The organism is Streptomyces sp. NPDC057900 (assembly GCF_042887885.1).
In the GTDB taxonomy this organism is placed as follows: Bacteria; Actinomycetota; Actinomycetes; order Streptomycetales; family Streptomycetaceae; genus Streptomyces.
In genome coordinates, this window is record NZ_JBHVOI010000019.1 from 1 (window position 1) to 54222 (window position 54222).

At 69.8% G+C, this 54222-nt stretch carries 63 protein-coding genes (1 of these 63 only partly in view); 25 read left to right on the forward strand and 38 right to left on the reverse strand.

The window, feature by feature from the left end; translation table 11 throughout:
* Positions 1–476: 476 nt before the first annotated feature.
* The 3 genes from ACFVQ0_RS35395 to ACFVQ0_RS35405 are packed head-to-tail and all read left to right on the forward strand — an operon-like array spanning position 477 to position 3510.
* Positions 477–3002, forward strand: coding sequence for a Helicase associated domain protein (locus ACFVQ0_RS35395; protein ID WP_390093293.1), 2526 nt, complete (start codon positions 477–479; stop codon positions 3000–3002).
* Positions 3002–3304, forward strand: a complete 303-nt coding sequence (locus tag ACFVQ0_RS35400) for a hypothetical protein (RefSeq protein ID WP_390093294.1) — start codon at positions 3002–3004, stop codon at positions 3302–3304. The genes ACFVQ0_RS35395 and ACFVQ0_RS35400 overlap by 1 nt, the downstream gene beginning before the upstream one ends.
* Positions 3301–3510 (forward strand): hypothetical protein, encoded by a 210-nt coding sequence (locus ACFVQ0_RS35405; protein WP_390093295.1) that lies wholly within the window; start codon positions 3301–3303, stop codon positions 3508–3510. The genes ACFVQ0_RS35400 and ACFVQ0_RS35405 overlap by 4 nt, the downstream gene beginning before the upstream one ends.
* Before the next feature lie 161 nt (positions 3511–3671).
* Here ACFVQ0_RS35405 and ACFVQ0_RS35410 read toward each other — a convergent pair whose 3' ends face one another.
* The 4 genes from ACFVQ0_RS35410 to ACFVQ0_RS35425 all read right to left on the reverse strand — a co-directional run bounded on the left by ACFVQ0_RS35410 (position 3672) and on the right by ACFVQ0_RS35425 (position 7986).
* Positions 3672–4877, reverse strand: coding sequence for a hypothetical protein (locus ACFVQ0_RS35410; RefSeq protein ID WP_390093296.1), 1206 nt, complete (start codon positions 4875–4877; stop codon positions 3672–3674).
* A 152-nt stretch (positions 4878–5029) separates the two neighbouring features.
* Entirely contained in the window at positions 5030–5185 is a 156-nt protein-coding gene (locus ACFVQ0_RS35415; RefSeq protein WP_390093297.1) for a hypothetical protein, read from the reverse strand.
* Positions 5186–5567: 382 nt separating this feature from the next.
* A complete protein-coding gene (locus ACFVQ0_RS35420) occupies positions 5568–6500 on the reverse strand; it encodes a helix-turn-helix domain-containing protein (RefSeq protein ID WP_390093298.1) in 933 nt (310 codons plus the stop codon).
* Between the two features lie 907 nt (positions 6501–7407).
* Positions 7408–7986 carry a hypothetical protein gene (locus ACFVQ0_RS35425; RefSeq protein ID WP_390093299.1) on the reverse strand — a complete coding sequence of 193 codons (579 nt, stop codon included), beginning with the start codon at positions 7984–7986 and terminating at the stop codon, positions 7408–7410.
* A 187-nt stretch (positions 7987–8173) separates the two neighbouring features.
* Between ACFVQ0_RS35425 and ACFVQ0_RS35430 the strand changes: the two genes are divergently transcribed.
* Positions 8174–8521, forward strand: coding sequence for a hypothetical protein (locus ACFVQ0_RS35430; protein WP_390093300.1), 348 nt, complete (start codon positions 8174–8176; stop codon positions 8519–8521).
* A 173-nt stretch (positions 8522–8694) separates the two neighbouring features.
* The gene (locus ACFVQ0_RS35435; RefSeq protein ID WP_390093301.1) at positions 8695–8958 is read left to right on the forward strand and encodes a hypothetical protein; all 264 of its coding nucleotides are present in this window, start codon (positions 8695–8697) and stop codon (positions 8956–8958) included.
* 98 nt (positions 8959–9056) lie between these two features.
* Here the strand turns inward: ACFVQ0_RS35435 and ACFVQ0_RS35440 are convergent, their stop codons facing one another.
* Complete coding sequence (locus tag ACFVQ0_RS35440; RefSeq protein WP_390093302.1) at positions 9057–9359, reverse strand: hypothetical protein; 303 nt, start codon at positions 9357–9359, stop codon at positions 9057–9059.
* A complete protein-coding gene (locus tag ACFVQ0_RS35445; protein WP_390093303.1) occupies positions 9356–9967 on the reverse strand; it encodes a 2'-5' RNA ligase family protein in 612 nt (203 codons plus the stop codon). The genes ACFVQ0_RS35440 and ACFVQ0_RS35445 overlap by 4 nt, the downstream gene beginning before the upstream one ends.
* A gap of 705 nt (positions 9968–10672) precedes the next feature.
* Here ACFVQ0_RS35445 and ACFVQ0_RS35450 point away from each other — a divergent pair.
* Positions 10673–11116: a hypothetical protein gene (locus tag ACFVQ0_RS35450; RefSeq protein WP_390093304.1), complete on the forward strand. Its 444-nt coding sequence runs from the start codon at positions 10673–10675 to the stop codon at positions 11114–11116.
* A 56-nt stretch (positions 11117–11172) separates the two neighbouring features.
* Here ACFVQ0_RS35450 and mobF read toward each other — a convergent pair whose 3' ends face one another.
* Positions 11173–13128 carry a MobF family relaxase gene (mobF, locus tag ACFVQ0_RS35455; RefSeq protein ID WP_390093305.1) on the reverse strand — a complete coding sequence of 652 codons (1956 nt, stop codon included), beginning with the start codon at positions 13126–13128 and terminating at the stop codon, positions 11173–11175.
* A 294-nt stretch (positions 13129–13422) separates the two neighbouring features.
* On the opposite strand from mobF, the gene ACFVQ0_RS35460 reads away from it, so the two are divergent.
* Both ACFVQ0_RS35460 and ACFVQ0_RS35465 read left to right on the forward strand, forming a co-directional pair.
* Positions 13423–13764: a hypothetical protein gene (locus tag ACFVQ0_RS35460; protein ID WP_390093306.1), complete on the forward strand. Its 342-nt coding sequence runs from the start codon at positions 13423–13425 to the stop codon at positions 13762–13764.
* 27 nt (positions 13765–13791) lie between these two features.
* On the forward strand, positions 13792–14022 hold the full coding sequence (locus tag ACFVQ0_RS35465; protein WP_390093307.1) for a hypothetical protein: 231 nt from the start codon (positions 13792–13794) through the stop codon (positions 14020–14022).
* Positions 14023–14133: 111 nt separating this feature from the next.
* Here the strand turns inward: ACFVQ0_RS35465 and ACFVQ0_RS35470 are convergent, their stop codons facing one another.
* Positions 14134–14358 (reverse strand): hypothetical protein, encoded by a 225-nt coding sequence (locus ACFVQ0_RS35470; protein ID WP_390093308.1) that lies wholly within the window; start codon positions 14356–14358, stop codon positions 14134–14136.
* A 209-nt stretch (positions 14359–14567) separates the two neighbouring features.
* Here ACFVQ0_RS35470 and ACFVQ0_RS35475 point away from each other — a divergent pair, with 209 nt between their 5' ends.
* The gene (locus ACFVQ0_RS35475; RefSeq protein WP_390093309.1) at positions 14568–15179 is read left to right on the forward strand and encodes a hypothetical protein; all 612 of its coding nucleotides are present in this window, start codon (positions 14568–14570) and stop codon (positions 15177–15179) included.
* A gap of 293 nt (positions 15180–15472) precedes the next feature.
* Here ACFVQ0_RS35475 and ACFVQ0_RS35480 read toward each other — a convergent pair whose 3' ends face one another.
* Positions 15473–16129, reverse strand: coding sequence for an HNH endonuclease family protein (locus ACFVQ0_RS35480; RefSeq protein WP_390093310.1), 657 nt, complete (start codon positions 16127–16129; stop codon positions 15473–15475).
* Positions 16130–16603: 474 nt separating this feature from the next.
* Here ACFVQ0_RS35480 and ACFVQ0_RS35485 point away from each other — a divergent pair, with 474 nt between their 5' ends.
* The 5 genes from ACFVQ0_RS35485 to ACFVQ0_RS35505 all read left to right on the forward strand — a co-directional run bounded on the left by ACFVQ0_RS35485 (position 16604) and on the right by ACFVQ0_RS35505 (position 20238).
* Entirely contained in the window at positions 16604–17752 is a 1149-nt protein-coding gene (locus ACFVQ0_RS35485) for a ParA family protein (RefSeq protein WP_390093311.1), read from the forward strand.
* The gene (locus ACFVQ0_RS35490; RefSeq protein ID WP_390093312.1) at positions 17749–18849 is read left to right on the forward strand and encodes a ParB/RepB/Spo0J family partition protein; all 1101 of its coding nucleotides are present in this window, start codon (positions 17749–17751) and stop codon (positions 18847–18849) included. The genes ACFVQ0_RS35485 and ACFVQ0_RS35490 overlap by 4 nt, the downstream gene beginning before the upstream one ends.
* A 239-nt stretch (positions 18850–19088) precedes the next feature.
* Complete coding sequence (locus ACFVQ0_RS35495; protein WP_390093313.1) at positions 19089–19643, forward strand: hypothetical protein; 555 nt, start codon at positions 19089–19091, stop codon at positions 19641–19643.
* Positions 19643–19927: a hypothetical protein gene (locus ACFVQ0_RS35500; protein WP_390093314.1), complete on the forward strand. Its 285-nt coding sequence runs from the start codon at positions 19643–19645 to the stop codon at positions 19925–19927. Before ACFVQ0_RS35495 ends, ACFVQ0_RS35500 begins: the two co-directional genes overlap by 1 nt.
* A 164-nt stretch (positions 19928–20091) precedes the next feature.
* Entirely contained in the window at positions 20092–20238 is a 147-nt protein-coding gene (locus tag ACFVQ0_RS35505; RefSeq protein ID WP_390093315.1) for a hypothetical protein, read from the forward strand.
* A 229-nt stretch (positions 20239–20467) separates the two neighbouring features.
* On the opposite strand, the gene ACFVQ0_RS35510 is transcribed toward ACFVQ0_RS35505, so the two are convergent.
* The 27 genes from ACFVQ0_RS35510 to ACFVQ0_RS35640 all read right to left on the reverse strand — a co-directional run bounded on the left by ACFVQ0_RS35510 (position 20468) and on the right by ACFVQ0_RS35640 (position 39560).
* On the reverse strand, positions 20468–20620 hold the full coding sequence (locus ACFVQ0_RS35510) for a hypothetical protein (RefSeq protein ID WP_390093316.1): 153 nt from the start codon (positions 20618–20620) through the stop codon (positions 20468–20470).
* A gap of 627 nt (positions 20621–21247) precedes the next feature.
* Positions 21248–21853 (reverse strand): hypothetical protein, encoded by a 606-nt coding sequence (locus ACFVQ0_RS35515; protein WP_390093317.1) that lies wholly within the window; start codon positions 21851–21853, stop codon positions 21248–21250.
* A 62-nt stretch (positions 21854–21915) separates the two neighbouring features.
* The gene (locus ACFVQ0_RS35520) at positions 21916–22632 is read right to left on the reverse strand and encodes a hypothetical protein (protein WP_390093318.1); all 717 of its coding nucleotides are present in this window, start codon (positions 22630–22632) and stop codon (positions 21916–21918) included.
* A 10-nt stretch (positions 22633–22642) separates the two neighbouring features.
* On the reverse strand, positions 22643–23134 hold the full coding sequence (locus ACFVQ0_RS35525) for a hypothetical protein (protein ID WP_390093319.1): 492 nt from the start codon (positions 23132–23134) through the stop codon (positions 22643–22645).
* A gap of 2 nt (positions 23135–23136) precedes the next feature.
* The gene (locus tag ACFVQ0_RS35530) at positions 23137–23973 is read right to left on the reverse strand and encodes a histone-like nucleoid-structuring protein Lsr2 (protein ID WP_390093320.1); all 837 of its coding nucleotides are present in this window, start codon (positions 23971–23973) and stop codon (positions 23137–23139) included.
* Positions 23973–24533: a WhiB family transcriptional regulator gene (locus ACFVQ0_RS35535; protein WP_390093321.1), complete on the reverse strand. Its 561-nt coding sequence runs from the start codon at positions 24531–24533 to the stop codon at positions 23973–23975. Before ACFVQ0_RS35535 ends, ACFVQ0_RS35530 begins: the two co-directional genes overlap by 1 nt.
* A complete protein-coding gene (locus ACFVQ0_RS35540) occupies positions 24530–24982 on the reverse strand; it encodes a hypothetical protein (protein ID WP_390093322.1) in 453 nt (150 codons plus the stop codon). Before ACFVQ0_RS35540 ends, ACFVQ0_RS35535 begins: the two co-directional genes overlap by 4 nt.
* Positions 24979–25659, reverse strand: a complete 681-nt coding sequence (locus tag ACFVQ0_RS35545; protein ID WP_390093323.1) for a GGDEF domain-containing protein — start codon at positions 25657–25659, stop codon at positions 24979–24981. The genes ACFVQ0_RS35540 and ACFVQ0_RS35545 overlap by 4 nt, the downstream gene beginning before the upstream one ends.
* 89 nt (positions 25660–25748) lie before the next feature.
* On the reverse strand, positions 25749–26045 hold the full coding sequence (locus tag ACFVQ0_RS35550; RefSeq protein ID WP_390093324.1) for a hypothetical protein: 297 nt from the start codon (positions 26043–26045) through the stop codon (positions 25749–25751).
* Positions 26046–26149: 104 nt separating this feature from the next.
* Entirely contained in the window at positions 26150–26563 is a 414-nt protein-coding gene (locus tag ACFVQ0_RS35555; protein WP_390093325.1) for an NUDIX domain-containing protein, read from the reverse strand.
* Between the two features lie 85 nt (positions 26564–26648).
* The gene (locus ACFVQ0_RS35560) at positions 26649–27446 is read right to left on the reverse strand and encodes a hypothetical protein (protein WP_390093326.1); all 798 of its coding nucleotides are present in this window, start codon (positions 27444–27446) and stop codon (positions 26649–26651) included.
* Between the two features lie 43 nt (positions 27447–27489).
* Positions 27490–27999: an AAA family ATPase gene (locus ACFVQ0_RS35565; protein ID WP_390093327.1), complete on the reverse strand. Its 510-nt coding sequence runs from the start codon at positions 27997–27999 to the stop codon at positions 27490–27492.
* Positions 27999–28172, reverse strand: coding sequence for a hypothetical protein (locus ACFVQ0_RS35570; RefSeq protein ID WP_390093328.1), 174 nt, complete (start codon positions 28170–28172; stop codon positions 27999–28001). Before ACFVQ0_RS35570 ends, ACFVQ0_RS35565 begins: the two co-directional genes overlap by 1 nt.
* Before the next feature lie 91 nt (positions 28173–28263).
* Positions 28264–28833, reverse strand: coding sequence for a hypothetical protein (locus ACFVQ0_RS35575; RefSeq protein WP_390093329.1), 570 nt, complete (start codon positions 28831–28833; stop codon positions 28264–28266).
* Between the two features lie 95 nt (positions 28834–28928).
* Positions 28929–29600 (reverse strand): hypothetical protein, encoded by a 672-nt coding sequence (locus tag ACFVQ0_RS35580; RefSeq protein ID WP_390093330.1) that lies wholly within the window; start codon positions 29598–29600, stop codon positions 28929–28931.
* 96 nt (positions 29601–29696) lie between these two features.
* Positions 29697–30077 carry a hypothetical protein gene (locus ACFVQ0_RS35585; RefSeq protein ID WP_390093331.1) on the reverse strand — a complete coding sequence of 127 codons (381 nt, stop codon included), beginning with the start codon at positions 30075–30077 and terminating at the stop codon, positions 29697–29699.
* A 107-nt stretch (positions 30078–30184) separates the two neighbouring features.
* Positions 30185–30766, reverse strand: coding sequence for a hypothetical protein (locus ACFVQ0_RS35590; RefSeq protein WP_390093332.1), 582 nt, complete (start codon positions 30764–30766; stop codon positions 30185–30187).
* A 235-nt stretch (positions 30767–31001) separates the two neighbouring features.
* Positions 31002–31586 carry a hypothetical protein gene (locus tag ACFVQ0_RS35595; protein WP_390093333.1) on the reverse strand — a complete coding sequence of 195 codons (585 nt, stop codon included), beginning with the start codon at positions 31584–31586 and terminating at the stop codon, positions 31002–31004.
* A 136-nt stretch (positions 31587–31722) separates the two neighbouring features.
* Positions 31723–32160, reverse strand: coding sequence for an RRQRL motif-containing zinc-binding protein (locus ACFVQ0_RS35600; RefSeq protein WP_390093334.1), 438 nt, complete (start codon positions 32158–32160; stop codon positions 31723–31725).
* Positions 32147–32644: a hypothetical protein gene (locus ACFVQ0_RS35605; RefSeq protein WP_390093335.1), complete on the reverse strand. Its 498-nt coding sequence runs from the start codon at positions 32642–32644 to the stop codon at positions 32147–32149. Before ACFVQ0_RS35605 ends, ACFVQ0_RS35600 begins: the two co-directional genes overlap by 14 nt.
* Positions 32645–32792: 148 nt before the next feature.
* Complete coding sequence (locus ACFVQ0_RS35610) at positions 32793–32975, reverse strand: hypothetical protein (protein WP_390093336.1); 183 nt, start codon at positions 32973–32975, stop codon at positions 32793–32795.
* Complete coding sequence (locus tag ACFVQ0_RS35615) at positions 32972–34468, reverse strand: hypothetical protein (RefSeq protein ID WP_390093337.1); 1497 nt, start codon at positions 34466–34468, stop codon at positions 32972–32974. Before ACFVQ0_RS35615 ends, ACFVQ0_RS35610 begins: the two co-directional genes overlap by 4 nt.
* A gap of 170 nt (positions 34469–34638) precedes the next feature.
* Positions 34639–36783, reverse strand: a complete 2145-nt coding sequence (locus ACFVQ0_RS35620) for a hypothetical protein (protein WP_390093338.1) — start codon at positions 36781–36783, stop codon at positions 34639–34641.
* Positions 36783–37238 carry a hypothetical protein gene (locus ACFVQ0_RS35625; protein WP_390093339.1) on the reverse strand — a complete coding sequence of 152 codons (456 nt, stop codon included), beginning with the start codon at positions 37236–37238 and terminating at the stop codon, positions 36783–36785. The genes ACFVQ0_RS35620 and ACFVQ0_RS35625 overlap by 1 nt, the downstream gene beginning before the upstream one ends.
* A gap of 103 nt (positions 37239–37341) precedes the next feature.
* Positions 37342–37548 (reverse strand): hypothetical protein, encoded by a 207-nt coding sequence (locus ACFVQ0_RS35630; RefSeq protein WP_390093340.1) that lies wholly within the window; start codon positions 37546–37548, stop codon positions 37342–37344.
* Positions 37549–38298: 750 nt separating this feature from the next.
* The gene (locus ACFVQ0_RS35635) at positions 38299–38526 is read right to left on the reverse strand and encodes a hypothetical protein (protein WP_390093341.1); all 228 of its coding nucleotides are present in this window, start codon (positions 38524–38526) and stop codon (positions 38299–38301) included.
* A 629-nt stretch (positions 38527–39155) separates the two neighbouring features.
* The gene (locus ACFVQ0_RS35640; RefSeq protein WP_390093342.1) at positions 39156–39560 is read right to left on the reverse strand and encodes a hypothetical protein; all 405 of its coding nucleotides are present in this window, start codon (positions 39558–39560) and stop codon (positions 39156–39158) included.
* A 186-nt stretch (positions 39561–39746) separates the two neighbouring features.
* Between ACFVQ0_RS35640 and ACFVQ0_RS35645 the strand changes: the two genes are divergently transcribed.
* The 8 genes from ACFVQ0_RS35645 (at position 39747) to ACFVQ0_RS35680 (ending at position 47703) form a co-directional block, all read left to right on the forward strand.
* A complete protein-coding gene (locus ACFVQ0_RS35645) occupies positions 39747–40079 on the forward strand; it encodes a GntR family transcriptional regulator (protein WP_390093343.1) in 333 nt (110 codons plus the stop codon).
* A 153-nt stretch (positions 40080–40232) separates the two neighbouring features.
* Positions 40233–41660: a helix-turn-helix domain-containing protein gene (locus ACFVQ0_RS35650; RefSeq protein ID WP_390093344.1), complete on the forward strand. Its 1428-nt coding sequence runs from the start codon at positions 40233–40235 to the stop codon at positions 41658–41660.
* 21 nt (positions 41661–41681) lie between these two features.
* Positions 41682–42365, forward strand: coding sequence for a RibD family protein (locus tag ACFVQ0_RS35655; protein WP_390093345.1), 684 nt, complete (start codon positions 41682–41684; stop codon positions 42363–42365).
* Positions 42365–42832, forward strand: coding sequence for a deaminase (locus ACFVQ0_RS35660; RefSeq protein ID WP_390093346.1), 468 nt, complete (start codon positions 42365–42367; stop codon positions 42830–42832). Before ACFVQ0_RS35655 ends, ACFVQ0_RS35660 begins: the two co-directional genes overlap by 1 nt.
* A gap of 187 nt (positions 42833–43019) precedes the next feature.
* Positions 43020–43328, forward strand: a complete 309-nt coding sequence (locus ACFVQ0_RS35665; protein WP_390093347.1) for a helix-turn-helix transcriptional regulator — start codon at positions 43020–43022, stop codon at positions 43326–43328.
* Positions 43329–44231: 903 nt separating this feature from the next.
* On the forward strand, positions 44232–46334 hold the full coding sequence (locus ACFVQ0_RS35670) for a hypothetical protein (protein WP_390093348.1): 2103 nt from the start codon (positions 44232–44234) through the stop codon (positions 46332–46334).
* Positions 46335–46387: 53 nt separating this feature from the next.
* A complete protein-coding gene (locus tag ACFVQ0_RS35675) occupies positions 46388–47143 on the forward strand; it encodes a DUF721 domain-containing protein (protein WP_390093349.1) in 756 nt (251 codons plus the stop codon).
* Positions 47144–47433: 290 nt separating this feature from the next.
* Positions 47434–47703 (forward strand): hypothetical protein, encoded by a 270-nt coding sequence (locus ACFVQ0_RS35680; RefSeq protein ID WP_390093350.1) that lies wholly within the window; start codon positions 47434–47436, stop codon positions 47701–47703.
* Positions 47704–47829: 126 nt separating this feature from the next.
* Here ACFVQ0_RS35680 and ACFVQ0_RS35685 read toward each other — a convergent pair whose 3' ends face one another.
* Complete coding sequence (locus tag ACFVQ0_RS35685) at positions 47830–48960, reverse strand: glutathione-independent formaldehyde dehydrogenase (protein ID WP_390093351.1); 1131 nt, start codon at positions 48958–48960, stop codon at positions 47830–47832.
* A 190-nt stretch (positions 48961–49150) separates the two neighbouring features.
* Positions 49151–49279: a hypothetical protein gene (locus tag ACFVQ0_RS35690; RefSeq protein ID WP_390093352.1), complete on the reverse strand. Its 129-nt coding sequence runs from the start codon at positions 49277–49279 to the stop codon at positions 49151–49153.
* A 121-nt stretch (positions 49280–49400) separates the two neighbouring features.
* Between ACFVQ0_RS35690 and ACFVQ0_RS35695 the strand changes: the two genes are divergently transcribed.
* The 3 genes from ACFVQ0_RS35695 to ACFVQ0_RS35705 all read left to right on the forward strand — a co-directional run.
* A complete protein-coding gene (locus tag ACFVQ0_RS35695) occupies positions 49401–52859 on the forward strand; it encodes a DNA polymerase III subunit alpha (RefSeq protein ID WP_390093353.1) in 3459 nt (1152 codons plus the stop codon).
* The gene (locus ACFVQ0_RS35700) at positions 52856–53875 is read left to right on the forward strand and encodes a hypothetical protein (protein WP_390093354.1); all 1020 of its coding nucleotides are present in this window, start codon (positions 52856–52858) and stop codon (positions 53873–53875) included. The genes ACFVQ0_RS35695 and ACFVQ0_RS35700 overlap by 4 nt, the downstream gene beginning before the upstream one ends.
* A gap of 309 nt (positions 53876–54184) precedes the next feature.
* Positions 54185–54222, forward strand: the start of a protein-coding gene (locus ACFVQ0_RS35705) for a DNA ligase (RefSeq protein WP_390093355.1). Its footprint extends 838 nt past the window's final position; the window shows 38 of its 876 coding nt (coding positions 1–38); it begins with the start codon at positions 54185–54187; the stop codon falls past the right edge of the window.

Below are 54222 nucleotides of genomic sequence, written 5' to 3' on the forward strand. Positions count from 1 at the left end.
TCGACCCGTGGCCTCCGCTGCGCTCCAGCCACCCCGGATGCGCCCCCAACTCCCCTGCGGGCAAGGTGTGCCACGCTGCGCGCGGCCCACCCACCAGGGCTCACGCCACAAACAGCAGCAACAGGGAGGGGGTAACGAACGGGTCCGGGAGAGTGGCGGGAACACGGGGCCGGCCACTCGGGCGAGAGGCCGGGGCTGAGGGCCTGTCAAGGTGCCTGAATGGCTTGCAGGGAATCTCGCCATTCGTTGTGCTTCATTTTTCAGTACGAGATAGACTATGGACTTAGAGCACACCATCCCGGAGCGCTTCGGGGGTTATCGAGATCCACCACACAGCCTTGACAGTGCTCGATGAGGCAGATCAGCAAGCCTATCGCGTCAGTTCAGCCATAACCCTTGCAGCTCGTCTACGTGCATGTTTCCCGTTTCCCGCCGCTCCAGTCGACCGGACGGCACCCAGGAGAAGGCAGACGGATATGTCGACCACTAACCGTGCCGATCAGCGCGAGGCCGCCCAGCGAGAAGCCATTGACGCGGTCCTGCGTGTCCTCGAATTGCCTGCAAGATCACTTGTGCCCGCGCGAGGGCTTCGAACACAGGTGATCATGGCGACCGGGTCCGGGAAGACCCGGGTGGCGGTCCGCAGCGCGGAGGAGCTCCACGCGGGCCGTGTGCTGGTGCTCGTGCCCTCGCTGGATCTGCTCGCCCAGACCGAGGCCGCGTGGCGCGAGGGGGGCCGCCGGGGGCCGATGATCGGGGCGTCCTCGCTGCGGGGTGAGGAGGTGTCCTTCCCCAACACCACGGATGTAGACGAGCTGGTGGAGTGGACGCGGGGCCTGGACAAGGTCACCGTGTACGCCACGTACGCGAGCCTCGGACTCGGCACGCTGGAGCGCGCGCACGCCGGGGGCCTCCCGGCCTGGGACCTGATCGTGGTGGACGAAGCCCACCGCGTTTCGGGCCGGATCGGGAAGCCGTGGGCGGTCGTCCACGACAACCAGAAGATCCCTTCCCTTCGGCGTCTCTACATGACGGCCACGCCGCGGCTGTGGCAGCTCGGGGACGAGGACGAGGGCGGCGCACCGGGCGAGCTGGTGGCGAGCATGGAAAACAACCCCGAAGGCCCCTTCGGTAGCCGCTGCTTCACCCTGACCCTCTCGGAGGCCATCGACCGGGGAATCTGTGCCCCCTACCAGGTCGTCTGCGTGGACGTCGCCGACACCGCGCTCCAGGCCGCGCAGCTCCTGGGCGCCGAAGGGCGCTCAGCAGAGGTCCGCGGGGCCCGGATCGCCGCTCTGCAGACCGCCCTGGTGAAGGCGTCGGCCGAGGAGGGCTTCAACCGCACGCTGGTCTTCCACCACATGGTGAAGGAGGCCGAGGCGTTCGCGGCCGGCCTTCCCGACGTCGCCGCGCAGCTGCACGCAAGTGACCCCGAGCTGTATCCCAAGACGATCTGGGCGGACTGGTTGTGCGGCGATCACAAGCCGCTCCACCGCCGCAGGCTGCTGGGCGAGTTCGCGGCCGGGATCGCCACCGACGGCATCGTGGTCGAGAAATGCTTCCTGTGCTCGGTGAAGGTCCTGGGCGAAGGCGTCGACACCAAGAACTGCGACTCCGTGTACTGGGCCGACGTACGCGGCTCCATGCCCGACCTGGTCCAGGCCGTCGGCCGGGCGCTGCGGATGCAGCCGGGCGAGGGCAAGGTGGCCTCGCTCGTGGTGCCGGTGCTGCTTGGGCCCGGGGAGACGGCGGACAACATGCTGACCTCCCGGGCGTTCGGCGGGCTGGCCAAGCTCTTGGAGGCGCTGCGGGCGCACGACGCGAGGATCGTGGAGACCCTCGCGGAGCAGCAGGCCCCAAGCGCCTACAAGCCTGTCAGCAAGGACGAAAACGGGAAGAGCAGCAAGGGGAGCGGTGAGGGTTCCGGGGGCGTGAGCGCCCCCGCCAAGGCCCTGCTGAAGTTCTCCACGCCTCGCGACCCGGCCGCTTTGGCCGCGTTCATCAACCTGCGGGTCATCAATCCCGAGCATGAGCACTGGCGCCGTGGCGTGGAGGCCGCTGTGATCTACGCCCGCGAACGCGGCGACCTGCGGGTGCCGTTCACGTTCCGCGTGCCCGCTGCCGTCGACGGCCAGGAGGCGGAAGGCGAGGGGTGGCCGGCCTCGCTCGCCGGGTTCCCGCTGGGGCAGTGGACCGCCGATGCCCGCCGCTTCTACGCCCGCGGCAACATGGACGAGGACCGTGTCGCCCAGCTGGAGAAGCTCGGCATGATCTGGTCGCACTTCGACGTCGCGTGGGAGGAGGGCCTGACCGCCGCGCGCGGGTGGGCCGCCGAACACGGCCACCTCCTGGCCCCGGTGGACGCCACCTTCCAGGGGGCCGCGGTGGGCATCTGGCTCAAGAACGCGCGGGCCGCCGCCCGCAAGGCGCAGGAGAACGAGCAGCGGCGTGCCGAGGCGCTGCTGGTGGAGTCGTCGGCCGGGGCGCTCTCGGACGAGCGGCGCGAGCAGCTGGAGGAGATCGACGCGTCCTGGTGCCCGAGCTGGCCGGTAACCTGGCAGCGCTCCTTCCACTTGGTCCGGATGCACCTGGACGCGGGCGAGGCGCTGCCCACCGAGGCGGGCGAGGTTCTGCGCCAGGGCGAGGACCTCGGGCGGTGGGTGACGTCGGTGCGGCTCGGCTGGGACCAGCTGAGTGGCGTGCAGCAGTGGATGTGCGAGCAGGTCCTCGGGATCACGCCCGCAACCGAGGAGGAAAGGCCGAAACCGCGCCGTACGCAGGCCGACAAGTGGAGTGCCAGCCTCGCGGCCGCCCGGCAGTTCTTCGAGCGCGAGGGACACCTCCAGGTGCCCCGCAAGCATGTCGAGACCGTGCTCTCCAAAGACGGCTTGGAACTCCAGTTCCGTCTGGGGGCATGGGTCAGCAACCAGCGGAGCAGGGCCGCGACGCTGTCCCCGGAGCGGATGGAGCAGCTGTCCCAGGTCGGGATGCGGTGGTCGTGATGGGCATTGTCATCATCGCGGCCGCCGCGCTCGCGGCCGGCTATCTGCTCGGACGCCTTCGCCCCTGGCGGCGCGCGGGCGACTGGGTAGCCGATCAGGTCCGCTTCACCGGGCCGTGGGCCCGGGGCGGCTCCGGTCGCCAGGCCGTCGTCGTACTGGTCCACGTCGTCACCGCGCCGCGCACCAGCTGGCGCATCATGCGCGCTCCGGCCACCGAGACGCGGGTACCGGTGCCGGCGCCCGTACGCGACCCGGAGTGGGTCGCCAATCGCACCCGCACAGACAAGGGAGGCACCGCGTGAGCACCGAGCAGCACGACGCCGACGCGTACGGCCAGGAGCTGGCCCGCATCAGCCACCACCAGCACGAGGCCACAGCGGCGCGGTTCACGGTCTTCCAGGCCTTGGCCGCCGCCGGGATCGGACACGAACAGGCCGACGACATCGTGGCGACGCTGGAGGCCGGGGCGGTGGCCGGCGCCCACAAGGGGGCGCGCGCATCCGCGTGAGCCGGTGAACCTTTGGGACAGATGTCGACGGGCCGCACGGAGAACTCCGTGCGGCCCGTCGCTGTAAGCGGGTCAGGGTGCGTCGCCGTACCGGTTCCGGCGACGTCTGTCGTACGCGCAGGGCGAGCGCAGTACTGCAGAGCCGAGGACATCGGGAGCCTCTACGCTTCAAGGTTGTCGAGGAGCTGGTCTCGCTTGTTGTCGATCTGGCTGATGGAGAGGCCCAGCAGGAGCGCTCCCTCCAGGCCTGCGAGGAGAGAGAACAGTTGGTCTCTCTCCTCCTGTGTTCCAGCGTCGTCGTGCTTGAACTTCTGGAGGCTGGTGCGGGTGGCCACGATCACGCGGGCCAGGACATCGTGAATGAGGGTCGGTCCTTGGCCGTTGTCGTGGTCGTTGGCTTCACGCGCCGTAGGACCGCCGCGGTAGACGAAGCACAGGGCCTCCGCCCGCTTGTTCGGCAAGACGGTGTCGTCTTTCTCGAAGGTCAGTCCGGGCTCGTCCGGCAGGTTGGCTTCAACCCAGGCCATGACTTCTTCCTTGGTGAACGCTTCCCGCATGATCCGGTCGATCAGCTCGATCAGCGAGTTGGCCGCCTGCGAGATGCCGTCCGCGGAGTGCGTCAGGGCGTCCTTGGCGCCTCGGATCTTCCTGACGAGCTGGGAGTTTTCACGCTCCAGCCTCTTCGACGAGGAATCGGCCACCCGGTGCCGGATTGCGGAGACGATCTCCGTCATGTCGTCGGGCCGCCAGCCGACGAGGTCGTCGGCGGTGGCGGCTGTGAGCTCCATGGGGAGTGTGGAGACGAACTTCTTGCCGAACGCCTCGTCCGCCATGATGACCATCTGCACGACCTCAAGGCCGATGATGTCGGTCTTCGAGGCGGCCTTCCTCTGGTTCTCCGTCATGTTGCTGACGGCGTCACTCCACGCCACGGCGAACGGCATCAATCCACGGAGTCCGCGTCGCACGGCCAGAGCTACGATCGCGCCGTCCTCTTTCACCGCGTCCGCGAGCCGTCTGAAGTCAGCGGCTCCGAGCAGACGAAGCGCGAAGGCACGGTAATTCACCCCCTTGAAGGAGTTCAGCCAGGATATCGCCATATCCTTGTTCTGGATTTGCTCCAGAATGTGGTCGAGCCCCGTTTCCACGTCGGAAAGATCGAACTCCTCGAAGGTGGACTCCACCCGGTCCTGCCAGGGCTGTTCGCTGCCTGTGTCCATGAGGGCCCGGCACATCGAGATCAGCAGGTCTGCGCCGATAACCGCCGCATCGTCGAAGTGCAGGGCCGTGCGGACGTCGGGGTCAAGCTGTCGGAGAAGCTCCGCGATCCGCGATCGACGCGTACCAACAACCGCAGGGTCCTGCATGTTCGCCTCGCTTCACCCACGTGCAATTGATTACCGATCAACGTACTCCGGTGGACCGGAATCCATCACTGATTTTCCGTGCCACCCACACCGTCGAACCATTGGCCATAACTTCTTCAATAGGCGGCTCGCCAAAGGCGCCTGGCGGAGCCTCAGGGCGTCTCGCCGGACCAGTCACTGCGGGCCCGCCAGCCGGGTCGTAGGTCGTACAGAGCGCGGCCGCCGACGCCGAACTGCCCGAGCTCGGTCATGAGGGCGACGGCAGTCTGGATCTCGTCCGCTGTCCAGTCGGTGATGCTGAAGGGCACCGCCGGGCGGCGGCCAGGAGCGTGCTGACGGCCGCCGGCTTGGTCCCTGTCACAGTGGCGATCTTGTCAATGCTCAGCTGCAGCTCCTCGTGGAGGAGCAATGCTTCCTCCACTGCCGTCAGCGTACGGCCGCTACGTCGGGCCACGGCCTGGGTGTGGTGCTGCCAAGCCCAGGCCGCGGGGTCGGGTTCGCGGACTACGGAGGTCCAGTTACTGGCTACGAGGTCGAATAGATGGGAGACCGCTATCTGAGCTTCCTCCGGGGCGAGGCAGGCTGCTGCGTAGGCGCGGTAAGCGGGACGGTGCAGGTCGTAGAACGCGTAGAAGGCATTGATAAGGACGCCGGGCGCTGACTTCATGGGCTTTCTCATATCGGTAGTGGTCAGCCGAATGCGCCGGCGGAGATCGTTGAGGTGTTGTCGTCCGCGCACTGAGCTCTGCGCCACAGCGGTCGGGTGATCTCGGGCAGGCTCTGAAACGCGATGGTGAGCTGTTGGACGACCGGCCATCCCGGAGTGCCGGGGCCGTCGAATGCCTGGCGCAGTTCGGTCTTGCTGATGGTGCGCTGGACGGAGTTGATGATCCGTGTGTCGCTGGGGGATCCGGCGGCGTAGTGAAGTGCGCGCAGGTAGGAGCGCAGGGCGCGGGCAGGGTCGATGGTGGCCTGTACGCCGTTGGCGGCTTCCCAGAGAGGTTTGACCAGGTCGAGGTTGCCACCGCACTGGCCGGCGATGACTTTCACGTGCTGCAGGGTGACGACGCGCTCGCCGGAGAGCATGCGCGAGACGTAAGACGGATCGACGGTCATGACCTGGGCAAGGGCGCGCTGTGAGACACCGGACTGCTTCCACATGCGGGTGAGCCCGCAGGCCAAGCGCTGGTGAGGCTGGCGGAGCAAGGCCTTGGTGGTCGGTAAGTCGTCGAGCCGGGGGGATGCGAGAGGGGCACGCATGGGCCGGCTGCGCCTGGCCAGGGCCTGGTCGATGGCCTGGGGGTCGTACTTCTTGCGGAGCCGGTCCTCGGTGACCTTGAGTTCGGGAGCGAGGTCGCTGAGGGGTTCACCCTGGGACCGCTGGCGTACGACGAGGGCTTCGGTTGCCTCCTGAGCGAGGGCGTTGATGGTGGTGACGATGTGGAGCAGTTCGGTGGTAGGTGCGGCGTTGTCGGAGGCGCGGTTGAGGAAGGCGTCGGCAACGACGATGAGATCTTCGGCGATGTCGCGTACGGCTTCGGTGCAGCGTTTGGCCCGGTCGGGGTCGATGGCGGGCCCGTTGCGGGCCGACGGCTGGGGGCCGGGGTGCGAACGGATGGACACGGGAACCTCTTTCGGGGTGCGGTGGCGGGTATCTGCGCCCGCCCGCCCGGGTGGCGCGGTGAGGGATCTGATGTGCGGCCGTGTGGCGGGAGCTGGACTCCCGCCACACGGCCGGTCAGGTCAGCGGCGGCGGACCCACTGGCGGACCAGCAACGATCCGTGAGATGCCGTCAGGAAAAGCGCCAGAAAGGGAAGCACCCCGGACGCGACGAAGCCCGGGACCATCAGCAAGGGCAGGCACAGCACGACGATGAGCAGACTTCCGCGGGCCGTGACAGCTGTGACATCCCACTGCGGTGTTTGAACCATGCGCGGACCAGGGATGATACGTTCGCGACTCGGTTTCCGTGTAGGTGCAGGCGCACGTGCGGGGAGACGAGATCGACGTCGGTTGGACACGAGAGGATTCCCTTTCTTCAGGGTGTCAGGCAGGCGTTGAGGTGCGGCAAGAGGCCCCGGTGAGGCGACCAACCAGTAGCCGGGGTCCTTGCGTGCCCGGCGAAACCGGGAATCGGACTGTACTACCAAGCGCAGCTGCTTGGTGCCAGAAAGTAGTGCCGTGGGCATGGGTGCCCACCGTCGACCCGCCAATCAACCGAGCAGGCGTTGAGGCATCAAAGGGTTCACGATCGGTCAAATACGGTCACTGGAAACGGGCAACAGCCTCAAACATTCCGTATTCGGTACCCGCGATGTACGCCCGCGTGAACCGCGCCACCCCCGACGCCACCGCCACGCTCCCCCTCCGGGGGCCTGCGAAATTCGCCGAACTTGTCAAGGAATCTCCAGCGGCCGGGCATCGCCGCTACCCCGAACGGGTGAACGCCTGGGCCTCCCCGCCACCGAGGACGCTGCGCCGGACAGCGACCCAGTACCAAACACGGTCGGCCGGCGGACCACAGCCGACTCAGAAGCGCCGGCTGTAGCGCATGACGAGGGCGCGGGCATCGGCCTCAGTGAGTCCGAGGGCGGTGGCGATCATGCCCCAGGGCTTCTCGTCGGTATCGACCGCGTAGGCGGCGGCCTTTCCGGTATTGGCGCTGGTGCGCTCAAGGGCGCCGATGACCTTCAGTGCGGCAAGCGGTGCATCCACGGCCAGGGTGTCCAGCCGGGTGCGCAGCTGGGCGAGGAGGGCGGTGAGGTCGTCGGGGACGGGGATGGTGCGGGCTTCGATGTCGTCGATGTGCTGGTCCCAGTCTGTTTCCGGGCCGGTGGTGTCGTACAGGTCCGGGCCTCCGGCGTCGCTGACCTCCTGCCAGTCCAGGGGCTGCAGATCCGTGCCGCGCCAGCCGCACGAGCACGATCCGCGCAGTGCGGTCGCGAGCGGGGCGCGCCGGGTGCCGTCGTAGATCCACCAGTCGCTGATCTTGTGGATCTCCGCACCGCTGCCGGTGTCGACGTACACCGGCTTCGGCTCTGCGCCGTCGGCCAGCACCGCCCCCGGGCGCCCCTGATGCGACGCGCCGAACTCCTCGGTCTCCCACATGACCCCACCCTGCTGTTCGATCGTCTGCTTGCTGCTCCGACCCTGCCCGACCCCGGGTACCGACGAGTCCTGAATACCCGAACCGGTGACCCGGGCCGGCGGGGAACGCGGGGCCGTCCGGGTGGGCGCGGGCGCGGCAGGCGGCGTGCCTTCACGCACGGAATTCGAACAGTCGTACTATTCAGGTATGCCCGCGTACGACTTTCCCCAGGACCTGCGAGACGCCCAGCTCGCCCTCCACCGCACCCGTGCCGCCATGGAGCAGTACGCCCGGACCTTGCCGTGGTCGGCGGAGCCGATGCCCGGCTGGGAGGCGGACAAACAGCTCTACTCCGGCTACCGCTCCAGCAAATCCGACAGCCCCGGCTACACCCCGGAGCAGCGCGAGCAGGTCGAGAAGTACCGGGCCGAGCTGCTGGAGCTGAGCACCACCGTGATGACGCACCCGTACTGGGCGGGGCTGGACGAGAGCGTGGTCCAGGCCCGGATGGTATTGCAGCACGCCCACGAGCAGCCGGACAGCGAGACGGTCTGAGCCGGAGAGCGAACCCTCACCGGCATGAACCCGGGCGGCAACATGGCACCGAGCACCAGGGCCCGTCGTCCTGGCCCGTACAGGCTGGCGCCGGCATGCACACGGTTCACTCACGAGGGTCCGATTTCCTGTCCTCGCCCACGGCCACCCCGGGCCACCGCCAGACTGGCCGCATGACACAGGCACCGCGGGTGTACGGCACCGAGCACGACAACCCGGAAACTGGCCCTCGGCCCGGCCGTACCTACCGTCAGCTGACCGGCGGGCCGCTGGACGGAGAGCTGATCGACGTGACCGGCTGGACAGACGAGCAGATCACCACCGGCGCGTACCTGATCACCCCTCACACCATGTACGGGCCCGGCGGGCGAGCTTCGTACGCACCGACCTTCAGCCACCCTGACGGCCCGTGGGTCTGGGAAGGTGACGTTCCCTGATCGGCCAGGTGCGCGGCTCGGGCCGCCGTTCGCGGGCGCCTTGGCGCCGTTCGCGGCGGAGGCATCCAGGGCAGATGCGACTGAGCGCTTCGATCTCTTCAGGGGGATCCGGCAATCACGAGCGAGCCGTCGCCTGTCCGCCGGGTCTCGCTGAGCGTCAGAAACGGTGAGGAGTAGAGCAATACACCGCCGCGGTACAGCTCGTACTGGAACTGCCGGGCCCGCTCAACGTCCCGTCGCTGCTGCGGGTCGACGTCGGGCACGGTGAGCTCGACAAACCCCCTGCCCTCGCGCAGGACGCCCTGCGAGGTGACGGTCCCGGTGAACGTCACCTCGGCCGCATTCAGCGTGAGCAGCACCTTGTCGCCGTGTATCGGGCTGACGCCAGGGAAGCCGGTCATCCGGTCACCCCCGCAAGAGGAACCGTCGCAACAGGTTTCCACGTGATGTGAGCGCCGTCGTGCCACTGCTCAACAAGATGCAGCCGGTCGACGACCACGGTTGCCGACAGCGTCTGCTCGATATGTGCCAACTCGGCCTTGAGGCTGAGGACGTCGACATCCTCGGCACCCTCTGCGGCGTAGGCGGCAGACAGATGGGGGAAACGGCTCGGGGCTGCCGTGAAGACGCTTCTGGTGCGGACCATCGCCTCGGTCAGGCCGTCAACGATTCGTGTGAAGGGCAGTCCGGGCCATCCGCTGATCTCCACGGCCGTCGCACCGATCGAGGGCCGATCGAACGTCAGGGTGAAGGGCCGCACCGTCTGCGCGAAGCTCGCCACGTCCTTGAGGAGCGCGTCCAGGTCAACGGCGGAACGCCCCAGGCCGACGGTGTGCAGCAGCGTGCAGTGCATCCACTGCGGCGGCACGCTCTGCAGCCCCGGCACGGAGAGTCCCTGGTACGGCGAGGCCAGCGCGTCGGCCTCGCCTGGGGTCGGCAGAATGTGCCAGTGCAGGTCGCGGCGTTCCGCCGGCCAGACGCGTCCCACTCGTTCGAAAAAGTTGTCCATCTGCCTGTGCCCCTGCCTCTGCCTATGTTCCGCCCATCCTCGCGGCACCAAACAGGTCTGCGCTACACCCCCACCGCCGGGTGGTGTGGTCAGGGCGTGTCGCCGGACCAGTCCCAGTAGTTCCGCTCGCCGGGACGCGGGTCGTACAGAGCGCGGCCGCCGACACCGAACTGCCCGAGCTCGGTCATCAGCGCGACGCCGGTCTGGATCTCGAAGGAGAGAAGAGGGTTGTGACGGTGCGGAATTCGCGCCGATTCACGGCCTGAGCAGGGGTTTTCCGTTGCCTCGGAGGGTCGGGCACCAAAGAGGGTTCCCCAGGGCCCTGCGCAGTGGGGCCCGCAGGAGCCTGCCGCGGCTTGCCCGCCACGAGGTGGCCTTATGGGCTTGGTCGGCTTGTGGCCTGCCTGTCCCCGCCCCTTGAGTGGGTGATCGTCATCGTCTTCTCTCCTTCGCTGCCCCGGCCGGGGCGTCCGGTCCGAAGGAGCAGCGTGCAGGGGGACCCCTTGTCCGCTGTCTCACGGCGGCCGGTAGCCGGGGTAGTCAAGGGAAAACGTGGCGCTCGCGGCAGTGCGGCCGACCTGGACAAAGGGTCGGCGGTCCGATCTCGCGGGGAGAAATCTCTGGCCCCTGTCCACAGGGCGATCGTCCGAGGCTGCTGGGAGTCGTCGCGATCCGCGCGGCGACCACCCAGTTGAGGAGACCTCCATGCCGTACCTGATCCCGTCCCGTACCCCGCTCACCGCAGAGGAAGTCGACCTCGCTTTCGACTACCTCCTCGCTCTGCAGATGGGCGGCGGGAACTACGTCTCCGGCCGCACGTCGGCCACTCCAGAGCTGGCCTTCCTGTTGCTGCGGCTCGCCGAGAACATCGTCTTCCCCGTCACGGGGGTCCTGGGCGAGGGGGAGCCGCACGCGGACTCCTTCGCCCTGGACGAGGTCGGGTGCATCTTGCTGTCCGCCCTCCGGGACTGGACGCACGACTCCCCCACTACGGCCGTGCTGGGCACCGCCCGCAGCATCATCCGCTTCGTCGAAAACGTCATCCCCGACCCCGACGACCACGGAGACACCGCCGCCACCTTGGAGACCATGCGCGACGAACACCTGGAGTGGGCCCGCACCGTCCAGTCCATGACCGTGCGCCCGTAGCCACGCGCACGAGGCGCACTGGTGCGGTGGAGTGGGCCGGGTGGAGGCAGGCGTGCTCAGTGGCCGGCCTCCCGGCCCCGGTGCGGTCCGGGCTCCGGCGGGCGGTGCGCCTGCTGGTCGTCCTGGCGCACCGGGCGCACCGCGTCGACGTCGTCCTGTTCGGTGTAGCGGGTCGCGCGGGTGCGGGAGTTGTCGGCCGCCTTGGTGAACGTGTCCTGGAGGTGGCGCAGCCGGTCGGCAGTGAGATCGAGGGCTTCCACGTCCGTGCGGGACTCCCTCAAGGTCCGCAGCGCCGTCATGTCGATCGCCTCCCGAGGTCCGGCCTCCGGCTCGTGGTCGTCGTCCTCGGGCGCGAGCAGCTGCTCGGGCATCGCCGCCTGTTGGTGCGCGACGACGTCGTACGCCGGGCCCCGCACGACTGAGGCGCGCAGGTTCTCCCGTACGGCCGCACCGGCGAGGACGGCACGGTCGTAGCTCAGCGGGACACGGGGTATCGCCCGCTCCCCCACTGCCTGGCCCGGTGGCCGGGGAGTGGCCAAGGTCAACAAGGCCGGTGTGCCCGGCGGCGGCAGTCGGTCCGGGTCGGGGACAGCGGCAGGCGGGCGTCGGGCGGTTACGAGATCGGACAGCGCCCACCGGGCGGTGTAGAGCCGGTAGTCCGCCAACAGGCCGCGGGTGGACTTCGGCTCGCTGATGTCCACGCAGTACGTGGAGATGGCGGCGCGCACGATGTCCTCGTCCAGGCCGGGGTCGCGGCGGCGGCCGCGCAGGACCAGAGCGAGGTGGCGGCGGGATTCGGCGAGCAGGTGCCGGCGGTGAAACCGGCCGCCGCCGTTCATCACGAACACCACCGCGGCGACGTCGACGGCCGCCAGGGCGACGTCGACCACGGCGGCGACCCGGGCCCGGATCGCGGCCGCCGCGGCGCGGGCGTACGCGAGGAGGGAGTTGATGACGTCGGCGGCGACCCCGGAGGTGAGGATCGCGCTCGTCTTCCACCAGGCGCGCAGCTGCGCGATCGGCCGGGTCTTCTGCTTGGGCGGGCGGGTCTTGCGGGCGGCGATCCCGTTCAGCTTGGCGCGGGTGGTCTCGGAGACCACGGGAAGGAACTTCAGGGTGCCGTCGTCTTTGACGGCGGTGACGTACTCGTGCTCCAGGTCCTCCCTGCAGGCGGCGATCTGGTCGCTGCGCCGGGAGGTCCAGCGGATCAGGTCGTGCGGCACCCCGGCAATCTCCATCACAGGCCGGCGCCCCGGGGTGACGGTGCGCGGCTCGGTCGCCAGCCCCAGTTCCTCGCAGACCTCTGCGGCCACGAGCTCGTTGTAGAGCGCGGAGGCGGCCACGGTGTTCTCGTACAGGGCCAGGGAGTGGACCGAACCCCACTTCCCGTCCAGGCGCTGCCCCTTCACCGACAGCAGCAGATGGTCATGGAGCAGCGGCATCCCGGAGCGCGCCTCGTAGTGGCGGAAGCGCGCGGCGACCAGCCCGCCGGGCGGCCGCACCCGGTGGGCTCCGTCCTTGCCGTAGCGGATCACCGCGACCTCGTCCTCGATCCACTCCAGCACCCGTACGATCGCCCGCTCATGCGCGGCCTCGATCACCAGCCGGGTCTCGTCACCCCCCAGCGCCCACAAGAGGTAGATCGTCGGCTGCGGCCGGAACACAAAGTCGACACCGGTGACCGCCACCTGACGTCCGAGGGCACCGGCCTTGAACGCCTTCTTCGGGGACTCGCCCTTGGCGAGCAGGTCGGCCTCGATCCGGTCCGCGTCCGGGTGCCGGCCCCACTCGCCGAACAGGTTCCGCAGCTGCACCTCGGTGACTTCCTCACCCGGCGCGAGTCCGAGCGCGGCAAGTCCGCGGCCCATCCATCGCCCGGCCGGGACACCGGCTTGCTCCTGGGCGGCGCGCAGCGGCGTGCGGGCCGGGCGGCGCCCGTCGCCGACGACGGTCTGGCGCAGGTAGTAGCGGTACATCTGACCGGCTCGGATGACCTTGATATCCACTGTCATGGAGACCACGCCACACGTCTCTGACCTGCAAGAAAAGGCCGATCAGTCGTACGTCCCGTCAGGCGGGAGCAGCGGCCGAACCTTCTTCTCAGGTGCCCGCCGGGCGGGAAGCGGACCCGGGCCGAACGCGAATGTCATCGCTCTCCGGCAGCCCTCACGCCACGGCCCGGACAACACCATCCAGCACCGCTGAGCAGCATTCAGCACTACGGAACGAACACCACCAACGAGCACCGCCTACCTCAGCCCCTGGCGACCGCCGGGGGCTTCGTCGTGCTGCCCGGAGGAGACCACGTGCCCACCTTCGAGACCTGTCCCCGCTTCACCGCCGACCTCCAGCACCTCACGCCCGCCCAGCGCCGGCGCTTCCGCCGCGTCGTGCTGGACGCCTTCGTGCCCGACCTGCGCACCGGCCGCCAGTTCCGCCCCGGCTTACGGATCAAGGGCGTGCGCCGTGCCCCCGGCGTCTACGAACTCACCTGGGCGCCGGACGGGCGCGCGACGTGGTCGTACGGCCGGGCGGTGGTCGCCGGGCTCCCCCACATCGTGTGGTACCGGATCGGGACGCACAGCGTCCTGGACCGGCCCGTGGCCGAAGGCTGCCTTGCGGGCGCGGCTCACCGGTTGGTTGGCTGATCGTCCGATGACCAGGAGGGGAAAGCCGTGGCAGCGAACGAGACCGTGACAGAGGCGACCGAGTCGGATCACCTGAAGTCGTTGATCATCAGCACCGCCCAGGCGCTGTGGGAGGACAAGGAGGCGCTGGGCAAGTTCTTCGAGGTCGTCCGGCGCAGCGAGGGGTTCGCCGTCATGGCCGACACCCTGGAGCGGTCTGAGGTCCGGCCCGCGAAGCCCACGTTCTACGGCGTGAAGAGCAAGGAGTTCCAGGACTGACGCAGCGCCTGCCCGGCTCCTGACGAACCGGCGGCGCCATCGCGTACGAGTGGCCGGTTCCTCAAATCTGGGTAGCCGGCCCTCTGCGTCGCCGCTCAGGTGGCGGTGTGGTCATGGCAGGCGACGGGCCTGGCGGCGAAGTTCGACGCGGGCCGAGCGCCCGCCGCCGGGGGCGGACTCCCAGTAGGGGTGTACGGCCAGGAGCACGGACAGCCGGTGCAGGCGGCGGCGCAGGGTGGCAGGAGACTCTGGGCGGGAGGCGGCGAGCGCCGCGTAGGTGTCCTGCCAGGAGCGCTGGAGCGTGAGTAGGTCGTCGGGGAAGGTGTGGCTGGACATACTTTGATTAGAGCAGGTGTTCGAATATTTGCGCACCTCTGCCGCGCTCGCGCCGGTCGAGCTACGTGTCCCGTCTCACTGAACCTTGACCGATCTCACTGAACTTTGGCCGGCCCCGCTACTGGTCGGCGCACCACCGGCCGCCCGGGGTTTTCAGCCGTCCCGACCGGGGTGACAGGCGGCGGGACGCACCTGCAACACTCCGCACCATGACGACCACTGCGCAGCCTCCGTACTTCTGGGGCGACGAAGGCCCGTACTTCAACCCGCCGCCGCAGTCGATCATCTGCTGCCAAGAGCACGGCGAAGGGCTGGACCTGGGGAACCTCAAGGCAGCGGTCGCGATCCACGAGGCCGGGCACGCCGTTGCCGCGTTCCTCCTCGGCGTGCACATTCCGTCGATCGAGCTGGAGTCCACCGCCCTAGTCCGCGACTGCGGGATGGTGACGCGGGTAGAGGGCGCGAACGTCGGGGTGTCGTTCGAGGGCGTCACGATGAAGACGGCATTGACGGTGCTCGCGGCGGGCGTGAGAGCGCACCAGTGGTCCCTGCGGGAAAAGCGGATGCTGACGTCCGAGCGTGCGTTCTTCGCGGAGCGCGGCGGGATGGCCGACTGGCAGCGGGCGCAGAGCCTAGCCCGGGGGGTGGGCGGCGGAGCAGAGTTGGACCCGAGCAACTACTGGCGGCACTGGGAGGCAGCCGACGAGCTGCTGGTCCCGCACTGGGCGGCCGTGACCAAGGTCGCCGCGCTGGTGGTCGCGGGGCCGGTGTCGGGGGACGCGGCAGCAGCGGCGTGCGGGCTGGCCAACGCGGCGCGGTGACCCCGGACTCTCGCGGGCGGCTCGGGTCAGACCGGTCAAAGTTCAGTGAGATCGGTCAAGGTTCAGTGAGACGGGACACTAGGCACTTGTCCACAGGAACACCCGTTCGCCGAGGCTCCGCTTTACGGTGCGGATCATGACTACGGGGATGCACGAGTACGACCACGAGCGGCTGCCGCTGCTGACGCTGGAAGAGGCACACGACGTCATCGACGTCTTGGTGCAGTGCGGGAACGACGAAGCGGGACGGCTCGCCCGCGACTCGCCGCACGCGTGCCGTCCCGCGAGGGAGATCAGCTCGCGGGGGCGAGCTCGTACTGAACTGCGGCATACCCGCATCCGTCGGCCAGTGCGTTCAGCGCGTCGACCTCGGAGCGGTCGGCGGTGAGGGCCCACCGCAGCTTGGTGCTCACCCAGTCCGCCACATAGGTACAGCGGGCTTCGGCGGCCGGCGGGAGCCACTCGGCCGGGTCCTGGTCGCTCTTGCTGCGATTGGTCTTCGCGGTCACGGCGACCAGCGAGCGGTCAGCCCCAAGATCATTGGCGTAGTCCTCGCGCCGGGCGGCACTCCACTGCGATGCCCCGCTGTCCCAGGCTTCGGCGAGCGGCACCATGTGGTCGATGTCGAGCTTCGCCGGGTCGGTGACCGTCTCGCCGTCGTAGTAGCTGAACCACGTACCGCCGACCACCTTGCACGCGCCCTCGATGGCAGGCTCGGTACGGGATTCGGCGATCAGCACCTCGGACCTGGTGGTGCACCGGTCATGGTCCTCATCGATCCAGTGCTTGAACTTCGTGCGCTCGTACCCGGTCCGGTTCTCCGCGGCGAGTGGGAGGGCGGCGATGCCGTCCTGGAGGCGGATCTGCTCGGCCTGCGCGGGAGCGGCGGACAGGAGCGGCAGAACGGTGAGTGCGGCGGCTGCCAGGCCCCGCATGGTGGCAGTGATCATGAGGAGTTGATAGCGCGGCCACGGGGCTCAGATCAGCCAGTCTCCTCCCCCGTCACCCGTCTGCCCGGTTGGTCGTACTGGAGGAACGATGCGGCGCACGTCAGCACCACCCGGCCCGACGGGGGTGGCCGCTTCGACATCCCGAAGGCTGACAACTCCGTGCGGGGGCTGCTACACCGCTCTCACAGGACGGACAGTTCTGGCCGAGTACTTGGGGTTCAAGATCCTTGCCTCGCCCGAACCGCTGTACTCCTCGGCTGTCGCGCACCTGACCATTTCGGTCCTGACGGCTCCTGCCGGGCTGACGCTGGTCGATCTCACGAGTAGCCGGTGCACCCGCTATCTCGTGAGCGGCCGAGAGATGTGTTGATGCGCGCCGCGAAGCGTCTTCACCCGTCCTAGACCCAGTACACAGGGCGCGACTCGCCGCACCGATGCGTCCAACCCACCATCGGCCTAGTAATATTGCGCCGCATGAGCATCCCAAGCCCCCGCGGGGAACGAGAGAAACTAATCACCTCTCTCACTCCTCAGCTGCGTAGGCACCTGAAGATCCGCGCCTTCGAGCACGGCATGGACATCCAGGACGCTGCCGAACACGCCATCAAGGCCTGGTACTCGGCCGCCAACCTTCCCGAAGCGAACACCGAGGGCGCCAAGACCTGGGGAACCTTCCTCCCCGTAGGAGAGCCGGACACCTTCAAGGCCACCTGCACCGATCGCGGCGTCACCTACGTCCAAGGGCTCGCGCAGGCGCTGACTCTATGGCTCGACAACCATCCCTCCCCCACGACTCCGTTGACGAAGCAGCCGGTCGTACGGGTGATAACGGCAAATCAGAAGGGTGGCGTCGGCAAGACGTTCATCTCCTCCGGGATCGCCCAGGCACTGGCCGAGGCGGGACGACGGGTGCTGTTGGTCGACTACGACCCGCAGGGCCACCTCACCGCGGAGCTCGGCTTCGAGGACCTCATGTACGAGGACGACGTCGAGACCCTGATGATGCACATGGACGGCACCGCGCGGGGCGACATCCATGACCTCTTGGTCGCTCTGGACCACGCGCGCTTCGGGGAGCGGCTACATCTGCTCCCCGCGTCCGACGACGCGTTCCTGCGCGATGTGGCCCTGTCGAAGGTGTCCTTCAGCGAGGCCGCGCTGGAGCGGGCCCTGGAGCCGCTGGAGGCGGATTACGACGTCATCCTGATCGACGGGCCTCCCAGTCTCGGCCTGAACATGGACACCGCGCTGTACTACGTGCGCCGGCGGGAGGGCGAACTCGCCGACCGCTCGGGCGTCATCACCCCGGTGTGGGCGAACAAGGCGTCCCATCGCGCGTTCCGGCTCCTCAAGAGCCAGATGGACGACCTGTGCCACAAGGGCCGCATCACGATCGACTACCTGGGGCTCGTCATCAACGCGTACGACAGCCGCCGCGGCAAGTTGGTCAAGGAGAACCGTGATCAGTGGGAGTTGAGCTCCTCCCCCGTTGTGCTCGCGGTGATCGGGGACCTGAAGGAAGGGCGTGAGGCCGCGGATGGGGAGATCCCGCTGCTGGAGTACGCGCCTGACAGCGAACATGCGCAGGCGATGCGCGACTTGGCGAAGGAGCTGGCGGTATGAGGGAGCGGAACACCAAATCCACGCGGGAGCGTGTCACGCGGGGGTTCACGATGGACGAGGGCGGCTCGTCCACTCCCCCCCGCCGGGTCCGCACCCGCGAACAGATCGCCAGGGGCGAGGGCAAGCGGCCGCCGGCTTCGGTCGTCCTTGCGGAACTGGCCCATAACCCGTTCAACCCGCGTGAGGAACTCACGGACGTCGACGAAACCGCGGCCTCGCTGACAGCCAAGGGCCAGATCCAGCCCGTCACCGTGGTGCGCCGTGAGGTCTTCCTCGAGGTGCACCCGGGGCAGGAGGAAGTTCTCGGCTCGGCACCATACGTGGTCATCGACGGGAACCGCCGCCTGGCGGCCGCGCACAAGGCGGGCCTCACAGAATTGCGGATCGACGTCAACGACGGCTTGGCCGCGAGCGCGGCGGACATTCTTGAGTCGGCGCTGATCGCGAACATCCACCGCGTGGACGTGGCGCCGATAGATCAGGCGAAGGCGCTCCAGGAACTGGTGCAGGTCCACGGACAGCAGAAGGAAGTCGCAGCCCGCCTCGGCAAGACGGGCGCATGGGTGTCGCAGCGCCTGGCGCTGCTTAAGCTCCCCGCCGATCTCCAGGATCAGGTGGAGGACGGGACGCTGAAGGTGAAGGATGCGCGCCGCATCGGTGCGCTCCCTCCCGAGCAGCAGCACGGCGAGGCCGAGAAGGCGGTTAACCGGGTTAAGTCACCGCGGCGGGCGCGAGGCGCTGCTGGCCCGGAGTCGGTGAGTGGCCCGGCCGCGGTTCTGTCCGGGGTCGCCGTCGCCGATCCGTCGGTCCCTGCTCAGGCGTCGGCCTCGGGATCTCCCGAGGCCCCGGTGTCGGCAGGAGTTAACCCGGTTAATCGGGCCGAGGGAGAGGGCACGACGGTGAGGGCAGACCCGCTGTCGAGCTTCTCCCTCTACGTCGAGAAGGCCGAGGCGTTCGCCGCCGAGATGCGCGGGATCGCCGCCGCGTACCGCCAGGCGTCGGATGCCAACCAGCAGAAGGCGGACGCCTTGGTCGAGGTGCTCCGTGAGCGGCTGGACCGGGTGACGCGCCACCTGCCCTCCGCAGTGCAGGAGTAGGACGCGCGGCATCTCAACGTCGGGGCTGTGCACTGGACTTATCGTTTGGTGCACGGCCCCTTTCCTCTGCCCTTCAAGTCCGGTTCCTGTGGTCGCTCTTGGCCCGCCGTCGGCCGTTGTGGGTGAGCGCGGAACCTGTAACGGGCGCTTCCGCAGCACGTGCCACATTGGTGCGAAGCCCGAGGAAGGGGAGTGCGGTGTCGCGATTCGCACGCAGTCGGTCTCTCACCAAGAGACGTGTGAAGCCGTACCGGCCGACGCCGGAGATCGTCGCGGAGCAGCGTGCGTTGATCGGCGCGAACTTCACCCGGTGTGAGCGGAGCGCGTTCACCATGTGCGCCGACCCGCGGGTGGACACCGAGTGCGTGGTCGAGGACGCGTTCGCGTGGATCTGCGCGGACTGGATGCGGCCGGCTCCTGATCGCGCCGCGTACCTGGACGCGGTAGTCCGTGAATACGCATCCCAGGCATTGAAGGCCGTGCCCAGCTCGTGGGCGCCGCGGTACTGGCAGCAGACGCAGTACGCGAAGCTCTTCGCGGGCGTGGCCGACGCAGAGGTCATGAAGGGGCTGCGGGTCATCGATGGGATGGCTGCCCGGGCGCCGCAGGCGTGGCGGATCTTCCAGTCGCGTCGGGTCTTCGGCTATCCGATCAACTTGACGGCCGAGCGGATGGAAGTCTCCGTTAACACCATCGGTCCGAGCACCACGAGCACGGAGCAGCGCATCAGCAAGGTCACCGACAAGGCGGCGGTGCTCCGGTTCCTGGCGACGCAAATGGATGGGGGGTTCTGATGAACAAGCGGCATGGTGGAAGGGCAGTTGATGATCTGTATGGGCGGATCAGGGCGAAGTCCGATGCGCACATGGACCGGCAGCACGAGCAGGATGCGGAGACGAGCGTGGTCCTCACGCGGACCACCCTCACCACGTTGGTGGTGAGCATCTCGATCGGGATTTCCGTCCTGCTTGAGGGGCCGGGCATCGGCGAGCTCAGTCAGGTGATCTTGCTGAGCGTTTCCGCCACGCCCGGGATCGTGTCGTTGATCCTGCGCGTCCGGAACTTCTTCAGGAACTAGAACACGGGCCGCCCCACCCACCGACCGTCTCTCAAAACACCCGATGAGGGGCCGGCCCACGGTACGTCCGGAAGGGACACACCATGTGCAATCGTTGCACACACCGCCAGGTGCCGTCAGTACGACAGCACGGAACCGATGACGCTCCCGCAGATCGTTCGCTGGTGCCTGCGTTCGAGCCACCCAAGCGCCGGCTGCCGGACGCGGCATCGCCGACGGGCGCGACGCTCTACGCCGTCGCCGGGATCGCCGTTTGGGAAGGTTTGGTCTTCGTCACGCACCACGTGCACATCGTGGTGACGCTCGCGTAGAGCCTTCCCGCCCCTGGGGGGTGCGCCGCGAGATCGCGGGGCGCCCCCCTCAACCATGTCGGCACGGCCTACGAGTTAACCGGGTTAACTGACGGGTGCAGCGCGTCTTCGTGTGCGCTAAGGAACCGAATCGTCAGCGCGAGCGAACTGGCGCTTAACCCGGTTAAGTGCCTGCACAACAAAAATAGGGCGGCCCCACCCGACGTGATCGGGTGGGGCCGCCCTTCGGTCAGGGTGCCTTGGTGGCGAGGGTGTCGTCGATGAGGATCTCGGGGGCGGGGTCGGCGGTGGAGCGGGACGTGGTGGCCTTGTCGATGGCGGGGGCGAGCGCGTCGTAGACGCGGCCGGAGAGGGCTTCTTGGTCGGGGAAGTCGGATCCCATCCAGCCGGGTGGGCGTCCTGGTCCAGCTGGTTGAAGTAAGTGACGAGCTGGGCGCCGGTGAGGATGATGCGAACCATGCCGCGCTGTCCGCGCTCTCCGTCGGCGGGGGTGGTGGTGACCTTCTTCAGACTGTCGGGCCGGGTGTCAGTCCAGATGTCCTTGTTGCAGACGATGGACAGGGAGCCGATGCCAGCGGCCTTCTTGAGGCGGCTGTCGTGGTGGGCCGGGGACTGGGTGGTCGCGCCGCAAGCGGTGAGCGTCAGCACGATGGCCAGGGCGGTGGTAGCGAGGGCGGCGGTGCGGCGGATCTGCTGCACGGGGTCATGCCTCCAGGGTGAGATTGGGATCGGTGGTGCGTCGCGCGAGGGTGTGGGGTGCAGGGGAGCGTGCCGGTGAGGGCGGTCTCGGTGTCGGGGTGGATGAGGGCCAGGGCGACGGGGTCGACGTCGGCCGGCTGCCCGGGGAGCGGGCGGCCACGCTCGCCGATCCGTACGGCGGCGTCACCGGAGCCGGTCCACGGGGCCGGGCGCTGGCGGGCGGCGAGCATGGCGGTGAACTCCGCGACCGCCTTTTGATCGCCGGCGTGCATCGGTCCGCTGCCGTGTCCGCATCTGCGGAAGCGCGCCGTCACGTGCGCACCGTCCGGCAGTACAGCCGGGCCCGGATCCGGTAGCGGAGGGAGGCGCGCTCCTCGCGCTCCTCGATGGCGTCGGCGAGCAGCTCCTTGAGCTCGGTCATCTGCTCTTCGGCGAACCACTGGGGCTGGTAGTCGTCGCCGTGGCAGACCGGGCACACGTGATCGTGTCCGGCGAACTCCAACCACGGCGCGCAGCCAACCTCACCGCAGGTCGGTTGGGTGGGGTCCTCGCCGATGCCGGAGCAGTACGGGCAGCGGGTGTAGCGGTAGTCGATGGGGGCGCCGTGGTGGAGGTCGGAGTGGAGCTGGGCGAGGCCGCGGACTCCGAGCTCGCGCAGCAGGGCGTCGGCGGCGAGGACCTGGCGGTCGATGCCGGTGTGGTGGTGGTCGGCGAGCATCGTCACGGCGGTGCACCAGGCGAGGGTGGATCGGTCGACGGGGACGGCGTAGCTGCTGGCCCACGGGTCGGCCGGGTTGGGGGCGGCGGGCGGCGGGGTCGGTGCGGTGAGCGGGATGCCCAGGGTGGTGAGCTGGGCGGTGACGTCGGCGGTGCGGCGGGTGAACTGGGCGAAGAGGTCGAAGACGGTGGTGGGCATCGGCCCTCCCATGGACGGGGCCGCCGGGACCGTGGTGGTCTCGGCGGCCGGGCGGGTGGGGGTCAGCGTGCGGCCGGGGTGAGCGCGGCCTTGTGGTTGTCGCGGTGCTTGCGCTGCTCCGGTTCGGCGAGGACGCGCAGGCCGTGCGGCTCGCCGACCGTGCCGCAGTTGCTGCACACCACGGCGTAGTTGCGACGGCCGGCGCACCCGGCGTCCGGGTCGTGGGGCTTGCCGGAGGGGCGGACGGCGTGGGTGCATTCGGTGCCGTCGGGGTGGAGCGGGGAGATCTTCACGCTGATGCGGGCCATGGGGTTCGTCTCCTGTTCGGGTTCGGGGAAGGGCAGCTGGTGGAGCGCGGCCGCCGGGGTGCCACCCTGGGCGGGGCGCGGCGGGGTGGGCGGCTCGGTGCGGGTGAGCGCGGTCTCGGGGAGCAGTCCGAGCTGTCCGGCGGCGGCCGCGCGGGCGGCGAGGGTGATCGAGCGGGTGACCCGGTGGTGCCCGTGGTCGATGCGCAGGTGGCAGAGCTGGCAGGCGGCGAGCAGGTTCTCGTCTCGCACGTCTTCGGGGGTGTGGTTGAGGTGGGCGGTGGTGAGGCCGACCACGGACCCGGTGTCCGGGTGGGTCTCCTCATGGACGGCGGGGCAGCGGCCGCCGGGGTGCGCCAGGCCGCAGTGGCCCGTGCACTCGCAGCGGCCGCCCGCCCGTTCGATTCGGATCCGCGCGCTGATCCGGGGCCAGTCACGCGGGTAGCGGTGCAGGTTCTCGGGACGGATGGGCACGGCGGCTCCGCTACTCGCCGCCGGCGGCCTGGCGGTGCTCGAAGGCTTCGAGTAGCTCGCCCAGGTCGTTCGGCTCGGGCGCGGTGCCGACCCACGTGCCGCCCTCGGTGAACACCTCCGCGCCGGTGGTGTCGGCGTCGAACCAGCAGACGTACGGCCCGTACCGCTCGATGACGGCCGTGGTGACGGCGGCCGGGTCGGACAGCTCCGGCGCGGTCTCCAGCACGGCGAGCTCGGTGACGACCAGCCACATCGGCTCGTCCGGCGTGTGGGGCAGCCGGAGGTAGCCGGTGACCCGGAGCTTGTCGCCGGGGACCAGGTCGTGGATGACCGCGTGCGCCAGCCCGGAGTCGGCGACGCTGCAAGGCAGGATCATCTCGTCCGCGCGCTCGTCCGTGGGGGAGATGGTGAGGCGGAACCGCGCCGTCGACCCGTGCAGGTCGCCGGGCACGGTCTCCTCGTCCAGGAAACCGTCCAGGGCTATCGCGTTGTCGGCAGCCACGGTCAGCCGGCCTTCCGGACCGGCGCCTGGTGCGCGGCGTCGTACGCCTCCAGAACCCGCTTGGGCACCATCCCGGCGTCCGCGACCTGGTCGCCATTCTCGCGCGCCCACGTCCGTACGGCGGCGAGCTCCTCCCGGGTGCGGCCGCTGCCCATGCCCGCGCGGATCGGGGTGGGCGCGGTGGCGGCCGCCGTGGTGGTGCGGGTGCCGGCCTTCACGGTGCGCAGCTGCTCCTGCGCCTTCTCCAGTTCGGCCTTGGCCTTGGCGACCTTCTCCTCCGCCTCGCGCTGCGCGGCCTCCGAGTCGCGGCGCTCGGACAGCTCGGAGAGGTCGGCGGTGATGCGGGCGGCGCGGGCGCGGACCGAGGCGGTCGGGTGCGCGGCCGCCCAGCCGATCAGCTCCTGGAGCGCGTTGGAGCCGGGCAGCGCGACGACGGGGACGTCGATGGCCGGGGCGGTGGTCTCGTGGGGCAGTCCGGCCTGGTTGGCGATGAGGTCGCTGAGCTCGGTCTCGCTCAGGCCGGTGGCCTCGCGGATCGCCTGTTCGGAGTCGCCGGTGTTGTGCATCGAGATCGCCAGGGCCTCGAACGCGGACAGGGCCGGGGCTGCGGGGGTGTTCGTCATGGTGGGTGCGTCTCCGGTTTCCGGGAGAAGGGGGAGCAGGGCGGTGAGGGTGTCGGTGTCGGTGGGCAGCCCGAGGACGTCCAGGAGCAACGCCATGTCGTCCTTGTCGCGGGAGCTGCGGGCGGTGACCCGGGCCGCGGCGGCGAGCTGCTGCGCCGGGTTCGGGTCCAGGGGCAGCGACTCGGCTTCGAGGGCCTCGGTCCAGTCGCTGAACATCACGCCGCCTTGCCGCTGGCGACCAGCGCCAGCACGCGCAGGTTCGATGCGGCCTGCGCCGGGGTGATGGGTTCCTTCCAGCGGTTGTACGGCGCGGGCCGGGTGGGGATGGACTCCAGTTCCAGGCGGGCGTGGGCGAGTTCGCGGGCGTTCGGCGGGACAATGCGGGCCGCGCGCTGCCGCTCCCTGCGGAGCTGGTCTTGTTCGGCGACCACGCCGACCCAGTCCGCACCGAGCCGTGCCACGAGGTCCTTGCGCAGCCGGGTGCGGTCGCGCTTGGTGGTCGCCGCCCACACCCCGGTTTTCGTCAGGGTGGGGTTGGCCAGCGCCCACTTCAGGCAGTCCTTGACGATCGGGCAGCCGGAGCAGGCGTGTTTGGCCTTGGCGAGCGCCTTCTCGCGGGCGCGGGGGTCCTGGTCGGTGTTGGGGATGTCCTCGATCTGGAACTGTGCCGGGCTCGTACGGCAGCGCAGGTCCTGGCCGGTCTCGGGGAAGGGGATGCGGTCGTCGGCTGCGATGATGGCCGGCGGCTGCGGGACGCCGGTGCGGTTGCCGCTCATGATGTGCCCTCCGGAGCGAGGTGGGGGAGCTGGAGGAGGACCTGGTCCACGAGGTCCTGCGGCGGGCGCCACGGCCCGAGCTGTCCGTGCAGCCACGGGATCGGCAGCGCGAGCTCCTGGACGTCGGCGAGGACGAGGTGGAACGCGTCGGCCTGCGCCCAGCGGGAGCACGGGGCGGTGCTGGCGGCGTCCTGGTGACAGTCGGTGAGGCGGGCGACGCCGATGACGGCCCGGGTGTGCAGGGCGCGTCCGCGGATCGTGGTGGCGACCAGCGGGTCGCGCATCGGGGCACGTTCGGTGGCCTGCCCGGCGTGCAGCAGCACCAGGCCGCGCCAGGACCAGGCGGCCGAGCGGTTCTCCACGTCTTTCCCGGCGAGGATGCAGGTCGTCCAGGGCTGACGGATCGTGATGCCCCGGATCCAGGTGCCCGGGTCGGTGGTGTCGCTCATGCCGCCCGCCCCAGGGTGTGGGTGCCCGGCCGTCCGGCGCGGCGGCCGTTGATGGACGGCACGACGGCGTGCGAACCGTCGGCGAGGACGGCGCGGCCGGTGTGCTTGCCCGAGTACATCGCGGCGTCGGCGGCGCGCTGGAGCACGCTCAGGTCCGTTGTGCCGAGGACGTCGGGGGAGGCCGCGCCGACCGACGCGGCGACGTCGACCAGGATGCCGTCGTCGACCTCCACCGGCTGCGCGAGCAGCTTCGTGAGCTGGGCGAGACGGAGCGCGCGGTGTGCCGGTCCGATTCGGACCGCGACGGCGAACTCGTCCCCTCCGAGCCGGCCGACCGCGCCGCGGCTGCCCGCCCAGGCGGTGAGCCGGGTCGCGGTGGCGGCCAGGACGCGGTCGCCGGCGCCGTGCCCGCCGGGTCCGTCGTTGATCTGCTTGAAGTGGTCCAGGTCCACCAGGACCAGCATGGCGGCGTCGCCGTACCGTTCGGTGATCTGCCGGGCCTTGGCCGTGTAGCCGTCGCGCCCGAGCAGCCCGGTGAGCGGGTCGCGGCGGGCGGCGGCGAGCTTGCGGTGCAGGCTGACCGCGTGCACGGTCCAGCCGGTCAGCGGCACGGCGAGCGTGGTGATGAACAGGGCGCGGTGCCCGATCGGGGCCTGTGCGCGCGCGGTGGAGGCCATACTGGTCTCTCCCTCTCGTCTTGTACGGGATGGGTGGCCCGGGGCGGCCGACTGGTTTTCCGGCCTTTGGCGGCCGTCCCGGGGCGAATTCAGAACGTGCGGCGCGTGCCGAACAGGCCGTGGGGGTTCACCCACGGAGCGGCCGTCGCCCTGTTCCAGTCGAGGTCCCAGTCGGGCCGCAGCCCTCGGGCACCCCAACCGCTGACGAACTCGTGCGGGATCTCCTGCCCGGCCTGGTGCAACAGGCGCGCCTTGTCGTACGCGTTGTACGCGGCGTTGCGGGCGGCGAGGGGGTCGTCGGCCAGGCCGACGAAGATGTGGATGCGCTGCCCCGGCTGGTCGTTGTGCTTGGTCGGGACGTCAACCTCGAAGTAGCGAAGCGGCATGACGCCCTCTCCTTCCTGTAGCTGGTCGTGGCGGAACACCGCGACCGCCCCGGCCGGGAGGGGCCGGGGCGGCACGGAGGAGCGCCGCGCTCGTACGGGAGGGATCAGCAGTTCGCGGCGGCCGCGACGATCTCGGCGTGGTCGAACGCGAGGTCGGGGAGGTCGGTCAGGGGCCACCAGCGGGCGGCGGTGGCGTCGTCCCCGGCCACCGGCTCGATCAGGGCGGGCAGGGTGGCGGTGTAGGCGACGGTGACGTACCGGCCGCGCGGGTCACGGCCGGGGGCATCGAAAGCGCGCACCTGCTGGAGGTCGGCGGCCGGGACGGTGATGCCGGTCTCCTCCTCCAGCTCGCGCGCGGAGGCGTCCAGGCTGCTCTCTCCCTTGTCTACGTGGCCGCCGGGCAGGGCCCAGCGGCTCTTGAACGGGTCCCAGCCCCGCTCGATCAGCAGGATGTGGCCTGCGGCGAACAGGACCACGTCGGCGGTGTAGCGGATCGACTCGTCGGTGGTGTCGGTCATCACCAGATGTCTCCTGGTCTCGAAGATGATGAAGGAGGCCGCCCCGGGCGGTCGCCGGGGCGGCGCGAAGAACGTGAACGGGCGGTCAGGCCGGGATAGCGGCCGGGGTGTCGAGCCCGGCCCCGAGCAGCAGTCCGCGGATCGACTGCTCGTACTCGCCCGAGCGGATCCGGTCGAACATGAGCTGACCGGCAACCAGGCAGCGCGCCCGCAGCTGGATCAGGGCGACGGCGTGAGGGGCGGCGCCGGCGTCGGTCGCGGCCTGCGCGGCGGCGTCACCGGCGAGCTGGTCGACCGCCTGGAGGGCGGCCTCGCGGCGGGAGTACTGCGCCCGGCAGAACGCCCAGCCGGTCAGCGCCCGAGTGCGTGCCACCCGCTTCTCCCACGCCGTGTACGTGCGGCGCGTGCCCTCGGGGACGGCGGTCCACTCTCCGGCCCACTGCCGGGCGAGGTCGGGCAGCTGGGCGAGGGCGGCCAGGGTCTGCACGCCGCGGTGCCCGAACGCCTTCCAGGCGTCGGTCTCCTCCACGACGCGGATCTGCTGGGACATCAGCCAGTACGGGTAGTTGTCGCCACCCCAGTTGCCGGTCTCGCCGAGCGGCTCCACGATCCAGAGCCGGATCGGCCAGCCCTCCTCGATGCGCTCCAAGATCTCGCCGGGCCGCGTGTACATGTGGAAGTAGCCGAAGGGCCTGTCGGTGTACCACTTCCGGCCGGGGGTGGGGTGGTCGACGGTCTCGCCAATGTGGTCGGCGAGGTTGACGGTCGAGATGGTCTCGCCCTGGTCGCTGTAGTAGCGGGCGAGGTAGTTGTCGGTGGGCGGGACGGTGCCGTCGGGCCGGGTCGCCATGTAGTGGACGACGGGCCGGGCGTTGCGTGCCATGGAGTTCCTCCAGGTCGGGTCAGGAACGTGCAGGTGGGTTGGGTCAGCGGCGGGCGGCCCGGCGCTGGGCGCTGGGCGTGGCCAGGAGTTCGGAGGCCAGGTGCACCGCGGTGAAGCCCTCGCGGCGGAGCTGGTCGGCGTCGGGCAGCATCTGGTGGTGCTCGCGCACGATGTGCACCGGGACCACGCGGTCGCGGCCGGCGTTCTGCGCCTCTGTTGTCGACAGCGGGATGTCGAACAGAACGGCGACGGCTGGACGCTGCCAGTAGCGGGCGCGGGCGAGCAGCCCGGCCCTGACGTGCGGGAGGACGTTGGTGGAGTCGACCAGCACGTTCAGGCCCCGGGAGAGCCGGGCGTCCAGGAGAAGGGTCTGGATCTCGGCGGCGACCGGGGTCGCGGACTGGTCGGCCTCGGAGTCGGTGGCTAGGCGCCGGTAGGCATCCAGGCACACGCGCCAGGTATCTGGGTAATGGGCGGCGAAGGTCGACTTGCCGCTGCCCGGCGGGCCGACCAGTACGCAGAGGCCACCGATGCGAAGGTCGGGCAGGCCCATCACCGGCGGTCGTCACTGCGCAGGGCCTGGGTGCGGGCCTGGTGCACGTCGTGGCGGCGCCGACGGGATCCTCCGTGGGACGTGCAGAGGTCGCCGGGTCGGGCACCGCAGGCCGGGCACGCGACACGGATCGCGGGCAGGCGCAGGGCGGGGTCGGGATCGGTGGTAGGCATGGGGCTCCCTCGGATTCGAAATACGGGGTAGTGAGCAGTACTCGGCCGCCCGCCTGTGGAGCGGCCAGCGGGCGGGCGGCGGGCGGGCTGGTCACAGGCGGCGGGTGAGTTCTGCGGTGATGCGCTCGGCTTCGGCTCTGTCGGCGAGGATCTGCGCCTGGAATGTGTTGGCCTGACGCTTGCTGAGCGGGTTGACCTTCATCTCATGGCGGACCCAGGCGACGCGGTTGTCGCGGGCGCCGGAGCGGATGAGCTGGTCGACCTCGACGAAGCCGCGCAGCAGGCTCAGCTTGAGCTGCTTGGGGTTGCGTATCTTCGGCGCGTTGATCAGCATCCACATCGCGCCCTTGGGTGCGATCACGGTGGCGACGTGGAATGCCTCGGGCCTGCCGATGATGCTCTGCTGCACGCCGACGGACTTCCAGGTGTTCTCCGGGACGCCGGCGGCCTCGCCCTGCGCCTCGTTGGCGAGCCCGAGCAGTAGGCGGGGCTTGGTGAGGATGATCGTGACAGCGCCCAGCGGGCGGCGGCCGAAGTGGTCGTGGACCAGGTTGCGGACGGTCGGCGCGTGGGAGATGACGCGCTGTTCGGCTGTGCGGGAGACGAACGCGCCGTAGCGCAGCACGCTGAGCTCGGAGGGCCTGTTCTTGGTCGCGGGCACGGTCGATGCGGTCCTCTCGGTGGGGAATCACGGGGTGGGCTGATTGGCCACCGCACCGCCCCGGCCGCGTGGGCCGGGGCGGAACGGGCAGTCCGTCAGACCGCGTAGATGCCGGTGAGGTCGTCGTCCTTGGCACCGTCGGCGGTCACCGGGACGGCGGGAAGGCCGACGGCGCGGGCGGCGAGGTGGTGGCGGATCTCCTCCATGCCGGTGATGGCCACCGGCTGCTCGCCGTCGCCAGTCAGCAGCGTGAAGCGAGGCTCGCGGTGGCCATACGTGCTCTTCTCCGTGCGGTGGTGGAGCACCACGCCCGGGGCGAGGTAGAAAGACGCCTCGCCGTCCTCGTAGCCGCGCCACCGGTCCTCGCACCGCAGGAAGTTGTCGCCGTCGTCGATCCGGAAGGAGGCGCTGGCGGCGCGGTGCGCGGCGTCCTCCTCGGTCGCGGTGACGACCTGGGCGAGGGCCTCGTCCAGCGTGGCGGCCGGGGCCGGGCCCGACCCGCGGGTGGAGGCCAGCAGACTGCGCGTCCGCATCAGTCGGCGCATCGGAGCGAGGACGAGTTCGGCGAGTCCGTCGATGGCGACGGCCCCGACGACGGCGACTGCCCCGGCGAACGCGATGCGGGTTCCGTCCGTCCAGACGGCGGGTGCGAACTGGTAGCCGAGGTAGGCACCGGCCGCGCCGCCGATCAGCGCGGTGGCCATGCTCGCGCCTTCGATCATCGAGCTGGCGATGGTGGTGGCCGTCTGGCGCATGGTTGCGGTCATGATGATGGGGCTCCTTCTTCTGTCAGTGCGCTCTGGGAGGGGGAGGGGTACTGCTCCGGGGCGGCCGGGTTCGATGCCTGCGGCCGCCCCGGGCGCTCAACTGGCCGCGTGGAGCGCGGCGGTGGTGCGGACGGTGTCCGCGAGGATCACGGTCAGCTCGTGGCCGTGGTCGACGGCGTCCTCCAGGCGCTCGATGAGCTCCGGAGGCAGGCCGCGGTTGCGGGCGCCGGTCAGGACGCCCTCCAGGTAGAGGACGTCGGCGAGGACGCGGCCGCGGACGTCCAGAACACCGGGCTGCACGGCGAGGACGTCGTCGTTCTTCGCGGTCGCCAGGGCCGCGTGGTCGGCGGCCCCGGTGTACGCGGTCTCGGTCTGCTCGGTCAGCAGGGCGTCGATCTCGGTGGTGTCGCCGTAGGCACGGCGCCACCCGAAGCGGGCGGCGGCGGCCTCCATGAGGGAGCGGTGGGCGAGGGGCACGATGACCTCCAGGGGAGGGCCGGTCGACCGGTCTCGGCTGACCGGACGGACACCGCCCGGCCCCGGGCGCCGACGTACGGCGGGCGGGGACGCGCGGAGAGCGCCGGTCAGCTCTTCAGGTAGCGGCGTGCGTAGTAGAAGACGCTGTCGCTGTACTGGCTGCGCTCGATGCGCAGGACCTCCGGCTCGTCAGCGGCCAACTGCCGGAACACGTCGGCGATCCAGTCGTTGGAGCGCTGGAGGGTAAGGCGGATCAGGTCCAGGTTGCACACCCACAGCTGGACGTCCTTCTCCTTGTGGCGGGTGCCGCGCACCCAGGTGTGCAGCCGTTCGCGGACGGTGTCGTCGTCCGGGCGAGCGGGGATGTCACGGGGCAGCGCCCGGCAGGTCGTGGCGTGCTCGTTGGCGACCTTCGCGGCGTCAGCGAGCCCGTAGTACGTGCTATAGCTGCGCTGCCCGTTCTCGCGGGTGGCGTAGTGGCAGCCGAGGCAGGCGACGGAATAGTAGGTGCCGGACTCCCCGTCGTCGGTGGTGTAGACGAGGACGACCGCGTGCACCTGGTTGTAGTACCGCTGGGCGATGATGACGCCCTCGGGCTTCCAGGTCTCGCCGATCTCGGGCCACGGCTCGGGCTCGACGGCCAGCGGTTCGACGTCTGCGGGGCGGCGGGCAAAGAGGGTGAGGGCCACAGGTCTACTCCCTATCGGTGTTGGTGCGGTGGGCATGCCGGACGGCGACGGTGGCCGCTACGGCAGTGAGGATCAGGGCGAGCGTGTAGGGCCAACTGCTCATCCGGTGACCGCGAGGACGGCGGGCTCGGTACTGACGGTCATCGACTCCCCCTTTCCTGCCGGACTGCCCGGCTCCCCGTCACCACCCGGCCCGCAGTCCGCGGGGTGGGTGGATCAGGCAGCCGCCAGACCGTCAGCGGGCGGGGTGGTTGTGGATGTTGATGCGCGAGCGCAGAGACAGACCGCGCAGTGCGAAAAAGCTGCCGATCGTCCAGGCGAGGACGGCCAAGGCCGCGGCGACGGGACGACCGGTGTTGGGGGAGGCGTCCCAGACCATCAGCACCGAGCAGACGCCGTGCGCCGTCCAGGTCAGCCGGGCGCCGACCGCGCCGGTGAGCCAGGCCAGGACGAGGGAGATGACGCCGACGCCCAGCCAGATGACGAACGCGGTGGAGGCCGTCAGCGGAAGGCCGGCAGTGTGCGCGGTCAGGTAGGTGTGGACGGGGTCGGCGACAGTGGCGGTCCACTGGGTGGCCCACACCCAGTCCTGGTGGTGGTACCAGCCGATGCCTTTGGGGATACACCACTTGAGGCCGAGGACCAGGGCGACGACGCCGACGATCGCGACACCTGCGATGGCGACGGCCGGGATGTCGTCGGTGGCCTTGATCGTGTACGGCCGGGGCGGGGCCGGCCGCCGGGGTGGCGGGATGCGCTGGCTGTCGTCGATGGTCTCCAGCGGTGGGATGGCGGGGTCGGGCGTGTGGGGCTCGGTCACCGGTGACGCTCCTTCACGGTGGTCGACAACGTCTCGGACAGGGCTGCTGTGTGCGGGCGGGCCGGGCTGACCGACTCCCCTTCGCCACCCGCCGACGGCGGGTGGGTCAGGCAACCGGCAGACGCGGGAGGGGGGTTCATGCCGCTGCGGCGAGGTGCTCGCCGGGCTGGCGCATGTAGCTGCCGGGCTCGGCTGGGGTGCCGTCGTAGCACTCCAGGCAGGACCCGAGGGATTTCAGGGGGAGGCAGTGGTAGTACCGCCTTGAGCACGACGGGCAGGTCTGGCGCTTGGCCATCGCCTTGTCGAGGGCGACCTCCTTGGCGAAGGTCATCGGCCGGATCGGCTTGGCCTTGGCGATCTCGTACAGGAAGGCCATGCGCGTGCCGCCCCGGCATTCGATGACGGCGACCGGGTCCTGGCCGCCGGGCCGTAAGCGCCGCTCCCTGAGTTGCCGCCTGGTAGCGAGCCCTTTTGGGGCCTGCCTCCAGCGGTGGACGGGGAGGGCGCCGGTGGGGTCGGCGTAGAGGTCGATGTCCCGGACGGCCGGCGGGGACGTCGCCTCAGCGGCGGCCACGGCCTCGGTTGTTTCCCCGGCCGGTGTGGACCTGCACCTTGGCGCGGCCCCGGGCGTTGACGTTGATCGACCGGCCGCTGCCGGGGCCGGTCACCAGCATCTTGAAGAGGACGAAGCCGATCAGCGCGAGGCCGGCCAGGATGGCGAGCGCTTTGGCGAGCTCCAGCAGCGCGGCAGCAAGAAAGTAGACGCCGACGCCGGCGATCCCGAGGATGACCGCGACCAGGGCGGCCTTCACCAGGAGTGGGGAGACGTAGGGCTGCGGGGCCGGTGCGGGCGGCGCGGTGTAGTACGCGACGTACTGCCCGTCGGGGCCGGGCGCCATGACGACGCCGTCCAGGCCGGCGGTCGGCGGGTAGACGACCGTGTTCTGGGGGAGTGGGGCGACGTGCCCGCCGTACTGCGGAGCGGGCGTCTGCCCGTACCGGGGTGGCAGCGGCTCGGGGTAGTAGGTGGGCTGGGGCTGCCCGTCGTATGACGGCATGATGGGTCCTCTCCTCTGTGGGGAGCTCGGGCGGTGTCATTTGGCGTGAGATTCGCCCGGGGAGGCTTCGGCCTCTTCACCGGCCTCCGGGGGTGCTTGATTCATCCCCGGGGGCCAGTGGAGCCGTCGAAGCTCGGTGGGTACGGCTTCAGCCGGTGAGGTGGCGCCACCGTGTGGGCAGCAGTGCGTCCCGGCGCATCAGGATCGTCGGCGGGTGGTCGGGTCCGGCCTTGGGGAGCAGGGCGACCGGCTCGGTGCCCAGGAGGGTGAAGTCGAGCTCGAAGTCCGTGTTCACGGTGTCCTCTTCCTCTTCGTTGGGCCGGTGGGTCATGCCGCACCGGCGCTGGTGCTGTCGTCCTCGAAGACGTCCAGGGCGTCGGCGATCACCGACTCCTCGAATCCGTCCTCTTCCGCGAGGCGGCGCCTGGCGGTGCGGACGCGGTCTCCGACCCAGGTCTCGCCCTTGCCGTACTGGTTTCCGAGGCGCTCCAGGTCCGGCTCGATGCCGGACAGCGAGCACTTCGCGATGTACCGCTCGGCTTCGTCACGCTGCTTCTCGCGCACTTCGCGAGGGACCCGACCACCGTTTTCCGAGGAGGCCAGGGCGGGGACCGCGCTGAGCGCGGCCCCACTTTCCGAGGCGCGTCCCGTAGAAATCGAGGTGCGGGCAACTGCACTTTCCGAGGTTCCGCGCGCCTTGGCGGCGGCCCGCTCCAAGGCGCGCTGTCGCTTGAGTTTCTCGGCTTCCTCTATGGCGCGGGCCTCGGCCTCAGCCTTGATCCGCTCGGCTTCGGCGGCGGCTTCGGCCTCCTTGCAGAGTGCCTCTGCTTGGGCTTCGGCCTCCCTGCGCAGCGCTTCTGCCTGCGCTTCTGCCTTGACGATCTCTGCCTGGCGGGTGGCCTCACGGTCCCGTTCGGACTGCTCCCGCTCCCACTGCTCGCGGCGGCGGCGGTCTTCGATCTCGGCCTCGGTCTTGCGCCGCGTCGTCTCGATTTCTGCGGTTCGTTCGGTCAGGGCGAGCCGCTCGCGTTCTGCCTCGATTTCTGCGCGGCGGGTCCGGTCGGCCGCCTCGATTTCTGCGGTGCGCCGCTCGTTTTCGAGCCTCGCGATTTCCTCGCGTTCACGCCGGGCGGCCTCGCGTTCTGTCTCCTCGCGCTTGGCGACGGCCTCGCGTTCTGCTTCCGCGCGTTGGTCGGCAGCCTCGCGTTCTTCCTTCTCGCGGGCTCGCTTTTGAGCGGTCTCACGTTCGGTGGCTTTCGCAGTCTCGAACTGCGCGATGATCGCGGCGAGTTCGCTGCGGCGCCGGGTGGCGTACTTGCGGTAGCCGGTGGCGGCTTCCGCGAGCAGGATCAGCAGGGCCGGTGCGACGGAGTGCAGCAGGATTCCGCCGGCGTCGGGCTTCTGCGGGATGAAGTGGAAGTGGCCGTCCGGGTAGAGGGACGTCCAGCAGTTCATCACCCAGGTGGAGAGACCGGCGGTCCAGCGCAGCAGGAACGGCCAGCCGCCGGGCTTGTAGTCGCCGCCGTGCTCTGCGAGGACACCGTCGACGTACAGGACGGTGATCAGGGCGAGGCTGGCCAGCGGATCGAGCATCCAGGCGATGTACCAGGGGATCTCGTGGGAGACGCCGAACCGGGTCACATTCACACAAGTGAAGATCAAAGCGCCGCCCCCTAGGGTGAGGAGCGCCTTGGTGACCATGGCCAGGACCTCGTCCAGTTTGGCGATGGACTTCTTGGCCTTGGCGGCGTCGTCGGCGTTGACGGGTGCGGGGGTCCTGGGCTGCCCGGCCGGTTTCTGCCGGGGCGCGGTCGGGGGGCTCATTCTGACTACCTTCCGTAATGTGCGAGGGAGGTGTGCGGCGCACACCGCACAGGGTCCAAACCAGGATCAATTACCTATGTTCGGGCCTGCACAGTGGAAATTCCCTAGAGAGGGGAAGGGGTCGCACAGTGCGTTGTGCGGTGTGCGACCCCTCCTCACTTTGGTGACTCTCAGTTGTTGTCTTCGAGCGGGGAGCGGATCAGGTCGTACGATCCGTAGCCCTCCTCGGACTCGTCCTTGGCGATGACACCGTCGTCCAGGAGCTGCTTCTTGAGGCGGTTCCACCAGTCGCGGGTGCCCTTCTTGTTGACCCGCATCCAGAGGTCGTTGAGCTCCTTGGGCTCGAAGCTTTCTTTGCCTTCGCGCACCCAGGAATCCAGGCGAGCAAAGATGGCGTCCTTGGTGTCCTCGGGGGAGAGCTTGTCCTTGTCGGACACCGCGCCCGGCAGCTGGAAGACGGGGGCGTCGTCGGCCGGGGCCTCGATCTCGTTGTCGACGCTGAGGTTGTCGTACGCGCCGGGCTCGGGGTCGGCGGCCAGGATTTGCCGCAGTTCCTCGTCCAAGTCCTCGGTCTCCTTCGCGAGCAGGTCCGGGTCGATCTCCACGTCCTCGTCCTCCTCGTACTCGTCGTCGGCGTCGTACTCGGAGGCCGGGTCAGCCGCCGGGGTGGCGGGTGCGGCCGGCTGCTGGGGGAAGGCACCGGTCCCGTCGGTGTCGCCCTCCAGGAGCGGGGTGGTGTAGGAGGTGCGGTTGGTCCACAGCGCACCGAATGCCTCAGCGGTCGTGGTGTCCATGGGGGTGCGCACGTTCATGCCCGCGGTGACGGCGGCCGCCAGGGTGGGGCGGTCGGCGTTGTAGGTGCGGGCGGTGACCGCCCAGCGGTCTTCCTTGATGCCCATCCCGGCCGCGTACAGGTAGCCGGGCTTCCGATTCGCCCAGCCGGGGAAAGCGCCGGCGTCGATCGCCTCGGGCGGCAGGACGTACTGGGCTTCCGCCCCGTCGGACAGCCCGTAGGCCATACCGGCGGGGTGGTTGGAGCGCGCCGTGGTGTCCATCTGGTCGTGCGTGGCGCGCTGGATGGAGGAGAGGAACCAGCCGCCGGTGGAGCGCAGGGTGCGCAGCACCTTGCCGTACGCATCACCGTCGGCGAAGTCGGCGGCTTCCTCGCCGATGATCAGCAGGAAGTTCAGGCCGCAGCCCGGCTTCCACTTCGCAAGGCCCTTGGCCGCGAGGTACTCGCCGCGGGCCTTGATGACGGTGTGCATCTGCTTGAAGAACCGGCGGGCGTCCTTCTCGCTGGTGATCACCATGTCGGCGGCGTGCCGGACGTGCCCGTAGTCCTGCATGAACTTGCTGCAGTTGATGACGATGACGGACACCTCGGTGCGGGTTGCGGCCTCGGTCACGATGATCGAGTTGCCGACCGTCTTGCCCGCGCCGTTGACGCCCTGGGCGACGCAGTGCTCAACGTTCTCGCCACCCTCGACTTCCTGCGGGTCGTTGAGGATGCCGGGCAGGTTGAGCTTGAGCGTCTCGCCGTCCTCGTACCGTCCGAGGTTGATCGGCATGTCGCCGAACCCAGCGCCGAACGCGGAGGGCCCGGGCCAGGCGAACCCGTCCTTCAGCAGGTCGGCGACCTGGACCCGCATGGTGATCAGCGAGGCGTCGTCGTCGTCGACGGTGTGGGTGATGCGGCCGGACCCGAGCTTGAGCGCGGAGGTCATGGCGGGGATACGGCGGGCGAACTCGTCCGCCGTGGCCCCGTCCCTCGCCTCGATCTTGGCGACGACCGTGCCCTTGCCGTTGGACTTGGCCTCCTGGAGCTCGTGCTTGGCCAGGCCGATCTCGGATTCGAGCTTGGCCCACTTGCCATCGGTCTTCTCTCCCGCACTCTTCTTGTGCAGCGCCGACCAGAGGTGGTTGGCGATGCACAGGCCGGACCCGGCGAGCGCCCAGGCGCCCATCGTGGCGCCGGATTCCAGGCCCACCACGGTGCCGAGGGTGATCCCGGCCGTGGTGGCGACGCTGTTGACCTGGTGGAGGTAGCGGACGTCCTTCTCGCGCTTGGCCTTGACGTCCATGTGGTTGATCAGTTTGACCAGCGCCGCACCGGTGCCGGCCAGGCCGAGCGAGGCGAGGGCCAGGGAGGCCGGGGTGGTGGAGAGCAGCACGTGCGCGGTCTCAGCGACGATGCTGCCGCCGACGTTGATGCCCCACGGCCCGCCGTAGGTGACCCACGCCTTCTTCGAGGACTCCTGCTCCTCCTCGGTACGGGTGTCGATCTTCTTCGCTCGTGCGGAGATACGGCGGGCCATCACGCTGCCCTCCCCTCACCCGGACGCCCGGCGGCGCCCTTGGGCTTGTCACCGATGGAGAATCCGGGCTTCGAGCCCTTGCCCTCGCGCGCCTTCCGCTCAGCCTCGATCTCGGGCTGGATGAAGTGCTTGACGAAGGAGGCGTACATCTTGACGCCGCTCAGCCCGAGGACCTTCGCAGCGGATGCGCCGCCCTTGAGGTGGGCGGACACCAGCTTCGAGCGGATCTTGGACTGGGCACCGAAGGTCCACCACTTGCCCCTGTACTGGGACAGGATGGCGCCGACCATGTCGGCGTCCATGCCGATCCGCATGTGGAGCTCAAGGCCGATCGCGCGCAGGATCCGGGCGTACTGGTAGAGGTCGCGGTCGGTCGCGAACTCGATCTTCTCCAGCTGCTGGATGAGCTGGGAGAGGTTCGAGCCGAGCTTCTCGCCGCTGTCGCTGTCGCTCATGTCGGGTGAGTTCCTTCCAGTGAGGGGGTTGTGTGGGATCGGGGGCTGCCACCTCCCCGCGGGCCCGCACCTTGAGGTGCGGAGCCACGGGCAGACGGCAGGCTCACCGGCTGCTGGCCTGGTCGTTGCCAGCGTTCTGAACGGCGGTGCTGATGCCGCTGCCCATGCCGTTGATGGCCCCGGCAAGGGGGGACGTGGCGAGGGCGTAGCCGCAGACGAGTGCGGCGAGCAGGACTCCGGCGCGCATGTCGGAGCGCCAGAACAGCCAGGTGGCGCCACCGGCGAACAGGAACAGGGGAAGGCTGATCACGAGGTCCTCCAAGGACGGGGAGTCGGGGAAGTGCTCTCCAGCCGCGAGGGCCGAACAGAGCGGGAAGCGGGTGCTCCTTCGCTCTCCACCGCCACCGGACCGCTTTGAGGGGCGGGCCAGTGGCGACTGGGCAACGCAGGAAGCGCGGCGTACGGATCAGCGCGAGAGGAAAACCGCGGCGATCACAATGAACGGGCCGGCCATACCGAGCAGGTAGATGAAGCGCATAGCTCGTACCTCCGGGGTCAGGGGGCGGATCGCGGCGACGGCCGGGGATGATCCGCTGGAGCGTGCAGACGGTGTACCGGGTGTCCAGCCGCCCAGGCCCTGGCGGCGGCCGCAGCCGCGGCAACGAGCAGGGACTGGGCGAGCGGGTGGTGAATGCCGTGGGCGGCGAGGGCCCGGGCCGCGGTGTGCTGCGCGGTCCGGGCCCGTGTGATCCAGAAGGTCACTTCTTGCCAGCGTTCGATCCGCTCGACTGCCGGTTCTGTTCCGCGTTCTTCCGGGCGAGCTCTGCGCGTTCGGCGTCGGTCATCGCTGACCACCGCCCTGCGCGTTACGGCGGTCGGCCTCCTGCGCCCTGCGCAAGGCCTCGTCGGCCTGGTTGCGTGTGATGATGTTCATCGGGCCTCCTATCAGGTCCTGACGGCCCCGGGGGTGCGATCCTCGGGGCCGTCGTTGTGGTGCGGGACGGGTTGTCCCGACTCCCGCCATCCCCGTCCCAGCCGGGTCGGCTGGACAACCAGGGCGTCAAGCCCGGCGGGGGCGGCGGTGGCAGTTGTTCGCGTGGTCCTGCGCCTGGGCCGCGGTGGGCTGCGTCGGCCAGGCCCACTCGCCGCAGCCGGTGCAGGTGCTCGTTACCGTGCGGTCGGGGAGCTCCCGAACGTCCACCTCGGCTCCGGCCGGGGTGGCGTAGACGGCGAGAAGCAGAGAGCGGGCGGCGGGGGTCACGGTCGGGCGGACTGTGCTGTCGAACATCGGGCCTCCATCAACGTTCTGGACAGCAGGGGCTGTCACGGCGTTCTGAGCGCGTTCCTCCGCGCTCTCCACCGCTCACCGACCGCCGAAGCGTGCGGTGAGCGACTGGGCAGCGCGGGGCTGCAAATCAGGGGGCGCGGCCTCTGCCGCCGCGCTGCTCGTCTTGCCGTACTGGAGGGAGACGAGGTGCCCTCAGTCCCGACGCGGCTCCTCGCCTCGGCTGGAACCAGGTGCCGAGGGTCTGGGAGCGGGTCGCGTCGTTCTTTACGTCGTGGGATGTAGGCCCTCCGCACTCGCCATCAGTAATGAGCGCCCGGTTGTTACTGCACCGGGCCGCCCCAAGCGCAGGGCGCCTGACGGGTCATTGCACGTGCCGACTACCACCACCAGGGGTAATGGCGCCTCACGACGGGTTTCCACTCACCTCCGACCGGTGTGCTCACGGCCGGAACTGCGGTGGTGGATCACGCTGTTGAGTTCTCAAGTAACGGCCGCTTCCTTCGTACTCACCCCTGCGGGCTTTCCTCTGGGCGGTCAATCGGGGACCGAGGGTCCGGCTCCCTCATCCGGCGCCGCCCGCAGGGGCAGTTCCGGGTGGGGGAGCCGGGTCCGTGAAGACCCGGCTGGAGCTAGGCCGCGAGCGGCACGGGCTCAGTGGCGGTGACCGGCGGCGCGATGCGCAGCTGCGTGGCGTAGGGGAGGAGCACGTCGACCAGGCGCTCGCGCACCAGCTCGGTGATCGACGGGTCGGCGGCGACGATGTCCCGCGCCGCTTCCCGCCGCGCCCCGGACTCCGCGATGACCTCGTCGAGCGCCTTGGTCTTGCCCTTGGTCACCGCGGCCGCGGCGTCCCACCGGGCCAGCTCGTCCGACGTCACCAGCCCGTACATCTCGAGCGGCGTCCCGAAGGCGATGTCCAGGTCGATGTCGCCGAAATCCGGCAGCGCCACGTCGATGGCGTCCAACAGCTCCTGGGTCTCCGTGTCGAAGTACTCGGTGGCGAGGCTGGCGGCGGGGCGACGGGTGACGTTCATGGGGTGGTGCTCCCTTCGGGGTTCGGGCTACGTGATCCCAGGAAGTGCCAGGTGGGGGCTTCTACCGCCCCGTTCACCTCGTTGGCATACCTAACTTAGCTGATACAGTCGGGGGCGTGTCAAGTGCTTGATTGAGGAAGCTATGGAAGCTAGCTAAGGCGAGGGGGTCGACCTACGATGTGGCTCATGAGTAACGAGGCCGTGCAGCCGTACCAGCGAATCGTTCAGGATGTCCGCGACAAGATCCGCTCCGGTCGCTGGACCGCCGGGACGAAACTGCCGAGCACACGCGAGCTGGCAGAGGAGTACGGCGTCGCGGCCGGCACCGTCCAGCGAGCCCTGGCGGAGCTGCGCACGGCGGGGCTCATCTACTCCCACCAGGGGCGCGGCTCCTTCATCACGGAGACTGCCTCCGAGTCCAGCGAGGACTCGACTGCCCGCGCCCTCAAGGCCCTTGAGGAGCAGGTTGCCGACCTCGCCGCACGCCTCGAACGTATCGAGAAGGGCCGAAGCGACTGACGTCCTTCCTCGCGTCCCGTTACGCATGTTCGTCCCTCCTTGGCCGGTCCAACTTCGTTAGCAAAGTTGTAGGCCCGACCACGGAGCTGGTTCTAGGTCTGACATGTGTCCAGCCGCTGGACACACCGATAGGAGACATGGAGGGGGATCAACGTGGGGCAGAAGCCGAACGTTCTGACCCCGGAGGCATCGCCCCTGGACCGCTTCGGCTACACGGTTCGAGACCTCCGCGAGCGGCGTGGCCTCAGCTTGCGCGGCCTTGCGGACGAGGCCTTCTGTTCGTACTCCAAGCTGTGGAAATGGGAGAACGCGAAGCGCGCTCCGAAATACCGCTCCGAGGTCGAACAGCTGGACCGCGTACTCAACGCCCAGGGCCTGCTGATCGAGCTGTGGCAGCGCATCGGCACGGATGATTCCTCGCAGGGTCATGTGTCCGTTTCAGGGCTCCATGTGTCCGAATCATCGGTGGACCTGGCCATGGCCGCATCCCAGCAGGCAACGTCGGACGATGAGGGGATCTTTGTCCCCGCTCGTCTACGGGATGGATCGGTGGTTTTCGTGGCACTCGATCGACGCGCGATGCTGCGCGGCGGAATGGGTCTCGGTGCAGCTGCGGCCCTGGGCGGGGGGACGCCGGCGGCCGCCAGCTCTCTGCCGGGGCTAACACGGCCTGCCCGATCGGCTTCCGCCTACAGCGGCACGCCGGTCGAGCACTTCCAGCGTGCGCGTCGTCTGCTGATCGACAGCGACAACCTCCTCGGCCCCGGCCGAGCCGTCGCGGCCGCGCGCCAGCATATCGAGGACATCAAGCAGCTGCGTCAGGACGCGAAGGGCGCTGATCGTCACGCCCTCATGGAGCTCCAGACGCAGTACGCGGAATTCGCCTCCTGGCTCTACCAGGACCTGGGCGACTTCGACAACGCGCAGTTCTGGCTCGACCGGGCGTTCCAGTGGAGCCACACCGTCGGGGACGGTGACCTCACCTCGTACGTGATGGCCCGCAAGGCACAGCTCGCCGGCGAGTTGCGCGACCTGGTCGACGTCGTCGACCTCGCCGAAGCCGCGCAGCGCATGGCTCGTCCTCGTAGCCGACTGGCCGCCGTCGCCCGGACCTACGAGTCGTACGGGCACGCACTGCGCGGTGAGTCGACCGACAGCGAGCGCGCGATCGACGACGTACGCAACGCCCTCGATCGCGTCTCCGGCGATACGACGCCCTGGGGCGTATGGCTGAACGAGCAGTACGTGGAGGTACACCGGGCGCAGGGCCTGGAGGTGCTGGGCAAGCACGCGGAGGCCGCAGAGGTCTTCACCAGCGCCATCAAGGCACTGCCCGACGGTTACCACCGCGACCGCGGCGTCTACATGGCTCAAGCCGCCGTGGCCCACGCCGGTGCCGCTGCGCCCGACCAGGCCGCCGCGGTCGGCCTCCAGGCCCTGGCCATCGCCAACGACACGGGCTCGGGCCGGATCGTCCGGGCGCTCGCGCGTCTCGACAAGGCGCTGGTGCCCTGGCAGCGCCAGCCCGAGGTCGCGGAGTTCCGCGCGCACTTCGACGGCACACTCGCCCACGAATCCTGAGCAGAACGGATCACATCACCTATGACCACGCGTCCGTACGTCATCCTCTCCGCTGCCATGTCGGTCGACGGCTACCTGGACGACGCCAGCCCCGAGCGGCTACGCCTGTCCAACGCGGCCGACTTCGACCGCGTCGACCAGGTCCGCGCGGAGTCCGACGCCATCCTGATCGGCGCGACGACCATGCGTAAGGACAACCCGCGCCTCTTGGTCAACAGCGAGGAACGCAGAGCTCAGCGCGTCGCGGAGGGCAAGCCGGCCTACCCGCTCAAGGTCACGGTCACCCGTACCGGGGACCTGCCCGCCGACCTCAACTTCTGGCACCACGGCGGCGAGAAGCTGGTCGTCACCGTCGACGCCGCAGTGGAGAAGGTTCGCGCCACGCTCGACGGCTTGGCCGACGTCGTCAGCGTCGGCCCGGAGCTCGACTGGGGCCTGGTCCTCGATGAGCTCGGGCGCCGTGGAGTCGGCCTACTCATGGTGGAGGGCGGCGGCACGATCCACACCCAGCTCATGGCCGCGGACCTCGCCGACGAAGTGCACCTCGCCATCGCGCCTCTGCTGGTGGGTCAGCCGGAGGCGGCACGCTTCCTGGGCACCGCCGACTACCCCGGCGGATCGACGGCCCGGATGAAAGTGCTGGAGATCCGGGCGATCGACGACGTCGTCTTCGTCCGCTACTCCCCGAAGGAGCGCACCGCCTGATGTACACCCCCGACCGAGCCCAGGACCTGCGCTGGATACAGCGTGCGATCGACCTCGCCGCGCTGTGCCCTCCGGCCCCCGGTGCCTACTCGGTCGGAGCGGTCATCGTAGGCGAGGACGGCACCGAGCTGGCGTCCGGCTACTCCCGCGCGACCGGCCCTCGCGAGCACGCGGAGGAAGTCGCCCTCGCCCAACTCCCCCAGGACCATCCGCGCCTCGCAAGTGCGACGATCTACAGCTCGCTGGAGCCCTGCTCCCAGCGCAGCGCCGCCCGTACACCCTGCGCGCGGCGCATCCTTGAGGCCGGCATCCCGCGCGTCGTCATCGCTTGGCGCGAGCCAAGCCTGTTCGTTGACGACTGCGTCGGCTACGAACAGCTGGTGGAGGCTGGAGTCGTTGTGGTGGAGCTGCCCGAGTTGGCAGCGGCCGCGAAGGCCGTGAATTCGCACCTGGGGGGCCTCGCATGACAGGGCAGGTCTACGTCATCGGATCGCCTGGCAACTGGACCGTGAGGACTCGAAGTGAGAGGTCCCATCAGCTGTTCACCGTTCGGTGCCCGGCATGAATGGCGGCCAGGCGGTCGCGCTGCACCCCCACACTCATAGATCAAATGGTGTATATTTCGGAGATCATTCGATCATGGGAGTCTGTGCTATGTCCGACCCGGACCGCTTGAAGCGGGTCGACGCCCTGCTGGAGGGCCTGGAAGACGACGTCCTGCCGCCGCCGCGGGTGCGCGCTCAGCTGCGCCTCGCTGCGAATCTCACCCAGCAGGAGGTCGCGGACGCGGTCGGCGTGAAGCGCCTCTCCGTAGTGAATTGGGAGCTGGGGAAGACCAACCCCCGGCCCCCGAACCGCAGGGTCTACATCCACCTGCTCAATCAGCTCGCAAAGCGCTTCCCCAACGCCGCTGTACTGGATCCGGGCAGCGCGACGCCGGCCTCCGAGGGGGGATCGGGATGACCTAACAGTCATCGGCCGCGCGCGCCAAGAAGCGGACTAACCTCCCGCTGGCCTCGCGCGGCCCGTCTCCGACTCGGGCTCATAACCCGAGTCGGTCGCTCAGATCCCAGTTAGCGCTGGTCCTGAGCTGCGGCGATCAAGCCGCTCACTACTCCACGGCCCCTAATCAGGGCCACCACCGGCCACTAACCACGGCCACCACAGCCAGATCAGCAACTTGCGTCACCCGCGGTGCCCCCACCACAGGGGCCACGCGGTTCAGCAACACCGGGAGGGACGGAGAAATCTCCCCCACCCGATCGGCGCCCGCCCTCTTCTCACGAAGGGGACGGCTCCACCCCATCCGCAAGGAGGCCGGTCCAGCCCCGAGGGGTTCTGGTCCGTCCAGCTATATGGAAGGTAGGTCGTTCTCATAGTGCCCGAAGTGGTGTCCCCCTGTCAGCTTGACCCTGTCCGTTTCACCCCGGTTCAGGCGCGGCGGTCGTCCCGTGTGACGGGATCGACGTACGGTTCATCCCTCCTTTTCTTGTTCGTGCAGGAAAAGGGTCTTCCGGTAGGAAGCTACAAGCGGGGGGCTTTCGGGGCGGTCTCGCCGGGGGCGGGCGCGGGGTCGGCTGCCCGGCTCGTGCACCCGCTCGCGGACGTCGTCCGCGAGGACGGCTTCCCGTGTGGCGGGACGCAATCCGAGATCGTTGCCCGCCGTGCGGGAGCGACGGGGGCAATCGGGGCTCACCGGCCTCTGTCCACAGGGCTCGCGGTGCAGGGTCGTCGCGTGGATCAGGATTCGAGCGTTTTGTCTGCTCAGGGGGGTGTCCGCTTTGGCGTGTACACAGGCCCCATGCAGACGCAGAAGATCGCGGCCCGTACGGGTTCCACTCTCGCCGGGGCGGGCCGGTGAGCGCCGTGGCGACACAGGCCGAGCCGGTCGCGCGGCTGGAGGTGGGCAACCCGCTCCAGCTGACCGAGACGATGCGCACCCGGCTGCTCGCGGCCGTGCGCGCCCTGCTGTCGGACCCCGGCCTGAAGGGTGCGGACGACCCGGTGCGCCTGGCGGCCGTCGTGCTGATGGCGAAGGCCAAGGTGGCGAAGAACTACCGCGCGACCGTCACCGCGAAGGAGCTCGGTCGGTGGGTCGGGCTGAAGCCGTCCCGGATCGGACACCACGTCCTTCCGCAGCTGCGTGAGCGTGGCGTGCTCGGCTCGAACGAAAAGGTCAGCCCGATCGGGCGGGTGACGGGCCTGAAGTGCTGGGTGATCCCGATGTACCGGGCGCAGCACGGCGGGGACCGTCGGCACGCCCTGGCGCTGTCGCGGGTGGAGCTGGTCGTTCTCCTGGCGCTGATCGAGGCGTTGTTCGCGCCGGGCTGGAATCACAAGGACGGCCGGGTGACCCCGGCCGGGATGCTCGCGGACCGTAAGGGGCGCGGGGCGGCGACCGACCGGCTCGGGCTGCTGCTGATGGTGCTGTCCTCGAACGCGAAGGGCTGGCTGCCGTTGTGCTCGGGCAGCGTGGACACCGAGCGGGGCCGTCCAGCGGCGACGGTGGCGCGACTGCTGGGCTGCTCGCCGGCGGGCGGGGCGAAGGTGCTCTCCCGGCTCCAGGAGCAGGACGTGCTGTCGGTGGACCGGCGCGAGACCGTGTCGGGGCTGAACGCGCGCAGCCGGGTCCGGCTCCTGCCGGTCGCCAAGGCACACGGGATCGCCGTCCGGGAGGCCCGCGAGGTCGCCGACGCGATGTTTTCAGACCTCGCCGTTACTGCATCCGGCGATCTTGAAGCGACGATGGAGGATGTGACCCCTGTGGTTACTGGGGTTCAGGGCGCCGGGGAGGACCTGGGTGCAGGTTCGGCAGACCGCGCCGATGCTGCACACCTTCACGCCTCTCACGCTTCTGTGGTTACTCCCGGTGGGTCTCTCTGGCTCTCTGGTGGCTTTTCCGGCGAAGGCCGTGGTGGGCACCACGGTCTGCCGGACCGCGCGTGCGTGCGCAAGGACGGCGGCCCGCTCCGCGGGGAACAGCCGAAGAAGTCCCCGTCGATCAGCAGCGAGAAGCCCGGCCGCGGGCCGGTGGCCGGCGGCCCGGTGCGGGTCGTGGGCGGTGCGGGTCAGGGCAGGCAGCAGCGAGGGAGGGTGGCTCTGCCGTCGGAGGACCTGCAGGTTGTCCTGGCACCGGTCGACCTGGTGTGGGCACGCCTGGACCGTTCGGTCACCCGGAAGCTGGTGGAGACCGCTGCCCACAGCGAGCTGAAGCAGGTGGTGGGCTTCGCGGGGCCGACCGATGGGCCGAAGATCCTGGCCGACCGGCTCGCCCGGCGCCTGGAGGAGCAGATGCGGCTGGGCAAGCCGATCGTCGACCCGGTGGGCTGGCTGATCGGGCGGGCCCTGCCGCAGCGCCAGCTGTGTACCGAGCCCCGGTGCGATGAGGGCGCGCTGCTCGACTCCGGCCGGGACTGCCCGCGCTGCGAGGACCGGCAGGCCGACCGCCGTGCCCAGCGCCGCACGGTCGCCGCCGTCATCGACACCTCGATGCCGAACGCCTCGGAGATCGAGCGCCGTACGGCCATCGAGCAGCAGCTGCACCAGGACGTGACGGCCAAAGCGTGGGCCAAGGCCCGCCGATGGGAGCAGGTCCGCGAACAGCAGGCCGCCGCCTCCCAGGCCCGCGCCGAAGCCGCCGCCGCGCAGTCGGCCTTCGAGGTCCCGGCCGCACAGGTGGCTCCGGTCGCGCTGCCCGTGCCGCGCCCGGCCGCTGCCGCCCCCGCTCCCGAGCCGCACCCTGCGGACGTTGACGACCAGGAGCTCGTCCTCGAGGACCTCACCCGGGAGCAGGTCCTGGACTGGCGCAACCGCGCCGCCGCCGACCACCAGCTCGTCCACGACCACATCGACCGGTACGGCGAGACGTCGGCGCGGCGCCTGTTCACTCGGGCGTTCGTTGAGACCGTGCAGCGCCTGGCCGACCTCGGTCACCTGGACCTCGGCTACACCATCTGGGGGCAGGCGTGAGCGGCGGCGAGACGTCCGGCGTCGACCTTGCGAGGGTCGCTTTGCGGGCCGCGATGGAGCATGCCCGGAAGAACGGCGCCGGCCAGAAGGCGAAGAAGCAGCCGCGGACCGGCGCGACGGTGCGACGCGACGGGCGCGAGCCGATGGGCCTGGGCACGGCGATCGGCGCGCTGGTCACAGAACGGGCCTGGACGCTCCCGGCCGCCGGCGCGACGCTGCGCCAGCGCTGGGCGGCTATCGCTCCCGAACTCGCCGGGCACGTCGCCGCGGTGGCGTACGCCCAGGACTCCGGCCAGCTCACCGTGTGCCCGGAATCGTCGGCCTGGGCGACGCAGACCCGTCTGGAACAGACCGGGGTCATCGCGGCCGCCAACAAGGCAGCGGGCCGCACCGTCGTGCGCGCCCTGCGGATCCTGCCGCCCGGCGCCGCGCCTGCGCCCGGTCCGGCCGACACCGACCCGGCCGGCCCGCCCTCGCCCGCGCCCACCGGTCCGGCGAAGACCAGGAAGACGGCGTGCGAGGGCTACCACCGTGCGCTCGCCGCGCATCAGTCGGCCACCCCGGCACGCCGGACGGACCCGGGCATCGCGGAGGCGCTGGAGCGGCAGAACCAGGCGATGCGTGAGCTCAGCCGCCCGGCATTCCCCGAGCCCGATGTCGTGCCGGACGATGCGCCGGCCCCGATCGAGGCGGTCCGAGACCAACGCCGCCGCCAGGCCGCGGTGACCCAAGCCGCAGCGCTGCGCAGGGCCCGAGCCGAGCGGGCCGGAAAGGCGCAGGGACCGCGTCAGCTTGGACGGACCGCATGACCTGACCACGAGGTTTGACCGGGCGTCGCAGGCCCTGCCAGGATGATGCACCACAACCGCATAAAGAGGTACCGGCGGATCGAGGTGGAGCCAAGCTCCCTCGCGACGGTGCAAGCACCAAGGCGAGGTTGATAGATCGACCAAATCCCTCGCTGGCTCAACCGCTTGAAGGCACACCCGCGCCCGGGTTCCCCGGGCGCGGGTGTCTTTGTCTGCCCACCCAGACCTGCTAGTCCCGTGTCCAAAAGCCCCGGCAGCCGCCGGGGCTTTCCCTATGTCCGGAGGTCCCCGTGACGGAACTCGCTTCTGCCGTACCCGCCTACGTCCTGCTCGCCGCGCTCGCGGTCATCGTCATGCTGCTCACCGTGGTCGCCATCGTCGCGAAGGCGGTCGTGGCTAAGGCCCGCCCCGAGGACTTACAGCACATCCTTCCCGGCCTCGGCCAGGTCCTTGCCGCGCTGGCCCTCTTCCTCCCCTGGGGGCGCGGGACGCGGGGCCCGACCGGCGCGCCGCCGGTTCCCGTGCGGTCCGAGCGCAGAGGAGGGCGGCGCCGGGGATGAAGCCGGGGTCAGGCCGCCCGCGGCTGGCTGGAGGGCGTGGCCTGGTCGGCGGGCTGGTCCAGTTGCTGCTGGCGGCGCCTTGGTGCTGGCGCACGTCAAGCACAAGAAGTGATCTGCTGCGGGTGGTCAGGGCTTGAGTACGACCTTGGTCCATCCGGGGTCGCGGTCATCGAAGTGGCGGTAGGCTTCGGCCGCGTCGGCCAGGGGCAGTTCGTGCGAGACGATGAAGGACGGCTCTGCTCGGCCGTGGTGGATGAGGTTGCCGAGGTAGCGGTTGTACGCCTTCACGTTGGCCTGGCCCGTTCCGATCCGCTGTCCCTTGAACCAGAACTTGCCGAAATCGAAGGGCAGTTTGCCCTTCCGGGTCAGTTCGGTCGGGGCGCCGTCGTCCTGGGGGAGGAAGACGCCGACCACACCGATGGCGCCGGTCGCCTTCACTGAGGCCACGAGGTCGTTCAGGGTCGCTTCGGGGCGTTCGGTGCCCTGTGGATCGTGGGCCTGGTAGCCGACGCACTCGCAGCCCTTGTCGGCGCCGCCGTCGGTGAGGTCGAGGATCTGCTCGACGTGATCGCCCTGCGAATCGTCAACTGCGGTAGCCCCGGCTTCCTCGGCCAGCCGCAGCCGGTCACTCTGGCGGTCCACCACCAGAACCTGACTCGCTCCGCGCAGGTACGCGGAGTACGCGGCCATCAGCCCTACTGGTCCGCCTCCGTAGACGACCACGGATTCCCCCGGCGAGACGGCTGCCAGCTCGGTGGCGTGGTATCCGGTGGGGAAGATGTCCGCGAGCATGACGTAGTCGTTTTCCTTCTCTGCGGCGTCCTCCGGCAGGACGAGGCAGTTGAAGTCGGCCCAGGGCACGCGCAGGTACTCGGCCTGGCCGCCGCCGTACGTACCCATCGCTGCGAAGCCGTAGGCCCCGCCGGGTGTGTCGGAGTCGACCGAGAGGCAGAAGCCCGTGAGTCCGCGCTCGCAGTTGGCGCAGAACCCGCAGCCGACGTTGAACGGGAGGCAGACGCGGTCGCCGGCCTTCACCCGGTCCACCCCGTCACCGACCTCGACAACGTCTCCAAGATTCTCGTGGCCGAGGGTTCTGCCGGTCTCCATCGTGGTTCGTCCCTCGTACATGTGAAGGTCGGATCCGCAGATGTTCGTCGAGGTGACCTTGACGATGACGTCCGTGGGACGTTCGATCCTGGCGTCAGGGATGTCGACCACGGCAACATCACGCGGGCCCTGGTACACGAGCGCTTTCACGCAGCTCACCGGCTTCCGGCAGGGGCGCCCAGCGGCTGTGGAATCCGAGGGCGCGGGAATCAAGCTCCTCCCTCCACCATGCGCGCCAGACGGCCCTCTCGCAGAACCACCCGGCTGTGACTGAGCACGACATCTGGCCTGACAAATTCGATACATAGCGCCTGCTGGCTCACCCGGCGTGCGAGCTGGGTCACCACCGGGCGCGCAGTACGCCGTCGCTGTCCGGGAGGGCAGCACAGAGCAGCGGGTGGTGTTCGGCGAGGGACAGTGGCAGGGCGCAGGCGGCGCGGGCATCGGCCACGTGGGCGCTGAGCTCCACAGCGGCTTTCCTCTTCAGGAGTTCATGACCATGAGTCGCGTGTTCGATTCTTGTTCGAGTACTCTGGTGGTCCAGACGGTTGGTTTGGGTTGTTTTGGGGGTTATGGGTTCGGAGGGCGTGATGGGTGGTGGGGTGCAGCTGCATGTCGCCAGCGGCTACTCGACCCGCTTCGGCGCCTCGCACCCGCACGCCCTCGTCGACCGGGCCGCCGAGCGAGGCATCGAGACGCTCGCCCTCACCGACCGCGACACCGTCACCGGGATCGTCCGCTTCGCGAAGGCCACGGCCGGATCCGGCGTACGGCCCGTCTTCGGCGTCGACCTCGCGGTCGCCCCGTACGCGTCGGCACCGGCCGCGCCCCGTCCGCGTACCCCGGTGCGCGGGGGAGCGCACGTGGTGGAGGCCCCGCTGCGGGTGACGCTGCTCGCGCAGGACGCAGGAGGTTGGGGGAGGCTGTGCCGTCTGGTGTCCGCCGCGCACGCCGCCGGGGACGGGCCGCCGACCGCGAACTGGCCAGCGCTGGCCGAGTCCGCCGGCCAGGGCCTCACAATGCTGCTCGGTCCGGCCTCGGAACCGGTACGGGCGCTCTCGGCCGGACGCCCGGACCTCGCCGAGCAACTCCTGTCCCCCTGGCGGGAGATGGCCGGGAAGAACCTGCGCCTGGAAGTCCTGTGGTGGGGGCTGCAGGGCCTGGGCCCGGGATCGCTCCGTCTGGCCGCCCACACCCTGGGCCTGGCCGACCGCCTCGGCATCCGCACCGTGCTGACCAACGCCGTGCGCTACGCCGATCCCGGCCAGCACCGGATCGCCGACGTCCTGGACTCCGCACGCCTGCTGCGCCCCATCGACCGGTCCCGCCTGGACTGCGGTGAGCGGTGGCTGAAGGGCCCACAGGCGATGGCGGCCGCGGCGGAGGAGATCTGCCGCGCCGCGGGCGCGGGTCCTGGCCGGGCGGCCGCGCTGCTTGCCGAGACCGCCCGGACCGGTGAGGAGTGTGTGATCGATCCGGTCGCGGACCTCGGGCTGGGCCGTCCGCATTTCCCCGAGCCGTCCGTGGTGGGAGCCGGCAACCGGTCGGGGGACGGGATGCGGTTGCTGCGGCAGCGCAGCGAGGCAGGGATGACCGCTCGCGGTCTCGACCGGGATGTGCGGGCGATGGATCAGCTCGGCTACGAGCTCGGGGTGATCGAGCGCCTCGGATATGAGGCGTACTTCCTTGCGGTGGCCCAGGTCGTCGCGGACGTCCGCGACATGGGGATCCGGGTCGCCGCCCGCGGCTCCGGTGCCGGGTCCATGGTCAACCACAGCCTTTTCATCGCCACGGCCAACCCGCTCTCGCACCGGCTCCTGTTCGAACGCTTTCTCAGCGAGCGCCGTACTTCCCTGCCGGACATCGACCTCGATGTCGAGTCCGCCCGGCGCCTGGAGGTCTACGACCGGATTTTCGAACGGTTCGGCTCCGAGCGCGTGGCGGTCACCGGGATGCCGGAGACCTACCGTGCCCGTCACGCGCTGCGTGATACGGGGCTCGCGCTCGGGATCCGCCCGCAGAGCGTCGACCGGATCGCGAAGAGCTTTCCGCATATCCGCGCGTGCGACATCGGCTCCGCGCTGTCCGAGCTGCCCGAACTGCGGCAGCTCGGAGCCGAGGCCGACCGGTACGGTCCGCTGTGGGAGCTGGCCGAGGGCCTGGACGCGCTGCCGCGCGGCTTCGCCATGCACCCGTGCGGTGTGATCCTTTCCGACGCGAGCCTGCTCGACCGCCTCCCGGTGCAGCCCGCTCCGGGAGGCGCCTATCCGACGGTGCAGGCAGACAAGTACGACGTCGAGGACCTCGGCCTGCTGAAGCTTGATGTCCTCGGCGTACGCATGCAGTCGGCGATGGCGCACTCGGTCGCCGAGATCCGCCGCACCACAGGCCGGCACATCGACCTCGACAGTCCCGACCACGTCGACCTCGCCGATGAGCCCACCTTCGAGCTGATCCGCAGCGCCAAGGTGCTGGGCTGCTTCCAGATCGAGAGCTCCGGGCAGCAAGATCTCATTTCGAGGCTCCAGCCACGGCACATGCAGGACGTGATCGCCGACATCAGCCTCTTCAGGCCCGGCCCGGTCGCCGGCGGGATGCCCGCGAAATTCATCGCCGCCCGGCACGGGATCGAGAAGCCTCATTACCCCCACCCCGACCTTGCGCCGATCATGGACGACACGTACGGGGTGGTGATCTGGCACGAGCAGATCATGATGATCCTGGCCACGATGACCGGCTGCGACCGTGCCGCCGCGGACGTCGCCCGCCGCGCCCTCGCCGACGCCGACCGGCTGCCGAAGGTGGAGACGTGGTTCCGCCGCTGCGCCGGCGAGCGCGGCTACACCCCGGACGTGATCGACGAAGTCTGGGACATCATCAAGGAGTTCGGGGCCTACGGATTCTGCCGCGCGCACGCCGTGGCCTTCGCGGTCCCGGCCGTCCAGTCGGCCTGGCTCAAGACGCACTACCCCGCCGCGTTCTTCGCCGGAATCCTCCAGCACGACCCAGGCATGTGGGCGCCCCGCGTCCTGGTCCAGGACGCGAAGCAGTTCGGCGTGCCGATCCTGCCGGTCGACGTCAACACCTCCCGCACCGCGTACAGCGTCGAGCCGACCCCGAACGGCTGGGGCGTACGGCTCGCGCTGTCCACGGTGCGCGGGATCACCGAGGCGGAGAGCGCCCGCATCGAAGCCGGCCAGCCGTACACCGGACTGCAGGATCTGTGGCTGCGCGCCCGCCCGTCCCTGCCGCTCGCCCAGCGCCTCATCAAGATCGGAGCTCTCGCTCCGCTGCAAGGCGGGCTGACACGGCGGGATCTGCTGCTGCAGGCCACCGAGCTGCACCGCTCCGCACGCAACCGGACCACGATCGACGGCCAACTGCCGCTCGGCGACGAGACGCACGCGGGCGAGCCGGCCGGGCTGCCCGAGATGACCGGCCGCGACGTGATGAGCGCCGAGATCGACGTGCTCTCCATCGACGTCACCCGTCATCTGCTCGAACACCACCACCGCCTGCTCGCCGAGCTCGGCGCGACCGACGCCCACCACCTGCAGGCGATGCACCCCGGACAGCAGGTGCTGGTCGCCGGCGTACGGGCATCGACCCAGACACCGCCGATCCCCTCCGGCAAACGGGTCATCTTCGTGACCCTGGAGGACGGCTCCGGCCTCGCGGACCTCGCGTTCTTCGAGGACTCCCACGACACCTGCGCGCACACGATCTTCCACTCCGGCCTGCTCCTGGTCCGCGGAGTCGTCGAGAAGCGCGGCACCCGGCGCACGGTGGTCGGACAGATGGCCTGGGACCTGGAGGAAGTCGCCACCACCCGCCGCGACCTGGGCCCCGAAGCCGCCCTCGCCCTGCTCGGCCGCACCACACCCGCCCCCACACCAGCCCGCAGCAGCAGCACGCCGAGTGCGGGCCGGGCACTCGACGACGGAACGGCCGGCGCGAAACTCAACGCCTGGAGCGATCTGCAGCCCGCCGGGTCCCGCTCAGCCGACCTGCGGCGCCTGGGACACCGATCCCCCGGATCGGCGGGGTGAACGCCATGACCACCCGAAGCATCCTGCGCATCCAGCTCCACAACCTCGGCCCGGCCGCCCAGGAACCGTACGAGCAGGCCCTCGCACTGCTGCGTGATCTCACCCCGCTGGTGCAGGCCCTCCCGCCGGACGCCGCCGACCTCGATGTCACCGGCGCCCTGCGGTTCTTCGACCGGGACATGGGGGGTCTGGCGGCCATGGCCGCACTCCGCCTGGCCGCACACCTCGGGCTACACACAACGATCGGCGCCGGCCCGAACCGGATGCTGGCCGCGATGGCGGCCGACACGACCGCCCCCGGCCACGTCACCGTCGTCGCCCCGGACCCCGAGGCGATCGCCGCGTTCCTCAACCCCAAGCCCGTCGCCACCCTCTACGGGGTCGGCCCGGCCACCGCCCGCACGCTCGGGGAGTACGGCCTGCACCGCATCGGCGACCTTCTCGACGTTCCGCTGCTGACGTTGCAGCGCATCCTCGGCAAGGCCACCGCCGTGACGCTGTCGCAACGCGCCCGCGGCCTGGACCCGCGCCCAGTCACCACCGAGGCCGCACCCAAGTCCACCGGCTGTTCCTACGCGTTCAGCCATGACGAGCTCGACCCCACTGCACACCGTCGAGCCCTGCTCGACCTCTGCGAACGGCTGGGGCTGCGGCTGCGGACCACCGGCCAGGTCGCCGTGCGGCTCGGCCTGAGCATCTCGTACGCCGACGGTGCCACGACGCAGCGCTCACGCACGCTGGAGGAGTACACCGCTCACACACCGGCACTGCGCACTGCCGCCTACGACCTGTACGCCCGCCTCGGACTACAGCGCGCCCGCGTCCGCACGATCACTGTCCGCGCGGACCTCACCGATACCCAGAACGCCGTCCAGCAGCTGCTCCTGGACCCGGCGGACGATAAACGGCGCCGCATCGAGCAAGCCGCAGACCGGGCGCGGGGCCGCTTCGGCAATCAGGCAATCCGCCCGAGCTCCCTCGCCCGGCAGCGGCGACGACCAACGCCCTCCACCTGATCGACCAGCTCCTCGCCGTCCTGGAAGCCGCCACCACGCCGTACCCCTGGCCTCACCGCCAGCTACACCGACCGGACCACCACCCGCGCCCGGGCCCTGACCGAACCCACCGCCCATACTCCGCAGCTCGCCCGTACCGGGCTCGAAGCCGCCCTCGATCGAGCCAGGGCCGCTACGGATCTGGCATCGCCGGCAGCCCAGCCGCCTGCAGCCGCACACACCACTGACCCGAGCGTCAGTCACGCAGATGGATAGACCGTACGGACCGCCGGGCGAGCGTCTGGGGCGGAATGCTTCAAGGATTGGGATGTGGAGTTCCCGGTCAAGGTCGCGCTGGCGCAGGCGGT

Coding starts and splice junctions, on each gene's coding strand:
- ACFVQ0_RS35395 (WP_390093293.1), top strand. CDS start 477: ATGTCGACCACTAACCGTGCCGATCAGCGCGAGGCCGCCCAGCGAGAA.
- ACFVQ0_RS35400 (WP_390093294.1), top strand. CDS start 3,002: ATGGGCATTGTCATCATCGCGGCCGCCGCGCTCGCGGCCGGCTATCTG.
- ACFVQ0_RS35410 (WP_390093296.1), bottom strand. CDS start 4,877: ATGCAGGACCCTGCGGTTGTTGGTACGCGTCGATCGCGGATCGCGGAG.
- ACFVQ0_RS35425 (WP_390093299.1), bottom strand. CDS start 7,986: ATGTGGGAGACCGAGGAGTTCGGCGCGTCGCATCAGGGGCGCCCGGGG.
- ACFVQ0_RS35430 (WP_390093300.1), top strand. CDS start 8,174: ATGCCCGCGTACGACTTTCCCCAGGACCTGCGAGACGCCCAGCTCGCC.
- ACFVQ0_RS35435 (WP_390093301.1), top strand. CDS start 8,695: ATGACACAGGCACCGCGGGTGTACGGCACCGAGCACGACAACCCGGAA.
- ACFVQ0_RS35440 (WP_390093302.1), bottom strand. CDS start 9,359: ATGACCGGCTTCCCTGGCGTCAGCCCGATACACGGCGACAAGGTGCTG.
- ACFVQ0_RS35445 (WP_390093303.1), bottom strand. CDS start 9,967: ATGGACAACTTTTTCGAACGAGTGGGACGCGTCTGGCCGGCGGAACGC.
- ACFVQ0_RS35450 (WP_390093304.1), top strand. CDS start 10,673: ATGCCGTACCTGATCCCGTCCCGTACCCCGCTCACCGCAGAGGAAGTC.
- mobF (WP_390093305.1), bottom strand. CDS start 13,128: ATGACAGTGGATATCAAGGTCATCCGAGCCGGTCAGATGTACCGCTAC.
- ACFVQ0_RS35470 (WP_390093308.1), bottom strand. CDS start 14,358: ATGTCCAGCCACACCTTCCCCGACGACCTACTCACGCTCCAGCGCTCC.
- ACFVQ0_RS35475 (WP_390093309.1), top strand. CDS start 14,568: ATGACGACCACTGCGCAGCCTCCGTACTTCTGGGGCGACGAAGGCCCG.
- ACFVQ0_RS35480 (WP_390093310.1), bottom strand. CDS start 16,129: ATGATCACTGCCACCATGCGGGGCCTGGCAGCCGCCGCACTCACCGTT.
- ACFVQ0_RS35485 (WP_390093311.1), top strand. CDS start 16,604: ATGAGCATCCCAAGCCCCCGCGGGGAACGAGAGAAACTAATCACCTCT.
- ACFVQ0_RS35490 (WP_390093312.1), top strand. CDS start 17,749: ATGAGGGAGCGGAACACCAAATCCACGCGGGAGCGTGTCACGCGGGGG.
- ACFVQ0_RS35500 (WP_390093314.1), top strand. CDS start 19,643: ATGAACAAGCGGCATGGTGGAAGGGCAGTTGATGATCTGTATGGGCGG.
- ACFVQ0_RS35510 (WP_390093316.1), bottom strand. CDS start 20,620: ATGGGATCCGACTTCCCCGACCAAGAAGCCCTCTCCGGCCGCGTCTAC.
- ACFVQ0_RS35515 (WP_390093317.1), bottom strand. CDS start 21,853: ATGCCCACCACCGTCTTCGACCTCTTCGCCCAGTTCACCCGCCGCACC.
- ACFVQ0_RS35530 (WP_390093320.1), bottom strand. CDS start 23,973: ATGTTCAGCGACTGGACCGAGGCCCTCGAAGCCGAGTCGCTGCCCCTG.
- ACFVQ0_RS35535 (WP_390093321.1), bottom strand. CDS start 24,533: ATGAGCGGCAACCGCACCGGCGTCCCGCAGCCGCCGGCCATCATCGCA.
- ACFVQ0_RS35540 (WP_390093322.1), bottom strand. CDS start 24,982: ATGAGCGACACCACCGACCCGGGCACCTGGATCCGGGGCATCACGATC.
- ACFVQ0_RS35545 (WP_390093323.1), bottom strand. CDS start 25,659: ATGGCCTCCACCGCGCGCGCACAGGCCCCGATCGGGCACCGCGCCCTG.
- ACFVQ0_RS35550 (WP_390093324.1), bottom strand. CDS start 26,045: ATGCCGCTTCGCTACTTCGAGGTTGACGTCCCGACCAAGCACAACGAC.
- ACFVQ0_RS35555 (WP_390093325.1), bottom strand. CDS start 26,563: ATGACCGACACCACCGACGAGTCGATCCGCTACACCGCCGACGTGGTC.
- ACFVQ0_RS35560 (WP_390093326.1), bottom strand. CDS start 27,446: ATGGCACGCAACGCCCGGCCCGTCGTCCACTACATGGCGACCCGGCCC.
- ACFVQ0_RS35565 (WP_390093327.1), bottom strand. CDS start 27,999: ATGGGCCTGCCCGACCTTCGCATCGGTGGCCTCTGCGTACTGGTCGGC.
- ACFVQ0_RS35570 (WP_390093328.1), bottom strand. CDS start 28,172: ATGCCTACCACCGATCCCGACCCCGCCCTGCGCCTGCCCGCGATCCGT.
- ACFVQ0_RS35580 (WP_390093330.1), bottom strand. CDS start 29,600: ATGACCGCAACCATGCGCCAGACGGCCACCACCATCGCCAGCTCGATG.
- ACFVQ0_RS35605 (WP_390093335.1), bottom strand. CDS start 32,644: ATGCCGTCATACGACGGGCAGCCCCAGCCCACCTACTACCCCGAGCCG.
- ACFVQ0_RS35610 (WP_390093336.1), bottom strand. CDS start 32,975: ATGACCCACCGGCCCAACGAAGAGGAAGAGGACACCGTGAACACGGAC.
- ACFVQ0_RS35615 (WP_390093337.1), bottom strand. CDS start 34,468: ATGAGCCCCCCGACCGCGCCCCGGCAGAAACCGGCCGGGCAGCCCAGG.
- ACFVQ0_RS35620 (WP_390093338.1), bottom strand. CDS start 36,783: ATGGCCCGCCGTATCTCCGCACGAGCGAAGAAGATCGACACCCGTACC.
- ACFVQ0_RS35625 (WP_390093339.1), bottom strand. CDS start 37,238: ATGAGCGACAGCGACAGCGGCGAGAAGCTCGGCTCGAACCTCTCCCAG.
- ACFVQ0_RS35635 (WP_390093341.1), bottom strand. CDS start 38,526: ATGTTCGACAGCACAGTCCGCCCGACCGTGACCCCCGCCGCCCGCTCT.
- ACFVQ0_RS35640 (WP_390093342.1), bottom strand. CDS start 39,560: ATGAACGTCACCCGTCGCCCCGCCGCCAGCCTCGCCACCGAGTACTTC.
- ACFVQ0_RS35645 (WP_390093343.1), top strand. CDS start 39,747: ATGAGTAACGAGGCCGTGCAGCCGTACCAGCGAATCGTTCAGGATGTC.
- ACFVQ0_RS35655 (WP_390093345.1), top strand. CDS start 41,682: ATGACCACGCGTCCGTACGTCATCCTCTCCGCTGCCATGTCGGTCGAC.
- ACFVQ0_RS35660 (WP_390093346.1), top strand. CDS start 42,365: ATGTACACCCCCGACCGAGCCCAGGACCTGCGCTGGATACAGCGTGCG.
- ACFVQ0_RS35665 (WP_390093347.1), top strand. CDS start 43,020: ATGTCCGACCCGGACCGCTTGAAGCGGGTCGACGCCCTGCTGGAGGGC.
- ACFVQ0_RS35675 (WP_390093349.1), top strand. CDS start 46,388: ATGGAGCATGCCCGGAAGAACGGCGCCGGCCAGAAGGCGAAGAAGCAG.
- ACFVQ0_RS35695 (WP_390093353.1), top strand. CDS start 49,401: ATGGGTGGTGGGGTGCAGCTGCATGTCGCCAGCGGCTACTCGACCCGC.